This is a genomic window from Caulobacter sp. CCG-8, from assembly GCF_037402475.1.
In the GTDB taxonomy this organism is placed as follows: Bacteria; Pseudomonadota; Alphaproteobacteria; order Caulobacterales; family Caulobacteraceae; genus Caulobacter.
The window spans coordinates 1-53,289 of record NZ_JBBEUD010000026.1 but is presented as its reverse complement, the minus strand read 5'-3'; the positions used below and the strand labels follow the sequence as shown (position 1 = coordinate 53,289).

58 protein-coding genes and 1 pseudogene (1 of these 59 only partly in view) are annotated in these 53,289 nt (G+C 69.5%); 37 read left to right on the top strand and 22 right to left on the bottom strand.

The genetic code is table 11. The features are described 5' to 3' along the window. From WAE60_RS21300 to WAE60_RS21280, 5 genes are all read right to left on the bottom strand, one after another. On the bottom strand, positions 1 to 650 hold the 5' portion of the coding sequence (locus WAE60_RS21300; RefSeq protein WP_337688589.1) for an NAD(P)-dependent oxidoreductase. Its footprint begins 211 nt before the window's first position; 650 of the gene's 861 nt are visible here — the first part of the coding sequence; the start codon lies at positions 648 to 650; its stop codon lies beyond the left edge, outside the window. Next, complete coding sequence (locus tag WAE60_RS21295; RefSeq protein WP_337688587.1) at positions 647 to 1,165, bottom strand: hypothetical protein; 519 nt, start codon at positions 1,163 to 1,165, stop codon at positions 647 to 649. Before WAE60_RS21295 ends, WAE60_RS21300 begins: the two co-directional genes overlap by 4 nt. After that, positions 1,165 to 2,130: an SDR family NAD(P)-dependent oxidoreductase gene (locus tag WAE60_RS21290; protein ID WP_337688585.1), complete on the bottom strand. Its 966-nt coding sequence runs from the start codon at positions 2,128 to 2,130 to the stop codon at positions 1,165 to 1,167. The genes WAE60_RS21295 and WAE60_RS21290 overlap by 1 nt, the downstream gene beginning before the upstream one ends. A 162-nt stretch (positions 2,131 to 2,292) precedes the next feature. Beyond that, positions 2,293 to 3,063: an enoyl-CoA hydratase gene (locus tag WAE60_RS21285; RefSeq protein ID WP_337688582.1), complete on the bottom strand. Its 771-nt coding sequence runs from the start codon at positions 3,061 to 3,063 to the stop codon at positions 2,293 to 2,295. Then, positions 3,060 to 3,503, bottom strand: a complete 444-nt coding sequence (locus tag WAE60_RS21280) for a MarR family winged helix-turn-helix transcriptional regulator (RefSeq protein WP_029912111.1) — start codon at positions 3,501 to 3,503, stop codon at positions 3,060 to 3,062. The genes WAE60_RS21285 and WAE60_RS21280 overlap by 4 nt, the downstream gene beginning before the upstream one ends. A 112-nt stretch (positions 3,504 to 3,615) precedes the next feature. Between WAE60_RS21280 and WAE60_RS21275 the strand changes: the two genes are divergently transcribed. The 4 genes from WAE60_RS21275 (at position 3,616) to WAE60_RS21260 (ending at position 5,602) form a co-directional block, all read left to right on the top strand. After that, positions 3,616 to 3,996: a metalloregulator ArsR/SmtB family transcription factor gene (locus WAE60_RS21275; protein ID WP_337688580.1), complete on the top strand. Its 381-nt coding sequence runs from the start codon at positions 3,616 to 3,618 to the stop codon at positions 3,994 to 3,996. Then, positions 3,993 to 4,526 (top strand): SRPBCC family protein, encoded by a 534-nt coding sequence (locus WAE60_RS21270; protein WP_337688578.1) that lies wholly within the window; start codon positions 3,993 to 3,995, stop codon positions 4,524 to 4,526. The genes WAE60_RS21275 and WAE60_RS21270 overlap by 4 nt, the downstream gene beginning before the upstream one ends. A 75-nt stretch (positions 4,527 to 4,601) precedes the next feature. Further along, positions 4,602 to 5,369, top strand: coding sequence for a DUF899 domain-containing protein (locus tag WAE60_RS21265; RefSeq protein WP_337688576.1), 768 nt, complete (start codon positions 4,602 to 4,604; stop codon positions 5,367 to 5,369). A 2-nt stretch (positions 5,370 to 5,371) separates the two neighbouring features. Then, the gene (locus WAE60_RS21260) at positions 5,372 to 5,602 is read left to right on the top strand and encodes a hypothetical protein (protein ID WP_337688574.1); all 231 of its coding nucleotides are present in this window, start codon (positions 5,372 to 5,374) and stop codon (positions 5,600 to 5,602) included. On the opposite strand, the gene WAE60_RS21255 is transcribed toward WAE60_RS21260, so the two are convergent. Then, positions 5,599 to 6,678: an MBL fold metallo-hydrolase gene (locus tag WAE60_RS21255; protein WP_337688572.1), complete on the bottom strand. Its 1,080-nt coding sequence runs from the start codon at positions 6,676 to 6,678 to the stop codon at positions 5,599 to 5,601. The genes WAE60_RS21260 and WAE60_RS21255 overlap by 4 nt on opposite strands. A gap of 118 nt (positions 6,679 to 6,796) precedes the next feature. Between WAE60_RS21255 and WAE60_RS21250 the strand changes: the two genes are divergently transcribed. After that, on the top strand, positions 6,797 to 8,137 hold the full coding sequence (locus tag WAE60_RS21250; RefSeq protein WP_337688570.1) for a hypothetical protein: 1,341 nt from the start codon (positions 6,797 to 6,799) through the stop codon (positions 8,135 to 8,137). A 233-nt stretch (positions 8,138 to 8,370) separates the two neighbouring features. Here the strand turns inward: WAE60_RS21250 and WAE60_RS21245 are convergent, their stop codons facing one another. From WAE60_RS21245 to WAE60_RS21230, 4 genes are all read right to left on the bottom strand, one after another. Then, complete coding sequence (locus WAE60_RS21245; RefSeq protein WP_337688568.1) at positions 8,371 to 8,913, bottom strand: TetR family transcriptional regulator; 543 nt, start codon at positions 8,911 to 8,913, stop codon at positions 8,371 to 8,373. 62 nt (positions 8,914 to 8,975) lie between these two features. Then, the gene (gene proC, locus WAE60_RS21240) at positions 8,976 to 9,761 is read right to left on the bottom strand and encodes a pyrroline-5-carboxylate reductase (RefSeq protein WP_337688566.1); all 786 of its coding nucleotides are present in this window, start codon (positions 9,759 to 9,761) and stop codon (positions 8,976 to 8,978) included. Between the two features lie 139 nt (positions 9,762 to 9,900). Continuing rightward, entirely contained in the window at positions 9,901 to 10,407 is a 507-nt protein-coding gene (locus tag WAE60_RS21235; RefSeq protein ID WP_029912089.1) for a YbjN domain-containing protein, read from the bottom strand. 126 nt (positions 10,408 to 10,533) lie between these two features. Further along, positions 10,534 to 10,800 carry an accessory factor UbiK family protein gene (locus WAE60_RS21230; RefSeq protein WP_337688563.1) on the bottom strand — a complete coding sequence of 89 codons (267 nt, stop codon included), beginning with the start codon at positions 10,798 to 10,800 and terminating at the stop codon, positions 10,534 to 10,536. Positions 10,801 to 10,928: 128 nt separating this feature from the next. Here WAE60_RS21230 and lgt point away from each other — a divergent pair, with 128 nt between their 5' ends. The 8 genes from lgt to WAE60_RS21190 all read left to right on the top strand — a co-directional run bounded on the left by lgt (position 10,929) and on the right by WAE60_RS21190 (position 18,318). Continuing rightward, positions 10,929 to 11,837, top strand: a complete 909-nt coding sequence (gene lgt / locus WAE60_RS21225; RefSeq protein WP_029912084.1) for a prolipoprotein diacylglyceryl transferase — start codon at positions 10,929 to 10,931, stop codon at positions 11,835 to 11,837. Further along, on the top strand, positions 11,824 to 12,915 hold the full coding sequence (locus tag WAE60_RS21220; RefSeq protein WP_337688561.1) for a class I SAM-dependent methyltransferase: 1,092 nt from the start codon (positions 11,824 to 11,826) through the stop codon (positions 12,913 to 12,915). Before lgt ends, WAE60_RS21220 begins: the two co-directional genes overlap by 14 nt. Beyond that, positions 12,915 to 13,700, top strand: a complete 786-nt coding sequence (gene pgeF, locus WAE60_RS21215) for a peptidoglycan editing factor PgeF (protein ID WP_337688559.1) — start codon at positions 12,915 to 12,917, stop codon at positions 13,698 to 13,700. The genes WAE60_RS21220 and pgeF overlap by 1 nt, the downstream gene beginning before the upstream one ends. A gap of 101 nt (positions 13,701 to 13,801) precedes the next feature. Further along, positions 13,802 to 14,740: a ribose-phosphate pyrophosphokinase gene (locus WAE60_RS21210; protein ID WP_029912072.1), complete on the top strand. Its 939-nt coding sequence runs from the start codon at positions 13,802 to 13,804 to the stop codon at positions 14,738 to 14,740. Between the two features lie 171 nt (positions 14,741 to 14,911). Next, positions 14,912 to 16,015, top strand: coding sequence for a hypothetical protein (locus tag WAE60_RS21205; RefSeq protein ID WP_029912068.1), 1,104 nt, complete (start codon positions 14,912 to 14,914; stop codon positions 16,013 to 16,015). Between the two features lie 168 nt (positions 16,016 to 16,183). Then, complete coding sequence (locus tag WAE60_RS21200; protein WP_029912067.1) at positions 16,184 to 16,786, top strand: 50S ribosomal protein L25/general stress protein Ctc; 603 nt, start codon at positions 16,184 to 16,186, stop codon at positions 16,784 to 16,786. A gap of 96 nt (positions 16,787 to 16,882) precedes the next feature. Beyond that, entirely contained in the window at positions 16,883 to 17,503 is a 621-nt protein-coding gene (gene pth, locus WAE60_RS21195) for an aminoacyl-tRNA hydrolase (RefSeq protein ID WP_029912065.1), read from the top strand. Positions 17,504 to 17,580: 77 nt separating this feature from the next. Next, positions 17,581 to 18,318, top strand: a complete 738-nt coding sequence (locus WAE60_RS21190) for a hypothetical protein (protein ID WP_337688555.1) — start codon at positions 17,581 to 17,583, stop codon at positions 18,316 to 18,318. Here WAE60_RS21190 and WAE60_RS21185 read toward each other — a convergent pair whose 3' ends face one another. Continuing rightward, positions 18,319 to 18,678 (bottom strand): phage holin family protein, encoded by a 360-nt coding sequence (locus WAE60_RS21185; RefSeq protein WP_029912061.1) that lies wholly within the window; start codon positions 18,676 to 18,678, stop codon positions 18,319 to 18,321. Between the two features lie 157 nt (positions 18,679 to 18,835). Between WAE60_RS21185 and WAE60_RS21180 the strand changes: the two genes are divergently transcribed. The 4 genes from WAE60_RS21180 to WAE60_RS21165 all read left to right on the top strand — a co-directional run bounded on the left by WAE60_RS21180 (position 18,836) and on the right by WAE60_RS21165 (position 23,404). Further along, complete coding sequence (locus WAE60_RS21180) at positions 18,836 to 19,384, top strand: biliverdin-producing heme oxygenase (RefSeq protein ID WP_051695570.1); 549 nt, start codon at positions 18,836 to 18,838, stop codon at positions 19,382 to 19,384. Further along, entirely contained in the window at positions 19,381 to 21,504 is a 2,124-nt protein-coding gene (locus tag WAE60_RS21175) for a GAF domain-containing protein (RefSeq protein WP_337688551.1), read from the top strand. The genes WAE60_RS21180 and WAE60_RS21175 overlap by 4 nt, the downstream gene beginning before the upstream one ends. A gap of 238 nt (positions 21,505 to 21,742) precedes the next feature. Continuing rightward, positions 21,743 to 22,630, top strand: a complete 888-nt coding sequence (gene rpoH, locus WAE60_RS21170; RefSeq protein WP_029912055.1) for an RNA polymerase sigma factor RpoH — start codon at positions 21,743 to 21,745, stop codon at positions 22,628 to 22,630. 60 nt (positions 22,631 to 22,690) lie between these two features. Next, positions 22,691 to 23,404, top strand: coding sequence for an alpha/beta hydrolase (locus tag WAE60_RS21165; RefSeq protein WP_337688549.1), 714 nt, complete (start codon positions 22,691 to 22,693; stop codon positions 23,402 to 23,404). Here WAE60_RS21165 and WAE60_RS21160 read toward each other — a convergent pair. After that, positions 23,401 to 24,405: a phytase gene (locus WAE60_RS21160; RefSeq protein WP_337688547.1), complete on the bottom strand. Its 1,005-nt coding sequence runs from the start codon at positions 24,403 to 24,405 to the stop codon at positions 23,401 to 23,403. The two genes, WAE60_RS21165 and WAE60_RS21160, sit on opposite strands and share 4 nt — an antisense overlap. A gap of 208 nt (positions 24,406 to 24,613) precedes the next feature. Here WAE60_RS21160 and WAE60_RS21155 point away from each other — a divergent pair, with 208 nt between their 5' ends. Continuing rightward, a complete protein-coding gene (locus WAE60_RS21155; RefSeq protein WP_337688545.1) occupies positions 24,614 to 26,911 on the top strand; it encodes a TonB-dependent receptor in 2,298 nt (765 codons plus the stop codon). 83 nt (positions 26,912 to 26,994) lie between these two features. On the opposite strand, the gene WAE60_RS21150 is transcribed toward WAE60_RS21155, so the two are convergent. From WAE60_RS21150 to WAE60_RS21135, 4 genes are all read right to left on the bottom strand, one after another. Further along, complete coding sequence (locus WAE60_RS21150) at positions 26,995 to 27,792, bottom strand: response regulator (RefSeq protein ID WP_337688543.1); 798 nt, start codon at positions 27,790 to 27,792, stop codon at positions 26,995 to 26,997. 96 nt (positions 27,793 to 27,888) lie between these two features. Beyond that, positions 27,889 to 29,013 carry a hypothetical protein gene (locus WAE60_RS21145; RefSeq protein ID WP_337688541.1) on the bottom strand — a complete coding sequence of 375 codons (1,125 nt, stop codon included), beginning with the start codon at positions 29,011 to 29,013 and terminating at the stop codon, positions 27,889 to 27,891. Positions 29,014 to 29,228: 215 nt separating this feature from the next. Next, entirely contained in the window at positions 29,229 to 30,515 is a 1,287-nt protein-coding gene (locus WAE60_RS21140; RefSeq protein WP_337688540.1) for an adenylosuccinate synthase, read from the bottom strand. A gap of 121 nt (positions 30,516 to 30,636) precedes the next feature. Then, positions 30,637 to 31,245, bottom strand: coding sequence for an acyloxyacyl hydrolase (locus tag WAE60_RS21135; protein WP_337688538.1), 609 nt, complete (start codon positions 31,243 to 31,245; stop codon positions 30,637 to 30,639). A gap of 98 nt (positions 31,246 to 31,343) precedes the next feature. Here WAE60_RS21135 and WAE60_RS21130 point away from each other — a divergent pair, with 98 nt between their 5' ends. The 5 genes from WAE60_RS21130 (at position 31,344) to WAE60_RS21110 (ending at position 37,012) form a co-directional block, all read left to right on the top strand. Next, positions 31,344 to 32,321, top strand: a complete 978-nt coding sequence (locus WAE60_RS21130; protein WP_337688536.1) for a threonine/serine dehydratase — start codon at positions 31,344 to 31,346, stop codon at positions 32,319 to 32,321. A gap of 155 nt (positions 32,322 to 32,476) precedes the next feature. Beyond that, positions 32,477 to 34,132 carry a M28 family metallopeptidase gene (locus WAE60_RS21125; RefSeq protein ID WP_337688534.1) on the top strand — a complete coding sequence of 552 codons (1,656 nt, stop codon included), beginning with the start codon at positions 32,477 to 32,479 and terminating at the stop codon, positions 34,130 to 34,132. 181 nt (positions 34,133 to 34,313) lie between these two features. After that, a complete protein-coding gene (locus WAE60_RS21120; protein WP_337688531.1) occupies positions 34,314 to 35,702 on the top strand; it encodes an L-serine ammonia-lyase in 1,389 nt (462 codons plus the stop codon). A 181-nt stretch (positions 35,703 to 35,883) separates the two neighbouring features. Beyond that, positions 35,884 to 36,186, top strand: coding sequence for a hypothetical protein (locus tag WAE60_RS21115; protein ID WP_337688529.1), 303 nt, complete (start codon positions 35,884 to 35,886; stop codon positions 36,184 to 36,186). A gap of 76 nt (positions 36,187 to 36,262) precedes the next feature. Further along, positions 36,263 to 37,012: a DUF72 domain-containing protein gene (locus WAE60_RS21110; protein WP_337688527.1), complete on the top strand. Its 750-nt coding sequence runs from the start codon at positions 36,263 to 36,265 to the stop codon at positions 37,010 to 37,012. A gap of 90 nt (positions 37,013 to 37,102) precedes the next feature. On the opposite strand, the gene WAE60_RS21105 is transcribed toward WAE60_RS21110, so the two are convergent. Beyond that, the gene (locus tag WAE60_RS21105; protein ID WP_337688525.1) at positions 37,103 to 38,092 is read right to left on the bottom strand and encodes an NAD-dependent epimerase/dehydratase family protein; all 990 of its coding nucleotides are present in this window, start codon (positions 38,090 to 38,092) and stop codon (positions 37,103 to 37,105) included. Positions 38,093 to 38,181: 89 nt separating this feature from the next. Between WAE60_RS21105 and WAE60_RS21100 the strand changes: the two genes are divergently transcribed. The 12 genes from WAE60_RS21100 (at position 38,182) to yihA (ending at position 48,230) form a co-directional block, all read left to right on the top strand. Then, positions 38,182 to 39,075: a LysR family transcriptional regulator gene (locus WAE60_RS21100; RefSeq protein WP_337688523.1), complete on the top strand. Its 894-nt coding sequence runs from the start codon at positions 38,182 to 38,184 to the stop codon at positions 39,073 to 39,075. A gap of 73 nt (positions 39,076 to 39,148) precedes the next feature. After that, positions 39,149 to 39,676 carry a hypothetical protein gene (locus tag WAE60_RS21095; RefSeq protein ID WP_337688521.1) on the top strand — a complete coding sequence of 176 codons (528 nt, stop codon included), beginning with the start codon at positions 39,149 to 39,151 and terminating at the stop codon, positions 39,674 to 39,676. A 60-nt stretch (positions 39,677 to 39,736) separates the two neighbouring features. Continuing rightward, complete coding sequence (locus WAE60_RS21090) at positions 39,737 to 40,054, top strand: hypothetical protein (RefSeq protein ID WP_029912021.1); 318 nt, start codon at positions 39,737 to 39,739, stop codon at positions 40,052 to 40,054. A gap of 108 nt (positions 40,055 to 40,162) precedes the next feature. Further along, positions 40,163 to 41,560, top strand: a complete 1,398-nt coding sequence (locus WAE60_RS21085) for an NAD(P)-binding domain-containing protein (RefSeq protein ID WP_337688519.1) — start codon at positions 40,163 to 40,165, stop codon at positions 41,558 to 41,560. A 51-nt stretch (positions 41,561 to 41,611) separates the two neighbouring features. Further along, a complete protein-coding gene (locus WAE60_RS21080) occupies positions 41,612 to 42,253 on the top strand; it encodes a TetR/AcrR family transcriptional regulator (RefSeq protein WP_029912013.1) in 642 nt (213 codons plus the stop codon). A 60-nt stretch (positions 42,254 to 42,313) separates the two neighbouring features. Continuing rightward, complete coding sequence (locus WAE60_RS21075; protein ID WP_337688517.1) at positions 42,314 to 43,360, top strand: alpha/beta hydrolase; 1,047 nt, start codon at positions 42,314 to 42,316, stop codon at positions 43,358 to 43,360. A gap of 152 nt (positions 43,361 to 43,512) precedes the next feature. After that, entirely contained in the window at positions 43,513 to 44,496 is a 984-nt protein-coding gene (locus WAE60_RS21070; RefSeq protein ID WP_337688514.1) for an NADPH:quinone oxidoreductase family protein, read from the top strand. A 16-nt stretch (positions 44,497 to 44,512) separates the two neighbouring features. Beyond that, the gene (locus tag WAE60_RS21065) at positions 44,513 to 44,899 is read left to right on the top strand and encodes a hypothetical protein (RefSeq protein ID WP_337688512.1); all 387 of its coding nucleotides are present in this window, start codon (positions 44,513 to 44,515) and stop codon (positions 44,897 to 44,899) included. 120 nt (positions 44,900 to 45,019) lie between these two features. Beyond that, a complete protein-coding gene (gene rpmH / locus WAE60_RS21060; RefSeq protein ID WP_012284717.1) occupies positions 45,020 to 45,154 on the top strand; it encodes a 50S ribosomal protein L34 in 135 nt (44 codons plus the stop codon). A gap of 103 nt (positions 45,155 to 45,257) precedes the next feature. Continuing rightward, entirely contained in the window at positions 45,258 to 45,692 is a 435-nt protein-coding gene (gene rnpA, locus WAE60_RS21055; RefSeq protein ID WP_337688494.1) for a ribonuclease P protein component, read from the top strand. A gap of 10 nt (positions 45,693 to 45,702) precedes the next feature. Further along, positions 45,703 to 47,589 (top strand): membrane protein insertase YidC, encoded by a 1,887-nt coding sequence (gene yidC, locus WAE60_RS21050; protein WP_029911998.1) that lies wholly within the window; start codon positions 45,703 to 45,705, stop codon positions 47,587 to 47,589. Continuing rightward, complete coding sequence (gene yihA / locus WAE60_RS21045) at positions 47,589 to 48,230, top strand: ribosome biogenesis GTP-binding protein YihA/YsxC (RefSeq protein ID WP_029911996.1); 642 nt, start codon at positions 47,589 to 47,591, stop codon at positions 48,228 to 48,230. Before yidC ends, yihA begins: the two co-directional genes overlap by 1 nt. A 10-nt stretch (positions 48,231 to 48,240) precedes the next feature. Here yihA and WAE60_RS21040 read toward each other — a convergent pair whose 3' ends face one another. Further along, positions 48,241 to 48,693: a membrane protein gene (locus tag WAE60_RS21040; protein ID WP_029911993.1), complete on the bottom strand. Its 453-nt coding sequence runs from the start codon at positions 48,691 to 48,693 to the stop codon at positions 48,241 to 48,243. Positions 48,694 to 48,805: 112 nt separating this feature from the next. On the opposite strand from WAE60_RS21040, the gene WAE60_RS21035 reads away from it, so the two are divergent. Beyond that, positions 48,806 to 49,303, top strand: coding sequence for an ASCH/PUA domain-containing protein (locus tag WAE60_RS21035; protein WP_029911990.1), 498 nt, complete (start codon positions 48,806 to 48,808; stop codon positions 49,301 to 49,303). A gap of 73 nt (positions 49,304 to 49,376) precedes the next feature. Here the strand turns inward: WAE60_RS21035 and WAE60_RS21030 are convergent, their stop codons facing one another. The 4 genes from WAE60_RS21030 to WAE60_RS21015 all read right to left on the bottom strand — a co-directional run bounded on the left by WAE60_RS21030 (position 49,377) and on the right by WAE60_RS21015 (position 52,966). Next, positions 49,377 to 49,829 (bottom strand): chemotaxis protein CheW, encoded by a 453-nt coding sequence (locus WAE60_RS21030; protein ID WP_029911988.1) that lies wholly within the window; start codon positions 49,827 to 49,829, stop codon positions 49,377 to 49,379. 280 nt (positions 49,830 to 50,109) lie between these two features. After that, positions 50,110 to 50,229, bottom strand: coding sequence for a cytochrome bd-I oxidase subunit CydX (gene cydX, locus WAE60_RS21025; protein WP_029911985.1), 120 nt, complete (start codon positions 50,227 to 50,229; stop codon positions 50,110 to 50,112). A gap of 12 nt (positions 50,230 to 50,241) precedes the next feature. After that, on the bottom strand, positions 50,242 to 51,387 hold the full coding sequence (gene cydB / locus WAE60_RS21020; RefSeq protein WP_029911981.1) for a cytochrome d ubiquinol oxidase subunit II: 1,146 nt from the start codon (positions 51,385 to 51,387) through the stop codon (positions 50,242 to 50,244). Between the two features lie 13 nt (positions 51,388 to 51,400). Next, positions 51,401 to 52,966 carry a cytochrome ubiquinol oxidase subunit I gene (locus WAE60_RS21015; RefSeq protein WP_029911979.1) on the bottom strand — a complete coding sequence of 522 codons (1,566 nt, stop codon included), beginning with the start codon at positions 52,964 to 52,966 and terminating at the stop codon, positions 51,401 to 51,403. A 123-nt stretch (positions 52,967 to 53,089) separates the two neighbouring features. Here WAE60_RS21015 and WAE60_RS21010 point away from each other — a divergent pair. Next, positions 53,090 to 53,289 (top strand): annotated as a pseudogene (locus WAE60_RS21010) (thiol reductant ABC exporter subunit CydD); the annotation flags it as partial.

The following is a 53,289-nucleotide window of genomic DNA, read 5'->3' as shown; positions in this document are numbered from 1 at the left end:
CGGCAGTGCTTGAGCCCCTCCTCGCCGGTCAGGGCGAACTGGATGGCGGCGGTGGCGATGGCGGTGCGCGGCCACAGGGCGTTGCAGGCCACGCCGTCGGCGCGGAACTCCTCGGCCATGCCCAGCATGCACAGGCTCATGTTGTACTTGGCCATCGAATAGGCGACGTGCGGCGCGAACCAGCGGGGCTTGATGTCCAGCGGCGGCGACAATGCCAGGATGTGCGGGTTGGCCGCCTTGCGCAGATGCGGCAGGCAGATCTTCGAGGTCAGGAACGTGCCGCGCCCATTGATCTGGTGCATCAGGTCGTAGCGCTTCATGTCGGTGGCCAGCGTGCCGGTGAGCGAGATCGCCGAGGCGTTGTTCACGCAGATGTCGATGCCGCCGAACGTCTCGACCGCCTTGTCGACGGCGGCCTGGACGCTGGCCTCCTCGCGCACGTCGACCACCAGCGGCAGGGCCTTGCCGCCGGCCGCCTCGATGTCGGCGGCGGCGGTGTAGATCGTGCCCGGCAGCTTGGGATGCGCCTCGGCGGTCTTGGCGGCGATGACGATGTTGGCCCCGTCGCGGGCCGCGCGCAGGGCGATGGCCAGGCCGATGCCGCGCGAGGCGCCGGTGATGAAGAGGGTCTTTCCAGCCAGGCTGCTCATGCTTCTGCTCTCGATGCGGTTCTGGCCAGGATGACGCCGGCGGCGATGAAGCCCAGGGCGAAGCACCAGCCGGCCAGGCGGTGGGCCAGACCCTGATCCTTCAGGGCCAGCCCGGCAAGGCCGATGACGAAGGCGGCGATCCACAGGGCCGAGGCGGCGCGGAACGGCCCCTTGCGGGCCAGCAGGGTCGTCCCGACCACGACCATGCCGATCGACCAGACCGCCGAGGCCACGGTGTAGGACGCCGCACCCCAGATCCCGGCCGCGGAGGTGCGCACCAGCAGGACGCCGCCCACCGCGATCACGAACCCAACCAGGCCCGGCCAGCCCATCACCCGGCCCGCCACCGACTGCACGCCCAGCATGCCGAACAGCAGCAGGAGGTCGATCAGCACATAGGTCGACAGCCGGGCAGGATCGGTCAGGTGCGGATAGGCCAACGGCCCCAGCAGGTCGATCAGTCCCCCCAGGACGGCGGCCACGCCGGCCAGCCGCCAGATCGTCTGCCGCCGCATCAGGCCCCCGCGCCCGTGGTCTCCACCGACAGGGCCCAGAGGCGGTCCGCCGCCTCGGGGTCCAGGGCGTAGGGCATGACACCGCTCCACGGATGCTCCGGGCTCCAGGGAACGGCCTGGGCCAGGTCCTCCAGATAGAGACCGCCCGCGTCGTCCAGCTCGGCGCCGACGGCGGCCCAGACGCTGGTCGAGGCGCCCTGCTGGGGCGTCTTGAAGCCGTCGCGCACCTTGCCGTCGTCGTCGATCCAGCCCATCGCCTTCTGCTCCTCCAGCGGCAGGTGGCGCTGCAGCGGGGTCATGATGCCGCCCGGCATCACGGCGAAGGCGCGCACGCCCTGGTCCTTGAACCGCTTGTCGAAGCCCACGGCGAACAGGGCGTTGGCGGTCTTGGCCTGACCGTAGGCCTCCCACTTGTCGTAGGGACGATCGCGGAAGTTCGGGTCGTCGAAGTTCACCGGCGCGCGGCGGTGGCCGATCGACGACAGCGACACCAGCCGCGAGGTCCAGCCCGACTTGGCGCCCGCCACCAGGTTCGGGGCCAGCAGCACCGACAGCAGGAAGTGGCCGAAGTGGTTGGTGCCGATCTGCATCTCCAGCCCGTCCTCGGTATAGGCGAGCGGACAGGCCATGACGCCGGCGTTGTTGATCAGGAGGTTCAGCGGCCGATCGCCCCAGCGCTCGGCGAAGGCGCGGATCGACTTGAAGCTGGAGAGGTCCAGCATCGACCACGACACCTTGCCCTTCGCCGTCCTGGCGATGTCGGCGACGGCGGCTTCGGCCAGGTCGGGCTTGCGGACGGCGATCACCACCTCGGCCCCGGCCTCGGCCAGGGCGCGGGCGGTCTCGATCCCGATGCCGGTGGCCCCGCCGGTGACGATGGCGACCACGCCGGTCAGGTCCTGGCCGGCGACCACGTCGCGGGCGTCGGTATAGGCCCCGAAGGCGGATTTGATACGGTCGGCCAAGTTTCGCTCCCTGTGATCTTGTCGTTGAGGTGACGCTACAACTGCGGGATCAGAAGGCCCAAGGCGATCCCCGGCCGGGGACATGCCCTCGCGGCGTGTCCCCATCAGCTGGCGCCGAGCCACGGCTTGGGGACACGCCGCGTGGGCATGTCCCCGGTCGCGTCAGGACACCTTCGAGAAGTCGGGCGCCCGGCGCTCGGCGAAGGCCATGAAGGCTTCCCGCGCCTCGGCGGTCTGCAGGCGCTGGCCGAACAGCTCGCCTTCCCTGTCCATCAGGGCCGCGATGGTCTCGGCGTCGCGCATCAGGGTCTTGGTCGCGGTCAGGGCGCCCAGCGGACGCTTGGCCAGCTGGTCGGCGGCGGCGCGGGCCTTGGCGCGCAGATCGTCCAGCGGCACGCAGGCGTTGGCGATGCCCCAGGCGGCCGCCGTCTCGCCGCTGACCGCCTCGCCCAGGGCGAACATGGCGTAGGCGCGGGCGTGGCCGATGCGGGCCGGCAGCAGCAGGCTGGAAGCGGCCTCCGGCACCAGGGCCAGGTTGACGAACGGCACGGTCAGCTTGGCGTCCGGGCTGGTGAACACCAGGTCGCAGTGCAGCAGCATGGTCGTGCCCACGCCCACGGCCTGGCCCTGGACGGCGGCGACCAGCGGCCGCGTGGCCTTGGCCAGGTTCTTCAGGAACCGCATCACGTGGCGCTCGCCGGTGAAGGCGCCGGTGGCCTGGGCGGCGAAGTCCTGCAGGTCGTTGCCCGAACTGAAGCTGTCGCCGTCGGCCTGGAACACCACCACCCGCACGGCCGGATCGCTCTCGGCCCGCTCCAGGCTGTCGGCCAGCACGCCGTACATAGCGTTGCTGAGGGCGTTCTTCTTGTCCGGACGGGCCAGGGTGATGGTCATCACGCCGGCGTCGACGACGACCTGAACGTGGTCGGTCATGAGGGGTCTCCTTTGGGGAACTTCGTTTGCAGGCTGGTCAGCCAGCGCGACACCACGGCGATCTCGTCGTCCGTGAAGCCTTCGGTGAGATGGGCGTTCAGGCCTTCGACCCCGGCCTTGGCCTCCTCGCGGGCGGCCTCGCCGTGGGTAGTCAGGTGCAGGCGGAAAGCGCGGCCGTCCTTGGGGTCGGGCCGGCGCTCGACCAGCTCGGCGCGGACCATACGGTCGACCAGGCCGGTCATGGCCGAGGGCGCCAGGTCCAGCGCCTCGGCGGCCTCGCCGATCAGGGCGCCGTCCTTCTGGCCCAGCACGAACAGGGCCCCGGACTGGGCGGCGGTCAGCCCGCCCTTGGCGGCCATCTTGGCCTCGACATAGCGCTGCACCCGTCGGTGCGCGACATTGAGCAGGAAGACGAGGCGACGGTCGGGCGGCGTGGTCATGGCGCGAGATTATAGTTCGCGCACGAAATATCAAACGATTGTTTTGGCCGACGTGGAAAATCATTCAACCGATCGGTTGACTCTTTCCCGGCCACGCCACACATTCAACCACATGGTTGAATTAAATACCGCCCTTTCGGCCCCGCAACTGGACGCCGTCTTCCACGCCCTCGGCGACGCCACCCGTCGCCGGATGCTGCGCGAGCTGGCGGGCGGCGAGCGGACGGTGGGCCAGCTGGCCGAGCCGTTCTCGATCTCGCTGGCCGCCGCCTCCAAGCACATCAAGGCGCTGGAGAGCGCCGGCCTGATCCAGCGCGAGGTCCGCGGCCGCACCCACCTGTGCCGCCTGGAGCCCGGCCCGCTGGCCACGGCCCAAGAATGGCTGAGCTTCTACGAACACTTCTGGACCAGCCGTCTCGACGTGCTCGACCGGCTCCTCCGCGAGGAGGACGCCCGCAAGACCCCGCCCCCGAACAAAGGAGACGACCGATGAGCGAAGCCGCCACGCTGGACGCCTATGGCGAAGTGATCGAGCCCCTGACCCTGAAGATCCAGCGCCTGCTGCCGGGCCCGATCGACCGCGTCTGGGCCTATCTCACCGAGAGCGAGCTGCGCCGCCAGTGGCTGGCCTCGGGCGCGATGGAGATGAAGGCCGGCGCGCCGTTCACCTTCACCTGGCGCAACAACGAGCTGAGCGATCCGCCCGGCCAGCTTCCCGAGGGCTTCAGCGCCGAGCACAGCCTGGAAAGCCGCATCCTCGACTTCGTCCCGGGTCGCAAGCTGGCCATCGCCTGGAACCAGGGCGAGGTGTCGTTCGAGCTCGAGCCCGCCGGCGACAAGGTGCTGCTGACGATCGTCCACCGTCGCGCGCCGGACCGCACCACGCTGCTCAATGTCAGCGCCGGCTGGCACGCCCACCTCGACGTCCTGGCCACCCGGCTCAGCGGCAAGCCGCAGACGGCGTCGTTCTGGGACGGCTGGAAGCGGCTCAAGGCCGAATACGAAACCCGCCTGCCCGCCTGAGGCGCCCTCTACCACGCTCCGCCGGTCCGGCCGGCGGAGCCGCAGGCTTTCCCCCGAAATCCAGACAGGTTCCCCATGACCCATCCCGTCGTTTCGCGCGCCGAATGGCTGAAGGCCCGACTCGCCCTGCTCGCCGAGGAAAAGGCGCTGACCCGCCGCAGCGACGAACTAGCCCGGCAACGCCAGACCCTGCCCTGGGTGCGGGTCGACAAGCCCTACCGGTTCGAAACCGAGGACGGCCCCGCCTCGCTGGCGGACCTATTCGACGGCCGCTCGCAGCTGATGGTCTACCACTTCATGTTCGGCCCGGACTACGAGGCCGGATGCCCGTCCTGCTCGGCCATCGCCGACGGTTTCGACGCCTCGGTCGTGCACCTGGCCAATCACGACGTCACCCTGACGGCGGTGTCGCGCGCCCCGCTGGCCAAGCTGCACGCCTACCAGCGGCGGATGGGCTGGTCGTTCCCGTGGGCGTCGTCCCAGGGCAGCGACTTCAATTTCGACTTCAACGTCTCGTTCTCCGAGGCGCAGCAGCGCACCGGGACCGTGGACTACAACTACGAGATCGCCGGCCACGCCCTGGACATCAAGCCGGCCCCGGAGCCGGTCGTGCAGTTCGCGGCCATGTGCGGGACCAACGCCGCCACCTACGCGCTGGACCGGCCCGGCCTCAGCACCTTCGTGCTGGAGGACGGCGTCGTCTATCACGCCTACTCGACCTACACGCGGGGCGTGGACGGCCTGTGGGGCATGTACCAGTGGCTGGACCGCGCGCCCAAGGGCCGTAACGAACAGGACCTCTGGTTCCGCCGCCACGACGAGTATCCGAGGGCGGCCGAGTGACCGTGGATGCGCCTCCCTCGACGGCGCTGGCCGCGTCGGGCTGGCTGAGCCTGGCGGCCACGCCGACCTTCGCCGTCATGATGCTGGTGACCGGCCTGACGGGCGGATCGATGGGCGGGCTGTGCGCCGTCCGGCCGCCCTTCGACGGCATGGCGGCGATGTACGCCCTGATGGCCGTCTTCCACGCCGCGCCGTGGCTGCGCCTGGCGGCCCGGCGGCGCGCGACGGCTTAGGCGGCGCGGTACCAGTTCACCGCGTCGGCGTCCTTCTCGCGCGCGGCCAGGCCCCGCCCGATCAGGCAGTTGAGGTGGGCCAGGGCCTCGCCGGTGGCCATGCCCAGGATGTCGGGACCGATCGGCCGCGCGAACAGCGCCCCGAACACGTCGACCACCCGCTTGGGCTCGGACAGCTTGCCGGCCAGGCGCGTCAGGGCCCGTTCGTGCCCGGAGATCAGGCCGTCGATGCGGGCGTGCAGGCCCCGGAACGGATCGTTGTGGGCCGGCAGCACCAGCACCGAGTCGGGCACGGCCGCCTTTACCTTGGCCAGCGAGGTGATCCAGTCGGTCAGGGGATCGGCGTCCGGCTCGGTCGGATGCACCGAGACGTTGGACGAGATGCGCGGCAGCACCTGGTCGCCGGAAATCAGCACCTCCAGCTCAGGACACCACAGGCAGGCGTGGTCGGGCGAATGGCCCTGGCCGGTCACCACCCGCCAGTCGTGGTCGCCGATGCGGAAGGTCTCGCCGTCGGTCAGGCGGCGATAGCTGTCGGGCATCTGGTAGATCGCCTTGCCGAACCCGCCGAACCGCGCCTTGTAGTTGTCGATCGCCTCGTCGTCCCAGCCGGCGGCGTGGAAGAACCGCACCCCGTCCTCGGGCGCCTCGCGGCCGGTGTCGGCCACCAGCATCCGGCACTGGAAGTATTCCAGCCGGGTCATCCAGAGGCGGACGTCGAACTTGCGGGCGATCCAGCCGGCCAGGCCCACATGGTCGGGATGCAGGTGGGTGACGATCACCCGGGTGACGGGCAGGCCGCCCAGGGCGCCCGCGAAGGCCGCCCGCCAGGCCTGCGAGGTCTCCTTGGTCTGCAGGCCGGTGTCGATCACCGCCCAGCCCTCGCCGTCGCGGATGGCCCAGACATTGATGAAGCCCAGCGAGCCGCCCAGCGGCTGGCGCAGCCACAGCACCCCCGGCGCGACCTCCACCGCCTGGCCCGATCCCGTCTCCGGCGCCGCTTCGAACGGATAGACCAGCCGCGGCTTGCGCGGTTCGGGCGTTTCGGACGCGTCTTCCTCGATCCCGTCTCGCATCTGCGTCCTCCAGTCACAGCGATCGTCATGATTGCGCCCCCGTCGGACGACATCTTGACCCTTGATGCAAGCGGGCCTTAAGTCCGCCGCGAGGAATTTACCCCAGGAGACGTCCCCCATGAGGCCCATCGCGATCGGCTTGACGGCCGCCCTCGCGCTCGCCGCGCTTATCCCCGCCACCGTGATTTCGGCGGCCAAGGAAAAGGAAAAGCCGGCCGCCGTCGACGCCAAGGCCCGCGAGGCCGGCATGAAGGCCACGCCCGATCTGGTCAAGGCCGCCGGCGTGTCGTGCACCGTCACCGACGCCCGCCTGATCGGCAGCGACAAGAAGACGGCCACCGACTACTACGAAGTCGCCTGCCAGCAGGGCCTGGGCTTCGCGATCCTGGCCAAGAAGGACGCGGCGCCGCAGACCTACAGCTGCCTGGAAACCGCCGCGGCGGGCGCCGACGGCAAGCCCAGCGCCCTGGCCTGCCTGCTGCCCGGCAACGCCGACCCGAAGGCCGGCCTGGTTCCGTACCTGGCCAAGGCCGGCACCAGCTGCGACGTCCAGAACGCCCGCGCCATCGGCGCCGGCGCCAAGAACGCCTATTTCGAAGTCGCCTGTAAGGGCGGCGCCGGCTACATCGTCCAGACCGCCTCGCCGGTGAACGTCGACCAGGACGTCACGGTCAACAGCTGCCTGCTGTACGAGGAAGGCGGCAACGTCAGCTGCAAGCTGACCGACCGGGCCACCCAGCTGGCCGTCGTCGACACCCTGAACGGCTCGGCCGGCAAGAACTGCGCCATCAAGGACAAGCGCTACGTCCTCAGCACCAAGACCGACAACTACTTCGAAGTCGTCTGTCAGGACGGCAAGGGCTACGTCTACCAGCAGGCCGCCACCACCGGCGCCTTCGTCCGCGCCATCGACTGCGCCCAAGCCAGCTTCGTCGGCGGCGGCTGCACCCTGAGCGACGCCGTGGCCGCCCAGACCGAGCAGGCCGGCCTCTACACCAAGCTGGCCACCAAGGCCGGCTTCGACTGCAAGGTCGAGAAGTACGGCATGCTGCCCAGCCCCGATCCCCGCAAGGAGATCGTCGAACTGAAGTGCTCCAACCGTCCCGACGGCGGCATCGGCATCTTCACCGCCACCAGCAACACCGTCTACGACTGCATCACCTCGGAAATGAACGGCTACCGCTGCAGCTTCACCAAGCCGGACGAGGCGTTCCCGCGCCTGACGGCCGACCTGAAGGGCCTGGGCAAGGGCAGCTGCACCGTTTCGGGCGCCCGCGTCATCGGCCAGACCGCCACCGACGGCTACGTCGAAGTGGCCTGCTCGGACGGCCTGCCGGGCTGGGTGATGGCCTACCCGCTGAACACCACCGCCCCGCACGCCAAGGAAGTCCTGTCCTGCGTGCAGGCCAAGGGCGTCGGCGGCGGCTGCAAGCTGCCGACCAACAAGACCAAGAGCTGATCGGGCGCACAGCCTGAACGAAAGAAGCCCGCCGGGAGCGATCCCGGCGGGCTTTTTCTTTGATCAAGCCAAGGGCCAAAACCCGTTGTCATCCCGGAAGCCCCGCAGGGGCTGTCCAGGCCCCAGGGAACTGGGCTGATGCTTTGCGGTTCCCCTGGGTCCCGGACAAGCGCTACGCGCTTTCCGGGATGACAACCGTGAGGTGGCGCGGAGACGCCCGAACCGATTGTGGCTCAGATCCCCGCCCCGACCTTCTCCAGGCTCTGGGCCATCTGCTTCAGGCGCTTGTCGAGCTCGGCCATGGTGCGGTTCAGGGCGCCTTCGTCGTCGCGCCAGACCTGCAGGGTGCGGCCCCACACCGCCGACATCGCCGTCAGCCGGGCCGGGCCGGCGTCGACGCCGGCGGCTTCCAGGATCGCCCGGGCGGTCCGGGGGAAGCGCAGGGCCGAAACCACCACGCTTTCTGAGCGGCTGATGGCGATCAGGGCGGCCCGGTGCGGTTCCATGGCCTCGAGCCGGGCCATGGCGGCGTCGAACAGCCGGTCATGGGTCGAGGCGTCCTCGGCCGTGACCGTGGCCAGGGCGGCGCGGTCGAAGCGGGCGGCCAGGTGGCTCAGCACCGCGCCCTTGCCGTCGGCCCGGGCATAGAGCTCGGCGAACGGGACCTCGGCCTTCAGGGCGATGTCGCGCAGGCTGATCTGCGTCCACGGCCGGTCGGCGGCCAGGGACAGGGCCGCGGCGGCGGCGCGATCGAGGATGTCTTCGGCGGCGGTCATGGTTGCTGAAATGGCGGGTCGGCGGGCGCGAAGCAAGGACCCTCTCCCAGGGGGAGAGGGCTCTAGCCCCCCAGCTCCACCGACCGCTTCACCGCCGCGTCCAGCGCGCGGGGCAGCAGGTCGCCGAAACCGCCCTCGCCCATCAGCACGCCCAGCGCCGCGGCCGTGGTGCCGCCCGGCGAGGTGACCTGCCTGCGCAGTTCGGCCGGCTCCTCGCCGCCCTGGCCCAGCAGGGCCGCAGCGCCGACGATGGTGGCCCGCGCCAGCTGAGCCGAGGCGGCCGGGTCCAGGCCCTGGCCGACGCCCGCCGCCTCCAGCGCCTCGATGAAGGCGTAGAGATAGGCCGGGGCCGAGCCGGACACGGCGGTGGCGGCGTGCATCAGGGCTTCGTCGTCGAGATCGACCGTGGTGGCCACCGGGTCCAGCAGGGCGTGCGCGCGGGCGCGGGCCTCGGCGGCATCGGCATAGATGCTGGCCGTGCCCAGGCCGATGGCGACGGCGGTGGTCGGCATCACCCGGGCCACGGCGCGGCCACCGAACGCGGCGGAGATGTCGGCGGCGCGCACCCCGGCGGCGATGGAGACGATCACGGCGTCAGGGGCCAGGTGCGGGACCACCTCGGCCACGGCCTCGCGCCAGATCTGCGGCTTGACGGCCAGCAGGACCGTCTTGGCGGCGGAGAGGGCTTCCAGCGGAGGATTGACCAGGGCGCCCGGGAAGGCGGCGGCGTCGACGTTCGGGTCGCGGACGATCAGGTCGGCGGCGGCGAAGGCGCCCGCCTTGCTCCAGCCCTCGATCAGGGCCCCGCCCATGCGTCCGGCGCCGAGGAGGAGGATGGGGGTGGTCATGGGCGGCTCCGCTGAACTGGACGCCGCCTGCCTAGCAGGTCACGCGTCGGGGAGCGAGCCGGGGACATGCCCTCGGGCGTGTCCCCATTCCGGATCGGTGCGTCGGGTGGGAACACGCCGCAAGGGCATGTCCCCGGCTTCAGGCCTGGCCCACCGTTTCGAACATGCAGGCGGCCATGGCCTCGTCCGGGGTCTTGGCGCCGTGCAGCAGGAAGTCGAAGGCGGGGTAGAAGCGGTCGGCGGCTTCCACGGCGGCGTCGATCATCGAGGCGGCCTGGGCCATGGTCGGGCGTTCGCCGGCCGGCAGGGCCAGGGCGTGGCGGAAGACCACCTCGCCGTCGTCGGTCCAGACCTCGAAATGGCCCAGCCAGACGCGCTGGTTGATCATCGACAGCAATTCGTAGGCGGCGGGGCGCTTGGTCTTGGACGCACGCAGGTCCAGCGACAGGCACAACTGCAGGCAGTCGGCCTCGGGCCGCCAGGCGAACCACAGCTCGTAGTCCTTCCAGTCGCCGGTCAGGGCGAAGGCCAGGTCGCCGTCCTCGGTGCGGTCGAACGTCAGGTTCTCGGCCGCGAGCACGTGCTCGACGACCTCGAGGGGGTCCATCGCCAGCAGGACGTCGTCTTCTTCCGGTTGGGTGTCCATAAGAACCTTTGGCCCCCGGGGAGGGACAGGCCGTTGGGCCCGTCCAAATCACCCACTCGAGGGAGTCTAATCTGCTTCGCGGGCGGCGTCACAACCGCCTTCACGTCGAACGGGAACGAAACTCGCCTATTCGGCCGCGTTACCGGTCTTCTTGGCGGGGGCCTTGGTCGACGCCTTTGGGGCCTTGAGCTCGGCGATTTCGGCGCGCAGGGCGGCCACTTCCGCCTTCAAGGCCTCGAAATCGTCGCGCCGGATCAGGTCGAACTCGGCGGCCAGGCGGTCGGCCTGGGCCCGCATCGCGGTCTTGGCTTCCTCGCCGGCGGTCTGAGCGATGCCCATGGCGGCCTGGGTCAGCTTGGCGAATTCGTCGAGGAAGGGGTTTTGGCTGTGCATCTAGATTCCAGGGCCCGGCGCGGCTGCCCCCAAATCAGGGGCCAGCTCTTATATGGGAAACGAGGGATGAAAGCGAACCGGGAACAGGCTATGCCTGCGACCATCTGTCCGTCCGGAGCGCTCGCGGCGTGATCTTCCCCGACATCGACCCCATCGTCCACATCGGCCCCTGGGCCCTGCAATGGGGCCCGCTGGCCCTGCGCTGGTACGCCCTGGCCTATGTCGCCGGCATCCTGCTGGGCTGGCAGTACGCGATCCGGCTGGTCCGCGACGGCAATCTGTGGGGCGGCCAGAAGCCGACCGCCACCTCGGTGCAGATCGACGACCTGGTGCTGTGGATCACCCTGGGCATCATCCTGGGCGGCCGGATCGGCTACGTGCTCTTCTACATGATGCTGAACGATACCCAGCGCGGCGGCCTGGCCGAAAACCCGCTGACCGTGTTCAAGATCTGGGAGGGCGGCATGTCCTTCCACGGCGGCTTCCTGGGCGTCTGCGCCGCGATCGCCCTGTTCGCCCGCCAGCAGAAGATCGACATGCTGAAGCTGGGCGACCTGGTCGCGCCGGTCGTGCCGATCGGCCTGTTCTTCGGCCGCTGCGCCAACTTCATCAACGGCGAGCTGTGGGGCCGGGTCACCGACCACCCGTTCGGCATGATCTTCTGCAACGACACGATCCGCGCCGCCAACGACGGCCGCTGCCCCGCCGGTCCCGAGCCCCGCCACCCCAGCCAGCTGTACGAGGCGGCGCTGGAGGGCGTGGTGCTGTTCCTGATCCTCAACTTCGCCGCCTACCGGCTGAAGTGGCTGCAGCGCCGGGGCGCGCTCGTGGCCACCTTCCTGATCTGCTACGGCCTGTTCCGCGCCGCGCTCGAGAACGTGCGCAATCCCGATCACGGCATGCCCGCGTTCCCGTTCGGCCTGACCATGGGGATGATCCTGTCGATCCCGATGCTGCTGGTCGGCGTCTGGCTGCTGCTGCGCGCGCTGCGTGAACCTGTTCCCGCTCCCGTCGCCGAAACCCATGAGCCTGCTTGACCGCCTGCGGGCCCAGATCGCCCAGGACGGCCCGATCAGCGTCGCCGAGTACTTCACCCGCTGCCTGCACGACCCGCGCGACGGCTACTACGCCAACCGCCCGGCGCTGGGCGAGGGCGGCGACTTCCTGACCGCGCCGGGCGTCAGCCAGATGTTCGGTGAGCTGATCGGCCTGTGGCTGCTGGAGACCTGGACCCGCATGGGCCGGCCCTCGCCGGTGCGGCTGGTCGAGATGGGCCCGGGCGACGGGACCCTGATCTTGGACATCCTGCGCGCCGCCCGCCTGCTGCCCGACTTCCTGGCCGCCGCCGACCTGTGGCTGGTCGAGGTGTCGCCGCCCCTGCGCCAGGCCCAGGCCGACCGGCTAGCCGACGCGCCCCTGACGCCGCGCTGGGCCGACCGGCTGGACGCCGTGCCCGCCGGCGCCCCGCTGCTGCTGGTCGCCAACGAGGTGCTGGACTGCCTGCCCGCCCACCAGTTCGTGCGGACCGGGACCGGCTGGGCCGAACGGATGGTGGGCCTGGACGACAAGGGCGAGCTGGCGTTCGGCCTCCGCGCGCTCACCCCCTCCGCCGATCGTCGATCGGCGCCGCCTCCGCGCGGAGAGGATCTGCCTCCTGGAACGGTCGTCGAATCCTCGCCCGCCCAGGCCGCCCTGGGCTCGGAGATCGGCCATCGCGTCGCCCGCGACGGCGGGGCGGCCCTGCTGATCGACTACGGCCGCGACGCGCCGGGCGGGGGCGACACGCTGCAGGCTCTTAAAAGCCACGCGAAAGTCCCGCCCCTGGCCGAGCCGGGCCAGGCCGACCTGACCGTCTGGGCCGACTTCCCCGCCGTGCTGGCCGCCGCCCGCGAGGCCGGGGCCGGAACGGGACCCATCCTGACCCAGGGCGCGTTCCTGCAAGGCCTGGGGATCGAGGCCCGCGCCCAGGCCCTGGCCGCCGCGCGCCCCGACCAGGCCGAAAAGCTGGCCCGGCAACTTGATCGTCTGACCGGACCGGCGCAGATGGGCGAGCTGTTCAAGGTCGTCTGCCTGTCGGCGCCCGGCCTTTCTCCTCCGCTTTTCGAGGACGCGTGATGACCGCTGAAGACCTGCCCACCGTCCAGTCGCCGCTGCTGGCCGCCGTCGCCGGGGTCAGGCACGCCTTCTTCACCCGCCAGGGCGGGGTCTCGACCGGCCTCTATTCCAGCCTCAACGTCGGACGCGGCAGCAAGGACGACCCGGCCGACGTGGCCGAGAACCGCGCCCGGGCCGCCGCCTGGTTCGGGGCCGCGCCCGAAGACCTCAACACCTGCTTCCAGATCCACTCGACCATCGCCATCGTCGCCGACGGCTCGTGGGGCGACGCCCGGCCCGAGGGCGACGCGGTGGTGACCAAGACGCCGGGCGTGGTCTGCGGGGCCCTGCACGCCGACTGCGCGCCGGTGCTGATCGCCGACCCGGTCGCCCGCGTGGTCGCCTCCGCCCACGCCGGCTGGCGCGGAGCCCTGGACGGGGTGGTCCAGTCGGCCGTCGACCAGATGGTCGCCCTGGGCGCCCAGCCCGCGCGCATGGTCGCCGCCGTCGGCCCCTGCATCGGGCCCCAGTCCTACGAGGTGGGCCTGGAGTTCCTGCACCGCTTCGAGGCCGACAGCCCCGGCTCCGGCCGATTCTTCGCGCCCGGCCAGACCGACGACAAGCGCCTGTTCGACCTGCCGGCCTTCGTCCTGGATCGTCTGGACACGGCGGGCGTCGGCCGCAGCGAATGGGTCGGCCGCGACACCCGGACCGAGGCCGATCTGTTCTTTTCGAACCGCAGGGCCTTCCTGGCCGGGGAGTCCGACTACGGACGGCTTCTCTCGGCGATCGCGTTGGAAGCGTGAGTACGTCGAATAACGGCACTCAGTGGAAACACGGGGTTGTTCCCGCGCCCGAGGCTGCTAGAAGCCCCCGCAACGGCGACACCCCTTCCCGAGACAAAACCATGAAGCTGCTGTCCGGCAATTCGAACCGCACCCTGGCCCAGTCCATCGCGGAGTATCTCGACATGCCGCTGACCCGCGCCCAGGTGCGCCGGTTCGCCGATCTCGAGGTGTTCGTCACGATCGACGAGAACGTCCGCGGCGAGGACGTCTTCGTCATCCAGTCGACCAGCTATCCGGCCAACGACAACCTGATGGAGCTGCTGATCTGCATCGACGCGCTGAAGCGCGCGTCGGGCAAGCGGATCACGGCCGTGCTGCCCTACTTCGGCTACGCCCGCCAGGACCGCAAGACCGGCGGCCGCACCCCGATCTCGGCCAAGCTGGTGGCCAACCTGATCACCCGCTCGGGCGCCGACCGCGTCCTGACCATGGACCTGCACGCCGGCCAGATCCAAGGCTTCTTCGACATCCCGACCGACAACCTGCTGCCCTCGCGCCTGCTCGCGGACGACATCCACAAGCGCTACAAGATGGGTTCCGACCTGATGGTCGTCTCGCCCGACGTCGGCGGGGTGGTGCGGGCCCGCGCCCTGGCCAAGCGCCTGGACGACGCCGACCTGGCCATCGTCGACAAGCGCCGCTCGGCCCCGGGCGAGAGCGAGGTCATGAACATCATCGGCGACGTGAAGGACCGTCGCTGCATCCTGTTCGACGACATCGTCGATTCCGCCGGCACCCTGTGCAACGCCGCCGCGGCCCTGATGGCCCAGGGCGCCAAGTCGGTCTCGGCCTATGTCACCCACGGGGTGCTGTCGGGCGCGGCCGCCGAGCGCGTGGCCAATTCGGTGCTGACCGAGCTGGTGGTCACCGACTCGATCGAGGCCTCGGACACCGTCAAGGCCTGCAAGAAGATCCGCTACGTCTCGTGCGCCCCGCTGATCGGCGAGGCCATCCGCCGGATCGCCAACGAGGAATCGGTCTCCAAGCTGTTCGACTAGGGCGCCCCCGGAGACGTGTCCAAAAGACGCCTCATGCGGGAACCGTCACGGCTTCACACGCCTTTTCGACGGCGACGCTTGTCAACAGAGGGTTAACGGGCTGACTGTCACAATCTCGCCCGCGCGCCAGTGTTATGGCGGGCGCTCTATGTCATTGGGGATGTTCTCGGAATGCTTTCCACCACGCGTACGCGCGCCGCGCTGACGGCCATCGCCGTGGTCGCCGCCACCTTGCTGGCCAGCTGCGAGACGCCGCCGCCCCCACCGCCTCCGGTCGTCGCCGCCCCGCCCGCCCCGCCGCCGATCACCCTGTCCTCGAGCATCGTCGAGAAGGCCAGCGCCTTCCGCGGCTACATGCAGCGCGCCGGCGCGATCGGCGCCCACTTCGACAACGGCGACCAGATCCAGGCCTCGCTGAAGGTCGGCGTCGCCTACGAGCCCAAGCAGTTCCTGTCGGGCGCCACGGCCTACGCCGCCGTCCTGGCCCTGCAGGACCCGACCTTCGTGGCCTCGGTGCGCAGCTTCGCCGCCGACCCGACCCAGCGCCAGCAGGTCATCAACCAGATCATCGCCGACCCGGCTTACGCCGTCGGCTTCAAGGGCAGCGACACCGCCGCCGGCCGGATCATCGACACCCTGGGCGGCGACGGCCTGAGGCTCTACGCGGCCGGCAAGGCCGTGAAGCAGGCGGCCTACGACGTCCAGCGCTCGAAGTGGTCGACCCTGCCGGTCCTGGACCGCGACGGCCGCCTGGCCTACGCCAAGACCATGTCGGCGACGCCCGCCCTGGCCGACAGCGCCGACGTGGCCGCCCTGCGCGAAGCCTCGCTGAGCGGCCTGTCGTCGGCCTCCGCCCCGCCGGCCATCCCGGTGGTGGACGCGCCCGCCGCTCCGGCCGCCGCCGGTCCGCGCTCCGCCCCGCCGCCCTACAAGCCGCTGGTGATCCGCGGCCTGGCCGTGGCCGCCCTGGCCGCCCTCGGCGCGGCCGGCGACGACAAGCTGGCCCTGATCGACGCCGTCATGGCCGAGCCGGCCAGCGCCATGTGCCTGAACATGGGCAAGCTGAACCTCTACCAGTGCCTGGCCGTGGCCAAGCCGCACTACGAGGACGTCTTCTGCCTGGGTCAGCACGTCATGATCGACACCGGCGCCTGCGTGATCAAGGCGAGCGGCGCCGAGATGCCCTACGAGCCGCCGCCCCCGCCCAAGCCCGAGCCGGCGGTCAAGAAGAAGGTCCCGGCCAAGAAGGGCGCCGCGACCAAAAAGAAGAGCTAAGCGGCTCTACAGCCTGCTCTTTCGTCGCACTTCGAACGGCCGCCCGTTGCATCGGGCGGCCGTTCTGTGTATGGAGCGCGACCCAAAAACGCCGACCGGGCGAGACAATCCAGTCTTGTGCGGCGGTTTCGCATTTCGAGAGCACGGGGCTCTCCAGAGAGACAAGACATGGCCGAGATCATTCTCAACGTCGAACTTCGCGACCGCGCCGGCACCGGCGGTTCGCGCGAAACCCGCCGCCAGGGCAAGGTCCCCGGCGTGCTGTACGGCGGCAACAAGGCCCCGGTGAACATCGCCGTGAAGGGCAACGAATTCCGCAAGGCGCTCTACACCGGCAAGCTGCTGGGCCACCTGGTGACCCTGCAACACGGCGACGAGAAGCAATCGGTCATCGCCAAGGCCGTGCAGTTCCACCCCGTCACCGACGAGCCGATGCACTTCGACCTGTACCGCGTCGACGAGCACCAGCTGATCAAGATCGAAGTGCCGGTGCACTTCAAGAACCACGACATCTCGGTCGGCCTGAAGAAGGGCGGCACGCTGGAAGTCATCCGTCACACCGTCGAGCTGGCCTGCCCGGCCGACAAGATCCCCGAAGAGCTGGTCATCGACCTGGCCTCGCACGACATCGGCGACGTGATCCGCATCTCGGAAGTGAAGCTGCCGGAAGGCGTGCGCCCGGCCATGGACCGCGACTTCGTGATCGCCAACCTGAAGGCCTCGGCCGCTTCGCAATCGAGCGAAGGCGACACCACCACCGCCGAGGGCTAAGCCCTTCGATCGGGCTTTCCGATCCGGTATTCGAGACGGGCGGGCTTCACGGCCCGCCCGTTTTTCGTTCAGGCGTCCATCCTTGGGTCTTACGCGATGCTGATCCTCGCCGGCCTCGGCAATCCCGAGCCGAAATACGAGAAGAACCGCCACAACGTCGGCTTCATGGCGGTCGACGCCCTCGCCCGCAAATGGGGCACGGCGCCGTGGCGCGCGCGCTTCCAGGGGCTGGCCTGCGAGGGCCAGGTCGACACCCCGAACGGCCCGGTCAAGCTGCTGCTGCTCAAGCCCAAGACCTACTACAACGAAAGCGGCCGCGCCGTGGGCGAGGCCATGAAGTTCTTCAAGCTCAAGCCGGCCGACGTGATCGTCTTCCACGACGAGATCGACATGGCCCCCGGCCGCTTCCGGATGAAGGCCGGGGGCGGGGCGGCGGGCAATAACGGCATCCGCTCGACCACCAGCCAGATCGGCGACGGATTCCGTCGCGGCCGGATCGGCGTGGGCCATCCCGGCCACAAGGACGCGGTGATGCACTATGTCCTGGGCGACTTCCACAAGGTCGACCACCAGTGGCTGGACCCGATGCTGGACGCCCTGGCCGACGCCCTGCCCTTCGCGGCCGCCGGCGACGACGAGCGCTATCAGGCCGAGGTGCTGCGTCTGGCCCCCGCGCCCAAGGCCGATCCCAAAAAAGCCGCGCGCCAGGCCGACTAGAAGGGGCCGGCCAGGCCAAAGATTGACGTTCGCTCGCCCAGGGGACAAAGACCCAAGGCAGAGCTTGGAGCCGCAAGATGTTTCCCGCCATCGGCCTATCGCTGATCTTCTCGATCGCCCTGTGCGTCCACGTGGTGCGCACCCATCAGCAGATGTACTGGCTGTGGATCATCCTGGCGTTCCAGCCGCTGGGCGGGCTGGTCTATCTGCTGGCGATCATCGCGCCCGAGTTTTTGGGCGGGGCCAAGGCGCGCCGGGTCGGCCAGGCCGCGCGCGACATCCTCGATCCCCAGCGCGAATACCGGGCCGCCACCCAGGCCGTCGACGACGCCCCCACCGTGGCCAATCGCGCCCGCCTGGCCGCGGCCGCCTCGGGCCTGGGCAAGCACGCCGAGGCCGAGCGGATGTACGCCGAGGCGCTCCAGGGCATGTACGCCGACGACCCGCAGCTGCTGTTGGGTCGCGCCGTCGCCCTGATCGAACTGGACCGCGCGGCCGAGGCCCTGCCGCTGCTGGAGGGGTTGAGCGCCCAGTCGCCCGCCGCCCGCACGCCGAACGTCGCCCTGGCCATGGGCCGCGCCTACCACGCCCTGGGCCGCCAGACCGAGGCCGACACCGCCCTGCGCTGGGCGGCGGCCCACCTGCCGGGCTTCGAGGGCATGGCGCGCTACGCGGTGTTCCTGGCCCAGACCGGCCGCAAGGACGAGGCCCGTGAGGCCCTGGCCGAGATCGACAAGCGCCTGGCCAAGACCCACTCGCACTTCCGCAAGGAAGCCCGCGGCTGGCGCGACCTGGCGGCCAACGCGGTGGGGTGACTACTCGCGTGCGCGCCCGTCGCCGATCAGCATGTGACCCAGCCAGCTGACGACGCCGACCACCAGCGAGCCGAAGATCCCGGCCCACAGGCCGTCGACCACGAAGCCCTTCAGCATCCAGCCGACCAGGCCCAGCATCGCGGCGTTCACCACCAGCAGGAACAGGCCCAGCGTCACGACGGTGATCGGCAGGGTCAGCACGAAGACCACCGGCCGGACGATGGCGTTGACCACGCCCAACAGCACCGCGGCGACCGCCAGGCTGGTCCAGCCGCCCGGCACGGCGATGCCCGGCACGATCTCGGACGCCAGCCACAGGCCGAGGGCGGCGATCAGGGCACGGATGATGAAGCGCGTCACGGAAGCCTCCTTGGCGTCAAGCGCGACCATTAGATGGGCGCCGGCCCCATCCCGGCAAGTCCGCCGAATGGCTTGCGTCGACTATCCGACGATGCGCAGCCTGATTGATGACTAAGGTGCGGTCTTCGGCCTTGGCCACGGGAACGCTTTTCGCCTGATGACAACGCCGATCCTCGACCACCTGCGCGCCACGACCCGCGACCTGCACGACGGCCTGGAGGCCCGGCTGGACGTGTTCACCCGCGTCGCCGATCCCCTGCGTCGCCGCGACATGGTGGGCCGGTTCCTGGCCTTCTACCGCCCCGCCGAGGCCGCCCTGGCGCGGCTGCTGGGCGACGAGCCGGACCTGGAGTTCGACGCCCGCCGCAAGGTGCCTGCCCTGGAGCGCGACGCGGCGACCTTGCGGGCCGTCGCCTCGACCGACGCCCCGCTGGCCCTGCCGACCGACCGCGCCGAGGCCCTGGGCTTCCTCTACGTGCTGGAAGGCTCGACCCTGGGCGGGCGGGTCATCGACAAGCAGCTGCGCGTGCGGGGACTGTCGCCTGAGGGGCTGAGCTTCTTCCAGGGCTACGGCGAGGCGACCGGGGCGCGGTGGAAGGCGTTCTGCGCCGTGCTCGAGCGCGCCGGCGACAAGGCCGCGGCCGCCCGCGGCGCGCGCTCGGCCTTCGTCCAGATGGAAGCCTGGATGTGCGGAGTTCCGGCATGAGTGCTTCCGGCCCCACCCCCGAGCAGATCGCCTCCTGCGATCGCGAGCCGATCCACATCCCCGGCGCCGTCCAGCCGCACGGCGTCCTGCTGGTGCTGGACCGCGACAGCCTGGAGATCCGCCACGCGGCCGGCGACGTGGCCGGGCTGCTGGGGGCGGAGACCTGGATCGGCGTCGCCGCCGGCGCCGTGCTGGGCGACACCCTCGCTCAGCGCATCGCCGCCGTGACCGCCTCGGGAAGCGGCGGCTTCGTCGGCGCCCTGCGGGTCGCCGGGCGGGCCTTCGACGTCAGCGCCACTTTCCAGGCCGACAAGGTGCTGGTCGAGATCGAGCCGGGCCTGGACCAGGCCCTGACCGGCGCCCAGATCCTGGCCCAACTGGAGGCGGCGGCCGCCGCCTTCGAGCGCTGCCCCGGCCTGAAGACCCTGTACGACCGCGCCGCGACCGAGTTCCGGCGCCTGACCGGCTACGACCGGGTGATGATCTACCGCTTCGGCGAGGACGACGCCGGCGAGGTGGTGGCCGAAAGCCGCGCGGCCCACGTCCAGGCGTTCCTCAACCACCGCTTCCCGGCCAGCGACATCCCCAAGCAGGCGCGGGCCCTGTACGTGCGCAATCTGGTGCGGGCCATCCCCGACGCGACCTACGTTCCCGCGCCCCTGCTGCCGCCACTCCAGACCGATCTCGACATGAGCGACTGCGCCCTGCGCAGCGTCTCGCCGGTGCACCTGCAGTACCTGCGCAACATGGGCGTCACGGCTTCGGCCTCGGTGTCGATCGTCAAGGACGGGCGGCTGTGGGGGCTGGTGGCCTGCCACCACGAGACGCCGCGCCTGCTGCCCTACGACATCCGCGCCGCCTGCCGCGCCCTGGCCGGCGGCCTGGCCCGCCAGATCAAGGCCAAGGAGGAGGCCGAGACCTATCGCGAGCGCCTGCGGCTGCGGTCGCTGGGCGACGACGTGATCCACGCCCTGGCGCGAGCCGACAACGGCGACTTGGCGCTGGAGGAGCATCTGCGCGACCTGCAGCGCCTGGCCGACGCCGACGGCGTGGCGGTGTTCCGCGAAGACCGCATCGAGGTGGCGGGCAAGGCGCCGCCGCACCTGGCCCTGGCGATGCTGCGCGACTGGCTGCTGGAGACGGCGGGCGACGGGGCCGCCGCCACCGACCAGGCGTCGACCGACATCCCCGACGCGGTCGCGTTCCGCGCCCTGGCCTCGGGCCTGATGGGCGTGGTGGTCGAGCGCTCGCCGCTGCTGGCGATCCTGTGGACCCGGGCCGAACACGTCGAGACCGTGCGCTGGGCGGGCGAGCCGGTGAAGGCGACGACGCCGGACGGGGTCCTGACCCCGCGCGCCTCGTTCGACGCCTGGACCCAGACCGTGCGCGGCCGCTCGCGTCCGTGGACCGCCGGCCAGACCGGCGCGGCCCTGCGCCTGCGCGACGACCTGATCGACCTGCGCCGCGCCCGTCGCACCGCCGAGCTGAACGCCCACCTGCGCGCCACGCTGCAGGACAAGGACGAGCTGCTGCGCCAGAAGGACTTCCTGCTGCGCGAGGTGAACCACCGGGTGCAGAACAGCCTGGCCCTGGCCGCCAGCTTCCTGACCATCCAGATGAAGAGCATCGACGATCCGGTGGCGCGCGGCCCGCTGGAGGAGGCCAGCCGCCGCCTGACCGCCGTGGGCCTGGTCCACCGGCGGCTCTATCGCGGCGACCAGCTGGAGACCGTGGCCCTGGACCGCTACCTGACCGAACTGGCCGAGGAGATGGTCGGCACGCTGGACGAGGCCTGGTCCCGCCAGCTGCGTGTCGACGCCGCGCCGGTGACCGTGCCCACCGACAAGGCGGTGATCATCGGCCTGGTGGTCACCGAGCTGTTCATCAACGCGGTGAAGTACGCCTATCGCGGCCAGCCCGGCCGGATGGACATCGGCCTGGTCGAGGACGGCGACCGTCTGCTGCTGACCGTCGCCGACCAGGGCGGCGGCAAGCAGGGCCCGCGCGTGGGCTTCGGCAGCAAGATGATGGACGCCCTGGTGCGCCAGATGGGCGGGGTGCTGACCTACCACGACAACGCCCCGGGCGTGCGGGCCGAGCTGTCAGTGGGTCGTTTTTGAGGACTTTCTCCGCGGGCTTTTAGGGTGACGTCGCGTCGCGCGGCATTTTGCGCTTGTAAAAGTGAGAATGAACGTTCATTCTCACTTCCGTAGCGCCAATACCCGAGTCCGGGTGTCGGACATTACAAATCTGTTACCGCCCTTAACTTCGCCGCAACGCCTCCCTATCTGACCCATTCTGGTGGGGGTGATGGCGCGCGAAACGACGGGCGGATCCGCACCAAGGGGATAGTTTTCCATGGCCGTGAATTCTCTATCGGTGATGTCGCCGGACGGCGGCCTGTCGCGTTACCTCACCGAAATCCGCAAGTTCCCGATGCTGGCCAAGGACGAGGAGTTCATGCTCGCCCAACGCTGGAAAGAGCATCAGGACAGCGAAGCCGCCCACAAGATGGTCACCAGCCACCTGCGTCTCGTCGCCAAGATCGCCATGGGCTATCGCGGCTACGGCCTGCCGATCGGCGAGGTGATCTCCGAGGGCAACGTAGGCCTGATGCAGGCCGTCAAGAAGTTCGAGCCCGACAAGGGCTTCCGCCTGGCCACCTACGCCATGTGGTGGATCCGGGCCTCGATCCAGGAGTATATCCTGCGCTCGTGGTCGCTGGTGAAGATGGGCACGACCGCCGCGCAGAAGAAGCTGTTCTTCAACCTGCGCAAGGCCAAGAGCCAGATCAGCGCCTTCGAGGACGGCGATCTGCGCCCCGAGCAGGTCAGCGCCATCGCCACCAAGCTGGGCGTGCTGGACAGCGAGGTCATCTCGATGAACCGCCGCCTGTCGGGCCCCGACGCCTCGCTGAACGCGCCGCTGCGCGCCGACGGCGAAAGCGAGTGGCAGGACTGGCTGGCCGACGACGACCAGGTGTCGCAAGAGACCGTCGTCGCCGAGAACGAGGAGAAGTCGCTGCGGATGTCCCTTCTGGAAGAGGCGATGGTCGAGCTGACCGACCGCGAGCGGCACATCCTCACCGAGCGCCGCCTGAAGGACGACCCGACCACCCTGGAAGACCTGGCCTCGCAATACGGCGTCAGCCGCGAACGGGTCCGCCAGATCGAGGTCCGCGCGTTCGAGAAGCTGCAGAAGTCGATGCGCGAAGCCGCCATCGCCAAGAACATGGTCGAGGCCTAAAAGCCTTAGACCTTTCCAAGACTGGAGCGCCCCGGATCGAAAGGTCCGGGGCGTTTTTCAATGACGGATACCGCCGCCTTGGCCCTTCCCCAGCTGATCCTGCTGCCCGGCCTGTTGAACGACGCCGAGCTGTGGCGCGACCAGATCTCCGGCCTGGCCGACGTCGCCCGCTGCCGGGTCGCCGACCTGACGCGGGGCGAGAGCCTGCGCGAGCTGGCCGAGCAGGTGCTGGTGATCGCCGAACCGACCTTCGCCCTGGCCGGCTTCTCGATGGGCGGCTACGTGGCCCAGGAGATCGCCCGGATCGCGCCCGAGCGCATCGAGCGCCTGGCCCTGATCGACACCGCAATCCGCGTCGACACGCCCGAGCGGGCCGCCCAGCGCCAGGCGACCAACGCCGCAGCCCGCCGTCCCGGCGCCTTCCTGGGCATCGCCGACCGGTTGATGGCGGCCTATGTCGATCCCTCGCGCCTTTCGGACAAGGACCTGACCGGCCGGATCCAGGCCATGACCCAGCGGCTGGGCCGCGACGTCTTCCTGCGCCAGAACGCCCTGCCCCGCGAGGACGGCGAAGCGGCGCTGCGGGCCCTGCGCTGCCCGGTCGTCATCATCTGCGGCGAACACGACGCGATCACCCCGCTGGCCGGCCAGCACGAGATGGCCCACGCCATCGGCTGCACGCACATGGTGATCATCCCCAACGCCGGACACATGACGCCGATGGAGGCCCCGGAGGCCGTCAACGCCGCCCTGCGTCGCTGGCTGGCGCGCTAGAAGCGTTCCAGCTTCAGCGCCGCCTTCACCGCCCGCCAGTCCACCAGCTTGAAGTTCTGCCGCTCGCGGTCGGTCGACGGCGTTTCGCCCTCGACGTCGACATCGTCCTGCATGACCACCAGGCCTTCGGGATAGGCGCCGACCACGCCGCCCATCGCCGCCACGCCGTCCGTGCCGGTCACCCCGTCGACGCCCTTGGCGGCCACCACCGAGAAGCGGCCGGCATAGATCGGCTGCGCGCCGTCCACGCGCCACACGCCGAAGGCGCTGTCGCCCTGGCTGGAGGCGATCAGCCAGGTCTTGGCGCCCTCGCGCAGCAGGGTCAGGCCCTCGACGTCCGGCTTGAGCATGTCGGACGGCGCCGCGGCCACCAGGGTGCGGCCGGCGTGCTTGGCGGGGTCCAGGTCGTAGCGCCAGATCCCCTTGGCCTCCTCGCCGATATAGAGCACGCCCTTGGCGTCATCGACGACGCAGCCCTCGGTCTGGCTGCCGACCGCGAAGCGCTGCTCCTCGGTGGCCGCCGGCTTGCCGTCGGGACCCACGGCGACGCGGAGCTGCCGCACCTGGCCGTCCGTGCCGTCGACGATGACGATGAAGCTGTCGCCCCGTCGGCCCATGCACAGGCCGTACGGCTCGGCCAGGTCGAGCGGCGCCAGGCCCCAGGGCTCGACCTTCAGGGTGGCGGGATCCATCAGGTAGAGCGCCGCGCCGATTCGTCCGCGGTCGCTGGCCGCGATCAGCACGCGCTCGCCCTTCGCCGTGGCCAATCCGCCACGCAGGTCGACATTGTTGAGCTTGCCGTCGGGGATGAAGCCGGTGACCGCGCCGGTCAGGTCGTACGTGTACAGACCAGCCTGCTTGTCGGTGCCGAAGATGACGCCCCGCGAGGGATCGCGCGGATCGACCCAGATCTCCGGATCGTCGGCCGCGTCGGCGCGCTGGGTGGCCACGGATTGGGTCTCGCCGGCCGCCGGAACGGGCGTTCCCACCCCCACCAGCATCTTGCCGGAGTCCGACTTCGCCTCCGGGTCGACGGGCTTGCAACCCGCCAGAAGGAGAGAAATTCCCAGCGCTGTCGCAAAATTGAAACAAAACTGTCGACTAAACATCACTGCCCCCAAGATGATGGCGAATTTATGCCCCGCCGCGTGAAATCACGTGCGACCGGCTCCGTCAACAGGAGCTCGCCGACGATGGGGGAAATCACGTATGAAGACCAAGCTGTTCGCCCTGGCCGCGCTCGCGCCGCTGGTCCTGGCCGCCGCGCCGATCGCCGCCTGGGCCGCTGAGGCCGACGCCGACGCGCCGGTCGCCACCGCCGCCGATGCCCCGGCCACCGCCTCGGAACTGGTCGTGCAGGCCCAGATCGCCTACCGCAACCGCACCGACCAGGCCGCTCCGGTCCTCGACTACGGCCTGGACTACTTCCAGCGCTTCGAGCCCCTGACCGCCGGCGACGCGCTGAAGCGCGTGCCCAGCGTCGCCTTCCTGTCGGACGTCCTGGAGTCGGACGGCGTGCGCCTGCGCGGCCTCGACCCGGCCTACACCCAGATCCTGATCAACGGGGAGAAGGTGCCCGGCGCCGGCTCCGGTTCGGGCGCGTTCGGCTCGGGCGCAGACTCGGCCTTCTTCGTCGACCGCATCCCGGCCGAGCTGATCGAGCGGATCGAGATCGTCCGCAGCGCCTCGGCCAACCGCAGCGGCGACGCCGTGGCCGGCGCGCTGAACATCGTGCTGCGCGACGCCTACGCCCTGGACGGCGGCTTCGTGCGCGCCGGCGCCCTGATGTTCGATGACGGCCGCATCCGCGAGACCCTCGGCGGCGTTTGGGGCGGTCAAGTCGGCCCCGGCCGCCTGCTGATCGGCGCCAACATGCAGGGCCGCCGCAACCCGAAGAACAAGCTCAGCCTGCGCTACGACGAGCCGGGCGCGGCGATCAACAACAGCGAAGTCCAGACGGACGTGCGCAACGGCACGGACTACTCGTTCAACGCCAGCTACCAGACCCCCCTGGCCGGCGGCGACTTCGACCTGAGCGGCTTCTTCGTCCACACCGACCGGTACCAGAACGAAGACTCGATCGAGTACAACAAGGACATCCGCAACAACGCCAACCTCTCGACCCTGAACGACAACGACGTCGACATCGAGCAGGACAGCTACGCGATCAACGGCAAGTACAGCCACGAGATGGCCGGCGGCACGACCAGCCTGAAGCTGGGCTACGCCTCGTTCAAGGACAAGGAAGCCGAGTTCGAGGACGAGACCGAGTACCTGCGCGACGCCACCCCCTATCCGGACGGCGACCGCATCACCCGCGACAAGTCCAAGACCGACCTGGAGGACACCGAGTTCTCCGCCAAGCTCGAGCACAAGCGCGACCTCTCCGAGGGCGTGACCCTGCAGTTCGGCGTCCAGTACGAGAAGAAGCAGCGCGACCTGCTGGTCACCGAGGTCCCGCGCAACCGCTACAACCTGCCGACCAACAATCCGCCGGCCTTCGGCCCTTATGCGGTGATCGACGGCGGCGACGCCTCGTTCGAGCAGACCCGGATCGACCCCTACGTGATGCTGGACGGCAAATCGGGCGCCCTGAAGTGGGAAGCGGGCCTGCGCTACGAGACCACCGACGTCACCCTGCAGGACCGCACGATCCCGTCCACCACGGACGTCGACTACAAGTTCCTGCTGCCGTCCGCCTCGGTCCGCTACAACGTGACCGCCGACGACCAGATCTACGTGTCGGGCGCCCGCACCATCCGCCGCCCCAGCTTCGACTACCTGTCGCCGGCCCTGCTGACCGCCGAGCTGGGCGACAACGACTTCATCGGCAATCCGGAACTGAAGCCGGAAAGCGCCTGGGGCCTGGACGCCGGCTACGAGCGCCGGATGGGCAAGCAGGGCGTGGTCGGGGTCAATGTCTTCTACCGCAAGGTCAAGGACCTGATCGAGCTCACCAACACCGGCGCGGAAGGCGACGAGGGTCCCGGCACCTTCGTCTACTCGGCCCGCAACACCGGCGACGGCAAGGTCTGGGGCGTGGAGTTCGACCTGTCGACGCCGCTGACGGCGATCGGCCTGAAGAACACCGGCGTCTTCCTGAACTACTCCTGGCTGGACAGCGACGTGAACGACGAGTTCGGCTCGCGCAAGTTCAACAGCCAGTCGGACTACGTGTTCAACATCGGCTTCATCCAGGACCTGCCGACCTGGGGCGCGGCGTTCGGGGCCACCTACCGCAAGCAGGGCGAGGCCTACAGCCGCGTCGTGGGCGAGGAAGTGACCACCACCTATGACGGCGACCTGGAGATCTTCCTCGAAAAGCGCATCGGCAAGGACCTGACGATCCGCCTGACCGCCTCCAACCTGCTGGACGGCGAGAAGAAGGAGACCTTCAACAAGTTCACCACCATCGAGGACCAGAAGGACCGGAATTTCGACGAGTACGAGATCGAGCGCGAGAACGCCGGTCCGGTGTTCCAGCTGATCGCCCGCCTGGCCTTCTAGGCGGCGGCCTGGTTCGGAACGACGAAGGGCGGCGTCCTCGGACGCCGCCCTTTTTCGTGTCGATTCCGGCTTCGTCTAAGACGTCAGGCCGCGCCGCGGCCGCCCTTGTCGTCCTCGACCAGGAAGCCCATCAGGCCGTCGATGCGCTTGAGCAGCTCGGCCCGGCCCATGCCGCCCGCCGTGACGGTCTCCAGGGCGGCGGCGGCCTGGACGAGGCGGTCGTCCCTGACCGCTTCCCCGACCTTCTTCAGCTCGACCGCCTGGGCGGCCAGGGCGCGGCGGGCCTGGGCCGGATCGGTGTCCAGGGCCGAGGCGGCCGACTTGACGATGCGCAGGGCCTGGGACAGGCGCGCCGCGGGCGTGCCGCTGGCGTCGGCCTTGCGCTTGCGCGGCCCGGTATATTCGGCCGAGTTGAAGCGGCGGCGGTCGGGTCCGACGTACTGCACGGCCTCGACCCAGTCGCGGGGCTTCAGCGCCACCGCCTCGAGCCGGCGCTCCAGGTCCTTGATCGTGAAGGGCTTGCGCATGAACTCGTGGATGCCCGCGTCGCGGGCCCCGAAGATCGCCTCGGCCGTCGCCTCGGCGGTGCACATGATGATCGGGTTCTCGCGGCAGGCCAGGTCGCTGCGGCGGATCTTCTTGGCCAGGGCCAGGCCGTCGCAGCCGCTGGAGGCGTGCTCGACGAAGATCAGCATGGGGTCGACGGTGCGGGCCATGCCCCAACCGGCCTCGATGCTGGCGGCGTGGAAGATCTGGATATGGCCGACGTGGCGCAGCTGGTCGGCGAGCAGGCGCACGGCGGCGGTGTTCGGGTCGACGATCAGCACGCGCTGCATCTTCGCCGCGATACGCTGCAAGGTGCGGATGTTGCCGTCGAACACGAGTCCCGGAAGCTCCAAAGGTATTTCGACCGCACACTAGGCGGTCGATGGTAAAAATCCGCTTGATAGCCGCCTATTGCGACAGAACGTCCCCGGCTAGGCCGCCAGGCTGACGCTGAGACTGGCGTCGAAATCTTGCAGCAAATCGATCGCGTCGTCGATGTCGGCAACCAGGGGCATGCCGGCCGGGAAGCGATATCGCCAGAAGCTGGCGATGTGGGCGATCGCCCCGACCTTCTCGCCCAGCGACAGGAACATGTCCGGCGCGCGCAGCAGGAATTCGCGGAACGCGTTGGGCTTGCCGTTGTCGATCAGGTCGTCGAAGGCCCGGTCGTAGACGTCCAGCGCCCGCATGATCGCCTTGCGCTCGGCCAGTATGCCCTGGCGCAGACGCTTGCGGACGTCGTCGAGGAAACGCTGGGTCTCGGCGTCGCGGTTGCCGGTGATGGTCAGGCGGGCGATCTCCCCGCTCACCGTCTCCAGCTCGGTCCACAGCCGGGTCAGCATCCACTTGTAGTAGAGGAAGCCCTTCCAGCTGAAGACGCCTTCCTTGAAGCTCTCGCCGTCCATGACCAGGGTTTCGCGCAGCGGCTCCAGCCGCTCATCGACATGGGTCGACAGCAGGGCCTCGACCAGGCGGGCGGCGTGGGCGCCCGGCGTGACCCGGCCGGTGTCGCGGTAGGCCAGGTTGATCAGGTGCGAGATCTGCACCGACACGAAGCTGTGCATCTGCTCCATGTCGGCGCTGGAGAGCGAGAAATAGGCCGACGACACCGACAGGCCGTGGCGGCGCAGGTGCTCGCGCAGCAGGAACGGGTCCAGCGAGGGGAGCTTGTCGATCAGGCGCAGGGTCGCGACGTCGCGCGCCATGTCGGTGTGCTCGTTGCAGGCCTCGCGCAGCAGGTCCACCCAGCCGCGCTGGCCCACGAAGAACGACTGGCCGCCCAGGCCCAGGTCGCTGCGCTCGAACGGGATGATGATCTTGGTGGCGTTCGGCCGGACTTCGTCGAACAGGAAGATGTCGTCGGTCCGCAGGCGGTGCTTGACCACCAGGGCGGTGTTGAGGATGCGGTTGCGGAACAGCGGCGCTTCGGCGTGCTCCGGCCGGTGGCCGCTGCGGCTCTCGATGGCCAGCAGGTTCAGGACGCGGCTGGTCGACGCCTCGCGGTCAAGCGCCCGCAGGCTGCGCGTCAGCCGATCCGCCTTGTTGGCGGACTTCATTAAACGACGCGCGACGGCCAATGACGGCGAACCTCCTTAGAGCCTTTAGCCTCACATGGATAATGTGAGGCGTCTAAAGGCTCTAAATCAAAAGTGCAGCGCGTGGCCGGCGCCGAAACCGCTCACACTTTCGGCTGCCACGCGCTGTGGAAGCCGCCGTCATAAGGCCTGGCCTGCTAAGCAATCGTAACTGGACCGTCGAAAAGGTTGGGCGATCAGCCCTGGAACGGATCGCGCATCAGGATGGTGTCGTCCCGCTCGGGGCTGGTCGACAGCAGGGCCACCGGGGCGCCGATCAGTTCCTCGACGCGGCGCACGTACTTGATGGCGTTGGCGTTGAGGTCCTTGAACGAGCGGGCGCCGGCGGTGCTTTCGCTCCAGCCTTCCATCTCCTCGTAGATCGGCACGGCCGCGGCCTGGTCGCGCATGCCGGCCGGCAGGTAGTCGACGACCTTGTCGCCGATCTTGTAGCCGACGCAGATCTTCAGGGTCTTCAGGCCGTCCAGCACGTCCAGCTTGGTCAGGGCGATGCCGTCGATGCCGTTGATGGCGACAGATTGGCGCACCAGCACCGCGTCGAACCAGCCGCAGCGACGCGGACGGCCGGTGTTGACGCCGACCTCGCGGCCCACGGTCGACAGGTGCTTTCCGACCTCGTCGTCCAGCTCGCAGGCGAACGGACCTTCGCCCACCCGCGTGGTGTAGGCCTTGACGATGCCCAGCACATAGCCCGGCCCCTTGGGGCCCATGCCCGAACCGGCGGCGGCCTGGCCGGCGACAGTGTTGGACGAGGTGACGAACGGATAGGTGCCGTGGTCGACGTCCAGCAGGGCGCCTTGCGCGCCCTCGAACAGGATGCGCTTGCCGGCCTTGTGGGCCTGGTCCAGCAGGCGCCAGGCCGGCTGGGCGTAGCCGAGGATCTTCGGCGCGATCTCCATCAGCTGGTCGAACAGCGCCTGGCCGTCGGCCTCGGGCAGGCCCAGGCCCCGGCGCAGGGCGCCGTGGTGGCTGAGCAGGCGCTCGATCTTCGGCTTCAGCGCTTCCGGGTCGGCCAGGTCGGCGACGCGGATGGCGCGGCGGCCGACCTTGTCCTCGTAGGCCGGACCGATGCCGCGGCCGGTGGTGCCGATCTTCTGGGTCGAGGCGGCCTCGCGCGCCTGGTCCAGGTCGCGGTGCAGCGGCAGGATCAGGCAGGCGTTGTCGGCCAGGACCAGCAGGTCGGGCGTGATGTCCACGCCCTGGTCGACGATCTTGCCGATCTCGGTCAGCAGGTGCCAGGGATCGACCACCACGCCGTTGCCGATGACCGAGGTCTTGCCTTGCACCACGCCCGACGGCAGCAGCGCCAGCTTGTAGACCTTGCCGTCGACCACCAGGGTGTGGCCGGCGTTGTGGCCGCCCTGGAAGCGGACGACGACGTCCGCCCGGTTCGACAGCCAGTCGACGATCTTGCCCTTGCCCTCGTCGCCCCACTGGGCGCCGACAACGGTCACGTTGGCCATGTTCAGATATGCCTTATCACCTGCCGAAAGGCGCCCGCGGCCCTTCGACAGGACTCGGCGGCGGACGTTTCATCTCTTGTGATCGGCGTGACGGCCCTGCTGAAAAAGCGGGCCGCCCGGTTCAGAACTTGTAGACCAGCCGGACCCCGGCGTCGTCAAGCCCCTGGTTCTTGCCCTGGTGGAAGATCTGGCCGTTCGACAGGTGGACGTAGCTGAGCTCGCCCGACCAGCGGTCGTTGAACTGATAGCCCAGGGCCAGTTCCGGCTCGAACAGCACCTTCGACCCGAAGTCGATGCGGGTGTTGTAGAGCTTCAGGCGGCGGTCGATCTCGGCCTGGGTCAGGCCGGGCTCGTTGACGGGCGGCAGGCCGGTCTCGCCGTCGGTATAGGCCAGGCCCATGCCCGGACGCAGGTAGAAGCCGCCCGGCTTGCCCAGCTCGATATGCCAGTCGAAGCCGGCGGCCACGAAGTTGGAGGTGTTCTCGCTGTTGATCGAGATCATCGCGTGGACCTGCGGCTTGCCCAGGAAGCGCAGGCTCTCGATCTTGTCGGTGCGGTAGCCCAGGTGGATGTCGACGCCGTCCTCGCGGCCCGCGGCGCCCAGGCCGACGGCGTTCCCCACGAAGGTGACGTCGTGCTTGTAGGCGCCGACGAAAACTTCCCCGGCGAAGGCGGGCGCGGCGACGGCCACGGCGGCGCAGGCCGCGGCGGCGAACAAGGCTTTCTTCACGGAAGGCTCCCCAGCGATTTCGAGTGTCCTCTTACCTCCTGAACGGCGCCGCTCGCAAAGGGTTTCGGCGGCGCTTGGGGAGCGATAGAGGTTCCTGCATGAGCATCGCCCTGCCCGACATCCAAGCCGCCGCCGCCCGCCTCGAAGGCCAGGCCGTCCGCACGCCCCTGATCGAGAGCCCGGCGCTGAACGAACGCCTGGGCGGGCGGGTGCTGATCAAGCCCGAGACCCTGCAGCGGGCCGGGGCCTTCAAGTTCCGCGGCGCCTACAACCGGCTGTCCCAGCTGACCGACGCGGAACGCAGGCGCGGGGTGGTCGCCTTCTCGTCGGGCAACCACGCCCAGGGCGTGGCCCTGGCGGCCCAGCTGCTGGGCTGTCCGGCCCTGATCGTCATGCCGTCCGACTCGCCGGCCGTGAAGGTCGAGGGCACGCGCGGCTTCGGGGCCGAGATCCGCTTCTACGACCGCTTCACCGAGGATCGCGTCGCCATCGCCGACCAGATCGCCGCCGAGCGCGGCTGCGTGGTGGTGCCGTCCTACGATGACCCGCACATCATCGCCGGCCAGGGCACGGTGGGGCTGGAGATCGTCGAGCAGGCCCGGGCCCTGGGCCTGACGCTGGACAAGGTGCTCAGCCCCGTCGGCGGCGGCGGCCTGATCGGCGGCGTCTCCACGGCCGTGAAGGCCCTGTCGCCCTCCACCCAGGTCTGGGGCGCCGAGCCCGCCGGCTTCGACGAGACCCGCCGCTCGCTGGAAAGCGGCGAGCGCGAGACCATCGACCCCGACGCCCGCTCCTTCTGCGACGCCCTGCTGACCCCGATCCCGGGCGAGCTGACCTGGGCGATCAACAGCAGGACCCTCAGCGGGATCGTGGCGGTCACCGACGCCGAGGTCGCCGAGGCGATGCGCTACGCCTTCTCGGTGCTGAAGCTGGTGGTCGAGCCCGGCGGCTGCGTGGCCCTGACCGCGGCCCTGACCGGCAAGATCGACCTGAAGGGCCAGACGGCGGCCATCGTCTGCTCTGGCGGCAACGTCGATCCGGCGCTGTATGCGCGGGTGCTGAACGGGGAGATCTAGGGCCGGGGACATGCGCTCGCCGCGTGTCCCCAACAGATGCGGCGCGAGACCTGGGGCCACGCACAAGTGCATGTCCCCGTCGGAGCTTCCCGTTCGCCGCAGCTAAGGCTAGGGTCCGCGCCAACGACCAAGATCTGCTCCAAAAGAGAGACCCGATGAAACGCCTGCTGCTCGCGACCGCCCTGATCGCCGTTCCCATGCTCGCGCACGCGGCGGATGCGCCGAAGATCGACCCCGCCAAGCTGTCGGCCCACATCAAGGTGCTGTCGTCCGACGAATTCGAGGGCCGCGGCCCGGCCACGGCGGGCGAGACCAAGTCGGTCGACTACATCGTGGGCCAGATGAAGGCCATCGGCCTGGAGCCGGCCGGCGACGTCGGCAAGGACGGCGCCCGCGCCTGGACCCAGGACGTGCCCCTGGCCAAGTTCGACATCAAGGGTCCGGTCAGCGCCCAGTTCACCGTCGGCGGCAAGGCCGTCCCCCTGGCCCAGGGCGAGCAGATCGCCATCCGCGCGGCCATGACCAATGTCGACAGCGTCGCCCTCAAGGACGCCCCGATCGTCTTCGTCGGCTACGGGGTCAGGGCGCCCGAGCGCAACTGGGACGACTTCAAGGGCCTGGACCTGAAGGGCAAGGTCCTGGTGGTGCTGATCAACGATCCCGACTTCGAAACGGGTTCCGGCGACTTCGGCGGCAAGGCCATGACCTATTACGGCCGCTGGACCTACAAGTTCGAGGAGGCCGCCCGCCAGGGCGCGGCCGGCGTGCTGATCGTCCACGAAAGCGCCCCCGCCTCGTACGGCTGGGCCACGGTCAAGAACTCCAACACCAACACGATGTTCGACATCGTCCGCAAGGACCCGACCAAGAGCCACCCGCCGCTCGAGTCCTGGATCCAGCGCGACGTGGCCGTCGACCTGTTCAAGGCCGCGGGCCTCGACTTCGACGCCCTGAAGAAGCAGGCCCAGGGCCGCGACTTCAAGCCGGTGGAGCTGAAGGGCGCGACCTTCTCGGCCAGCTACGCGGTCGACCACGCGGTGATCACGTCCAAGAACGTCGCCGGCCGGATCAAGGGCTCGGCCCGTCCCGACGAGACGATCATCTACAGCGCCCACTGGGACCACCTGGGCGTCGGCCAGCCGGACGCCAAGGGCGACAAGATCTACAACGGCGCGATCGACAACGCCGACGGGATCGCCGCCATCCTGGAGCTGGCCCGCGCCTTCAAGAGCCAGCCGGCCCCGCAGCGCTCGATCCTGTTCCTGGCCGTCACCGCCGAGGAGCGCGGCCTGCTGGGCTCGGAGTACTACGCGGCCAATCCGCTGTACCCGCTGTCCAAGACCGTGGCCGACCTGAACATCGACGCCCTGTCGGCGGCCGGTCCGGCCAAGGACATCACCACCTCGGGCGACGGCAAGGTCGACCTGCAGGACCTGCTGGTGGCCAAGGCCAAGGCCCGCGGCCGCTACTTCACGCCCGACCCGTCGCCCCAGGCCGGCCACTTCTACCGCTCGGACCACTTCCCGTTCGCCAAGCGCGGCGTGCCGGCCATCTCGGTCGGCTCGGGCGAGGACCTGGTCCAGGGCGGCAAGGAAGCCGGCCAGAAGGCGGAAGAGGACTACACCGCCAACCGCTACCACCAGCCGGCCGACGAATGGTCGGCGGACTGGGACCTCAGCGGCCAGGCCCAGGACATCGGCCTGTTCTACGAGGTCGGCGCGGACCTGGCCAATTCCAAGACCTGGCCGGAATGGCAGGCGGGGTCCGAGTTCAAGGCGCTGCGCGACACGACCAAGGCCGACCGGAAGTAACCATCCTACCGTTGTCATCCCGGAAAGGGCGGAGCGCTTGTCCGGGACCCAGGGGCGGCCGCACCGCATTCGCCCAGTCCCCTGGGTCCCGGACAGCCCCCCGCGGGGCTTCCGGGATGACAACCGTTTTCGAGCGTATCCAAGAGCGCCCGCCGCCCTCCGTGACGGGCGAGGTATCCAAATGACAGCCTCCGTCTTCGACCTGTTCAAGCTGGGCGTCGGCCCGTCGAGCAGCCACACCATGGGGCCGATGACGGCCGCCGGCCTGTTCGTCGGGCGGCTGCGCGACGCCGGCACGCTGGCGTCCGTCGCCCGGGTCGAGACGCGGCTCTACGCCTCCCTGGCCCTGACCGGGCGGGGCCACGCCACCGATCGGGCGGTGATCCTGGGCCTGATGGGCTTCGTGCCGGCCGAGCTCGATCCCGACGCGGGCGAGGCCGCGCTTCTGGAGGCCAGGGCCAGCCAGTCCCTGAACCTGGGCGGCGACCATCCGATCGTCTTCGACGAGGCGCGCGACATCGTCTGGGCGGGCCACGAGCGCCTGCCCCAGCATCCGAACGGGCTTGCCTTTACGGCTTTCGACGCCGCTGGCGTCGTGCTGGCCGAGCGCACCTATTTCTCGATCGGCGGCGGCTTCGTGCGCGACGAGAGCGAGATGGGCCGCAACACCCCGCCCGAGCCGGGTCCCGAAATCCCGCACCCGTTCGAGAGCGGCGCCGACCTGCTGCAGCGGGCCGCCGACGCGGGCCTGTCGATCGCCGGGGTCATGGGCGCCAACGAATTGGCGCGGATGGACCAGGACCAGCTGGACGCGGGCCTGGACCGCATCTTCCAGGCCATGGAGGCCTGCATCGAGCGCGGCATGCGCGAGACCGGGACCCTGCCGGGCGGCCTGACGGTCAAGCGCCGGGCCCGCCAGATCCACCAGACGATCCAGGGCCGCCTGGAGCGCCAGATCAGCGACCCGCTGGCGGCCATGGACTTCGTCAACCTGTGGGCCATGGCCGTCAACGAGGAGAACGCGGCCGGCGGCCGGGTGGTCACCGCCCCGACCAACGGCGCGGCCGGCCTGATCCCGGCGGTGCTGCGCTTCTACCACCGCTTCCACAACGGCACGCCGCAGGGGGTGCGGGTGTTCCTGCTGACGGCGGCGGCGATCGGCGCGCTCTACAAGCGCAACGCCTCGATCAGCGGGGCCGAGGTGGGCTGCCAAGGCGAGGTGGGCGTGGCCTGCTCCATGGCGGCGGCCGGGCTCTGCGCCGCCCTGGGCGGGACCAACGACCAGATCGAGAACGCCGCCGAGATCGGCATGGAGCACAACCTCGGCCTGACCTGCGACCCGATCGGCGGCCTGGTCCAGATCCCCTGCATCGAGCGCAACGCCATGGGCGCCATCAAGGCCATCGACGCGGCGAGGCTGGCGCTGCTGGGCGACGGCCAGCACTCGGTGTCGCTCGACAAGGTGATCGCCACGATGAAGCGCACCGGCGAGGACATGAACGAGATCTACAAGGAGACCTCGCTGGGCGGGCTGGCGGTGGGGCTGTCGGTCAACCGGGTGGAGTGTTGACCACTTGCCCCCTACGGATCGCTTCGCGATCGTCTTCCCCCAGAGGGGGAAGAGCCTAAGCGAGAAGGCTCCGCCCCCAATGGGGGCGGACAGGCGGCGAAGCCGCCAGGTGGGGGCAAGTCGGCAACCGCACGTCACATCCGACCGTTAAGCCTCACCATTCCCACCGTCGGAGCTCCTCATGCGCCTCGCCCTGACCACCGCCGCCCTGATCACCCTCGCCGCCTCCGCCGCCCAGGCCTCGACGCCCGGCTCGTGGAACGACCTGCGCGTCCGCTCCGACAAGGCCTGCATCGCCGCCGCCCAGGAGCTGCGCAACGTCCGCGTCACCGCCTATGGCGACACCTTCCAGTCGGTGACCGTCTCCAGCCTCGAAGGCGTCTACAGGCCCAAGCACATGAAGGGCGCGCGCGGCAAAGCCACCTGCGTGTTCGACAAGCGCAGCGGCCGCGCCGAGGTGCAGGAACTGCAGGTCCGCCGCTAGCGACCCGCGTTTTCCCGCTTGCCTGTTCTCGCCCGCCTCGCCTAGGGTGCGCCGCGAGAACAGGAAGGGAACACTCATGTCCGGCATCATTCGCACCGGCATCGGCGGCTGGACGTTCGAGCCCTGGCGGGGGACCTTCTATCCCGACGATCTCAAGCAGAAGGACGAGCTGAAATACGCCTCGTCCAAGCTGACCAGCATCGAGATCAACGGCACCTACTATTCCACCTTCAAGCCCAACAGCTGGCAGAAGTGGCGCGACGAGACGCCGGACGATTTCGTGTTCTCGGTCAAGGCCAGCCGGTTCTGCACCAACCGCCGGGTGCTGTCCGAGAACAACGACTCCATGACGAAGTTCCTGTCCCAGGGGCTGGAGGAGTTGGGCCCCAAGCTCGGCCCCATCAACTGGCAGTTCATGGCCACCAAGAAGTTCGATCCGGTCGACTTCGAGGGCTTCCTGAAGCTGCTGCCCAAGGAGATCGGCGGCCGGCCGGCGCGCCACGCCCTGGAGGTCCGCAGCCCGACCTTCGCCTGCCAGGAATTCTACGACCTGGCCGCCAAGTACGGCGCGGCCATCGTCTACGCCGTCGACGACGAGGAGCCGACCTGGCCCTGCATCGACGAGCCGACCGCCGACTTCACCTACGCCCGCCTGATGTCCAGCAAGGCCGACGAGCCGACGGGCATGAGCTCGGACGAGCTGGACGCCATCGCCCAGCAGACCCAGGGCTGGGCCCAGCGCGGCGACGTCTTCGCCTACTTCATCGCCGGGGCGAAGGTGCGCAACCCGCACGCGGCCATGGCGCTGATCGAGAAGCTGAAATAGGCCGAGCCCGGAACGGGGGACACACACTCACCCAACGGCCTCGGCCAACCTGGCAAGGCTTCACCGTGAGTGTGTGTCCCCACCTTCGCGCTACGCTCTCACCGGCTCGCCCACGATCTCCGCTGGACCTTCCAGGCAACCCAGCGCCCGCAGGCTGGCCCCGACCGCCGCGTCCAGCGGCGTGTGCGGGACCTCGCCCAGGAACGCGCGGAGCTTGCGGTCGTCCAGCACCAGCGGCTCGCGCCACAGGTAGCGCATCTCGGCCATCTCGCGGAACAGCGGCACGACCGGCGACAGGGCCGTAACCAGCCACCACGGGAAGCCCATCACCGGCAGCTTCGGCCGGCCGGTCGCCCGCCGCACCGACGCCGCCATCTCGCCCCAGCCCAGCAGGTGGCCGCCGAAGTGGAACACCTCGAACGCCCCCAGGCGTTCGGAGCGGTCCAGGATGCGGACCATGGTCTCGGCCAGGTCGGGCAGATAGGCCCAGGCGTGGGCGACACCCCGGGTCGCCGGCTCGGTCACCGACGTCACCGGCCGGCCCGGCTTGATCACCATCTGCCCGAACCAGTTGTTGCCGGCGTGGGGTCCGAAGAAGTCGCCGGCCCGGACGATCAGCACCGGCGTCCCGTCGGCCGACGCCGCCTTCAGCCGCCGCTCCATCTCGACCCGGATCCTGCCCTTGCGGGTGGTCGGGGCCTGCGGGGCGGTCTCGTCGACCAGGGGGAAGGTCTCCAGGCCGAAATTGTAGACCGTGCCCGGCAGCAGGATACGCGCCCCCTCGGCCTTGGCCGCGGCGATCGTGTTGTCCAGCATCGGCAGCACCAGCTTGCCCCAGTTGCGATAGCCGGGCGGGTTGGCGGCGTGGACGATCAGGCGTGCGCCTTGGGCAGCGCGGGCCACGTCGGCGGCGACCATGGCGTCGCCGGCTGCCCACTCCAGCCCCGGTCGGGCGGGCATGGGACGGCGGGTCAGACCGCGCACGGTCCAGCCGCGACGGGCCAGGGCGGCGGCGACCTCGCCCCCGATGCCGCCGGCCGCGCCGACCACCAGGGCGATGCAGTGCTTGTTGGAATTCATGTCCGTCTCCCGTTCTGGCAGCCGGAAGATCGCTCGCGGCGATCCAAACGAGAATTGACGAACACTCTTGATCTGCCATGCATAAATGCATGAGCGATCCCGATTGGAGCCTGTACCGCGCCTTCCTGGCGGTGATGACCGAGGGCAGCCTGTCGGCCGCCGCCCGGGCCCTGGGCCTGACCCAGCCGACCCTGGGCCGCCAGGTCGCCGAGCTGGAGCGCGGCCTGGGCGTGGCCCTGTTCACCCGCTCGCCCCAGGGCCTGAAGCCCACCGACGCGGCGCTGGACCTCCAGTCCCACGCCCAGGCCATGGCCACGGCGGCCGGCGCCCTGGTGCGCGCGGCGTCGGGGGCCGGCGACACGGGGCGCGGCGTGGTCCGCGTCACCGCCAGCGAGATCATCGGCGCCGAGGCCCTGCCGCCGATCCTGGCCGACTTTCGGCCCAGGCATCCGGGCGTCGCCGTCGAGCTGTCGCTGGACAACCAGCAGCAGGATCTGCTGCGCGGCGCGGCCGACATCGCCGTGCGCATGGTCCGCCCCACCCAGGACGCCCTGGTCGCCCGCCGCCTGGCCGACACCCATCTGGGCCTCTACGCCCACCGTCGCTATCTCGAGGCCGAGGGCGTCCCCGCCACCGTCCACGACCTGAAGGGCCACGCCCTGGTCGGCTTCGACCGCGAAACGCCGTTCCTGCGCGGCCTGATGCAGCGCCTGCCCATCAGCCGCGACGACTTCACCCTGCGGGCCGACAACGACCTGGCCCAGCTGGCCGCCATCCGCGCCGGCTGCGGGGTGGGTTTCATCCAGCACGGCATCGCCCGCCGCGATCCGGCCCTGGTCCCCGTGTGCCCCGGCCAGATCGGCTTCCGCCTGGAGGTCTGGCTGGTCATGCACGAGGACCTGCGCGCCACCCCACGCATGCGCGCCCTGTTCGACCACCTGGCCGAGGGCCTGGCCGCCTTCCTGGCGACGTCGCAGCCGTGAGCGTGGATCACGGACTGGAAGCCGACCGCCGAGTCGGGCCACTAAGCCGGAGCTTCGACGTCGGGGGATGAGGATGAGGATTGCGAGCGCTCTGGCCGTATCGGCCGTCTTGGCGGCCGGAACGGCCGCGGCCCAGGACGCGCCGTCGGCGCCCCTGCCCGCCCAGGTCAAGGCGCTGGAGGGCTGCTGGCGCGGAACGGGCGAGGTGATGGGCAAGCCGGTGACGCTGGAGCTGTCGGCCAGGCCGGCCGCCCTGGGCGCGCTGTTCGTGATCGAGACCCGCAGCCAGGCGAAGGCCGATCCCGCCGACCGCTACGCCGCCCACCTGGTGATCGGCGCCAAGGCGCCCAAGGGCGCGTTCCCCGCGACCCTGACCGGCTACTGGGCCGACAGCTTCGGCGGCGACTACACGGCCACCGGCGCCGGCGCGGTCCGCGAGGACGGATTCGAGCTCTCCTACAGCTATCCGCCCTCCAGCTTCCTGAACCGCTGGACCCTGACGGGCGACAAGCTGGCATGGACGATCACCGCCCGCGAGGGCGACAAGATCCAGGCCTTCGCCGGCTACCAGGCGACGCGCGCGGCGTGCCCGGTCCCCTAAGGACGTCGATGGAAAACATGGTTAACCGAACCTCAACACCGGCGCGCTAGAACCCGCGGCATGCGCCGCGTCCTCGCCCTCCTGCTGATCGCCGCCGCCCTGACCGGGTCGGCCACGGCCCAGACCGCCAGGCCGACGCGCGTGGTCGCCCAGACCTCGGAGGCCGCTCCGGCCCAGGGCGACAGCCCGGCCCTGCCGCCGCCGCTGATCCCGCTGACCGGCGCGTCCCAGGGCCGCGATCCGGATCAGTGCCGGTCGGCCTGTAGCCGCACCTACTTCTTCTGCCGCGCCAATAGCGACGACGACGGCTGTCCCACCCAGTGGATGCAGTGCAAGTCGCGCTGCACGGCCACCTACTCGCCGCGCGCCGCCAACTAGCGTCTTGGGGCGGCTGAGCCAAACCCGCTCGCTGACCTAGAGGCAGTTTGACGCCTCGCATAACGCTGATACGCTCACCTGAACAACGATAAGTCAGGGAGGCCCGCCATGGGCGGCCAAAGAGCGACCCCGGGGCGGCTTCCGAAGGTCTGCATCATCGGCGCGGGCTGCAGCGGCTTCACCACCGCCAAGCGGCTGAAGGACGCCGGCGTCCCCTACGACTGCTTCGAGGCCTCCGACGACATCGGCGGCAACTGGTACTACAAGAACCCCAACGGTCTGTCGGCCTGCTACGAGAGCCTGCACATCGACACCAGCAAATGGCGGCTGGCCTTCGAGGACTTCCCGGTCCCGGCCGACTGGCCCGACTTCCCCCACCACAGCCAGGTCTTCCAGTACTTCAAGGACTACGTGGCCCATTTCGGCCTGCGCGAGACGATCACCTTCAACACCAAGGTGCTGCGCGCCGAACGCACCCAGGCCGGCCTGTGGTCGGTGGCCCTGTCGACCGGCGAGACCCGCCTCTACGACGTGCTGATCGTCGCCAACGGCCACCACTGGGACCCGCGCGTCCCGGAGTATCCGGGCAGCTTCGACGGCCCCGCCTTCCACGCCCACGCCTACAGCGACCCGTTCGACCCGGTCGACATGCGCGGCAAGACCGTCGTGGTGGTGGGCATGGGCAATTCGGCCATGGATATCGCCAGCGAGCTGGCCCAGCGCCCGATCGCCGGCAAGCTGATCGTCTCGGCCCGGCGCGGGGTGTGGGTGTTCCCGAAATACCTGAACGGCAAGCCGTCCGATAAATCGGCCATGCCGCCGTGGATGCCGCGCAAGCTGGGCCTGAAGATCGTCCGCTCGCTGATCCGCAAGCACGTGGGCCGGATGGAGGACTACGGCCTGCCCAAGCCCGACCACGAGCCGCTGGAGGCCCACCCCTCGGTCAGCGGCGAGTTCCTGACCCGGGCCGGCTGCGGCGACATCACCTTCAAGCCGGCGATCAAGGCGCTGGAGGGCCGCAACGTGCGGTTCGCCGACGACAGCGTCGAGCCCGTGGACGTCATCCTGTTCGCCACCGGCTACAAGATCAGCTTCCCGTTCCTGGCCGATCCGGCCCTGGTCCCCGACGCGGATCACAAGCTGCCGCTGTTCAAGCGGATGATGAAGCCGGGCGTGCCCGACCTCTTCTACATGGGCCTGGCCCAGGCCCTGCCGACCCTGGTCAATTTCGCCGAGCAGCAGTCCAAGCTGGTGGCCGAGTACCTGACCGGCCGCTACGCCCCGCCGCCGAAGGCCGAGATGGAGCGCATCACAGCCAAGGACGAGGAGCGCCACACCGGCCAGTACTACGCCTCGGCCCGCCACACGATCCAGGTCGACTTCGGGGTCTACTGCGCCGACCTCAAGAAGGAGATCGCGGCCGGCGAGAAACGGGCCCGGTCGGCCGGCGGCGTCCTGCCGGTCCCGGCGCGCGCGTCGGAATCCTTGCCACTGGCGGCGGAATGAGGCTGAGATCATGACGGGGCGTCATCTGGGCCTCGCCACGAGTCGCGTCCGATGTCGAACATCGCCTACTTCCCCGCCCGTCCGCCCGCCGAGGACAACCGCCCCGGCAAGCGCGAACGCACCAAGGTCGCCAACCGCCAGTCGATCCTCGACGCGGCGCGGGCGGTGTTCGGTGAGCTGGGCTACGAGGCCGCCACGGTGCGCGACATCATCCGCCGCACGGGCTTGGCCTCGGGCACCTTCTACAACTACTACAAGTCCAAGGAAGAAGTGTTCGACGCCCTGGCCGACGACGGCGCGCGGCGCTTCCGGCCGATCCTGCGGGCCGAGTCCGACAAGGCGGCCGACTTCGAAAGTTTCCTGCGCGGCGCGATCCGGGCCTATTTCGACTTCCTGGAAGGCGAGCACGAGAGCTGGCGGGTCAACCGGCCGGCCGGCGAGATCTTCCCCCACGCCCGCGCCACGCCCGAGGTCCAGGCGGTGTTCGACGAGGTCCACGTGGCCCTGGCCAAGGTGCTGGAGCATGACCACGCCCCCGCCGTCGACCTGGACTACTTCGCCGCCGCCTGCATCGCCATCGCCCGCGAGGTCGGCGACAAGATGCTGGAGCGCCGGCCCATCGACGTCGACGGGGCCACCGACTTCGCCGTCCGGATGATCCTGGGCGGCCTGCCCGCCCTGCCTCGACCCTAGAGGCCCCGCCCCTCGAAACACCCGCCCAAACATAAGAACAAGACATAAGAAAGAGCCCGAATGGCCGACCCCGCCGTCCAGAAGTTCATCCTGAAAGCGATGATGTCGCTGCCCAGCCCGATCCTGCGGGCGATGTCGGGCGGCGGAACGGTCTACCGCGGCGGACGCACGCTGGACCCGCGCTTCCAGTTCCTGGCCGCGGCCGCCGCCAAGCTTCCCTCCATGACGACGCTGTCGCCGGACGAGGCCCGCGCCGCCAGCGCCCGGGGCCTGGCCGCCATGAGCGGTCCGCCCGAGCCGGGCGTGCGCAACGAGAGCCTGTCCATCGACGGGCCGAACGGACCCGTCAGACTGCGCGCCTATCGTCCGGCCGACCAGGACAGCAGCGCCCCGCTGATCGTCTTCGCCCACTTCGGCGGCGGGGTGATCGGGGATCTCGAGACCTGCCATGCCTTCTGCGGGATTCTGGCGCGGGTGGCGCGCACGGCGGTGCTGTCGGTCGACTACCGCCTGGCGCCGGACCACCGCTTCCCCACCGGACTGGACGACGTGCTGGCCGCCTTTCGCTGGGGTCGCGACAACGCGGCGCGGTTCGGGGCCCTGCCGGGCGCGGCGGCGATCGGCGGCGACTCGATGGGCGGCAACTTCTCGGCCATCGTCGCCCAGGAGATGAAGCGCCTGGGCGAGGCCCAGCCTGCCCTACAGCTGCTGATCTACCCCGCCGTCGACGTGGCCAGCGAGACGCCGTCCATGACCACCTATGGCGACGCCTATCCGCTGAGCCGGCCGATCATGGACTGGTTCATGGGCCACTATATGGGCCCCGACGCCGACCCGGCCGATCCGCGCCTGTCGCCGGACAAGACCGCCGACCTGTCCGGCCTGGCCCCGGCCGTGGTGATCACCGCCGGCTTCGATCCCCTGGTCGACCAGGGCGAGGCCTACGCCAAGCGCCTGGTCGCGGCCGGCGTGCCGGTCACCTACCGCTGCTACGACAGCCTGGCCCACGGCTTCACCGCGTTCACGGGTGCGGTCCCGGCGGCCGACGCGGCGTGCCGGGAGATCGCGCGGCTGGTGCGGGCGGCGTTCGACGCGGCCAAGGCCTGATTCCCCACACTCCGCTCATCCCGACAAAAGCCGGGACCCAAGCTGAATTGGCGGGAAGGCGCATGGCGGCTCGATCGATCACGGCCCATCCTGAAGCTCGGCTTGGGTCCCGGCTTTCGCCGGGATGAGCGGAGATTTTGGAGCTCAAGACGATGCGCGCCCTTGTCGTTGAAAACCTGAGCGAAAACTTCGCCGGCTGCGCGGTCCGAGAGGTCACCACGCCGACGCCTGGTCCGGGCGAGGTGCTGGTCCGCGTGCGCGCCGCCAGCGTCAACTTCCCCGACCTGCTGATGACCCGGGGCGAATACCAGTTCAAACCGCCCCTGCCCTTCACTCCCGGCCTGGACCTGGCCGGCGAGGTCGCGGCGCTTGGAGAAGGCGTCACCGACTGGAAGATCGGCGACGCCGTGGTCGGCGGGGCGCGGCTGGGCGGGTTCGCGGAATACGCCGTGCTGTCGGCGAGCGCGCTGAAGTCCAAGCCGGCCCGCCTGTCGTTCGCCGAGGCCGCCGCCTACGGCGCGGCCTATCTGACCGCCTATGTCGCCCTGGTCCGCCGGGCACGGCTGGAGCCGGGCGAATGGGTGCTGGTGCACGGCGCGGCCGGCGGGGTGGGCCTGGCGGCGGTGGACCTGGCCAAGGCCCTGGGCGCGCGGGTGATCGCCGCCTCGGCCTCGGACGACAAGCTGGCGCAGGTCCAGCGCCTCTACGCCCCCGACGCCGTGGTCAACGTGACCGGCGGCTTCAAGGACAAGGTGAAGGCGATCACCGGCGGCCAGGGCGCCGACGTGATCTACGATCCGGTGGGCGGCGACGTCTTCGACGAAAGCGTCCGCTGCATCGCCTTCGACGGCCGGCTGCTGGTGATCGGCTTCACCTCGGGCCGCATCCCGACGGTCTCGGTCAACATGCCGCTGATCAAGGGCTTCTCGGTGATGGGCGTGCGGGCCGGCGAGTACGGCCGCCAGTTTCCCGAGAAGGGCCGTGAGAACGCGCGGGCGGTGTGGCGGATGGCTGACGAGGGCGTAATTCGGCCCCATGTGCATGCCGAGCTTGGCCTTGATCACTGGCGCGAAGCCTTCAACCTGCTGGCGAACCGGCAGGTCGTCGGCAAGGCGGTGATCCTCCCCGAAGCTTAGAGCCCTGACCAATCTTGTGATCCAGCATCTTGCCAGAACGAGTCTGATCGGCGCCTTGGCCGCGATCTCGATCGCCGCGCCCGCCCGGGCGGACGGGCCGCCCACGACCTTGCGGGATGTTCTCATCACATCAGTGGACGATACAAAGACGGGGTCAGGCTATCTGGTCTTTTGGGACAAGGTGACGGTCGAAACCCGAAGCGGACTATCGAAGGAATTGTTCTCGGTCAGCTTCGGCGCTGATCGCCTGCCAAGCCCGGGCGAGCGCTGCGACATTCGCTATCATCTCGGGCGCGGGGGCCTACTCTCCCGCCCGCAAGAGACCACGGACCCCGACTGGCTTGCGATGGACAGCTTCACCTGCGCCACGGCGCCCGGCGATCCCGCCCCGCCAAGCCCCTGATCCGACTCGTCTTCGTGTCGGACTCATGTTGACAGCGCCCGTCCGTTCCCTTATCCACCGCCCCTCACTCGCGGCGGCCTCGCGGCTATCGCGTCCCACTATTGTATTCGGAGCCACCTCGTGAAGCGGACATTCCAGCCGTCGAAGCTCGTGCGAGCCCGCCGTCACGGCTACCGCGCGCGTATGGCCACCAAGAACGGCCAGAAGATCGTCGCGCGTCGCCGCGCCAAGGGCCGTAAGCGCCTGACGGCCTAACAGCCTTCTCCCGTCTCTCTTCGGCGGGAAACTAGACCATGATGGAAGCCGCCCTTTCCTCGAACCAGGCTCTGCGCCTGCGCCGGAAAGGGCGGCTTTTTTCATGACCGAAGCCCAGCTTCCGCGGTCTCCGAAGATCGAGCGCCTGAAGAAGCGCCCGGACTTCCTGAAGGCCGCCAAGGCCCCCAACCTGGCGCGCGGCGCGGTGTTCCTGCAGATGCGTCCTCGCCACGACGACGACCCGCTGATCCGGGTCGGCTTCACCGCCACCAAGAAGATCGGCGGCTCGGTCGAACGGAATCGCGCAAAAAGACGCCTCCGAGAGGCCGCCCGACTGCTTCTCCCCCTTCATGGCCGCCCGTCTTGCGACTATGTGTTCATCGCCCGCGGCGGAACCGGCCAGCGGCCATGGGGGCGTTTGCTTGACGACGTTAAAACCGCGCTGATAAGCCTCGCCGCCGACCTCGATCGCGCGGGCCCGGGCCAGCCGCCCGCTCCGCACGCCCCCGCCGCGTCCGATTCCTCCGTTTCTGGTTAAGTCCCAACCCATGCAGAACGACACCAACAACAAGAACACGCTGCTGTTTCTCGTCTGCGCGTTCGCGATCCTGATCGGCTACCAGTTCTTCATCCTGGGCCCGCAGCAGAAGAAGCAGGAAGCCGAGCTCCGCGCCAAGAAGGCCGCCGAGGCCCAGGCCGCCCTGCAGCCCGGCATGACCCTGGGCGCCGACGGCCTGCCGCAGCCGCTGAAGCTGTCGCGCGACGCCGCCAAGGCCCAGAGCCCGCGCATCAATGTCGACACCCCGGCCCTCTCGGGCTCGATCGCCCTGAAGGGCGCCCGCATCGACGACCTCTGGCTCAAGCGCTACACCCAGACGTCGGACAAGAATTCGCCGCCGGTCGAGCTGTTCCGCCCCGAGGGCGCCGAGCACGCCTGGTTCGCCGACTTCGGCTGGGCCGGCATGGCCGGCATGACCGGCCTGCCCACGCCCAGCACGGTTTGGACCGCCGCGCCCGGCCAGGTGCTGCGCCCCGACACCCCGGTCGTCCTGACCTACGACAACGGCCAGGGCCTGGTGTTCACCCGCACCATCTCGGTCGACGCCGACGCCATGTTCACCGTGGCCGACAGCGTCCGCAACCAGGGCGGCGCGGCCGTGGCCCTGGCCCCCTACGCCTCGGTCCAGCGCCAGGGCATCCCGACCGAGGGCCCGCACGGCCTGGGCAAGACCCAGATCGTCTACGAGGGCGGCATCGGCGTCCTGGGCGGCATCGACGGCGTCAAGGACGGCAAGTACCTGCTGCAGGACCAGGCCAAATACCCGAAGTGGAAGAAGGACAAGCCGGTCCAGGACAACCTGGAATCCAAGGGCGGCTGGATCGGCATGACCGACAAGTACTGGTTGGCCGCCCTGGTCCCCGAGCAGTCCGAGACCATCAAGGGCCGCTTCATCGTCAAGCCGGTCGGCGGCGTGGACATCTATGAGTCGGCCTTCACCGGCGCGCCCCAGTCGCTGGCGGCCGGCGCGACCCTGACCAACACCACCCGCCTGTTCGCCGGCGCCAAGACCGTGCCGTTGCTGACCCGCTACGAATACGGCGGCAAGCCGGTGGTCTGGTGGCAGTTCTGGAACCGTCCGGCCAGCGTCATCCCCAGCTTCGACAAGGCCGTGGACTGGGGGATGTTCTCGGTCATCACCCGGCCGATCTTCAACATCCTGGAGATCTTCTACAAGCTGGTGGGCAACTTCGGCGTGGCCATCATGCTGCTGACCGTGACCCTGAAGCTGATCCTCTTCCCGCTGGCCGACAAGAGCTACGAGTCGATGGCGAAGATGAAGAAGATCGCCCCCGAGGTCGAGAAGCTGAAGGCCAAGCACAAGGACGATCCGGCGAAACAGCAGCAGGAGATGATGCAGCTGTACGCCAAGGAGAAGATCAACCCGATGATGGGCTGCATCCCCATGCTGGTCCAGATCCCGATCTTCTACTCGCTGTACAAGGTGCTGACGGTGACCATCGAGATGCGGCACGCGCCGTTCTTCGGCTGGATCGTCGACCTGTCGGCGCCGGAACCGACCACCCTGTTCAACCTGTTCGGGGCGATCCACTGGGATCCGGCCACCCTGCCGCTGCTGGGCGCCTCGATCGCCCACCTGGGCGTCTGGCCGCTGCTGTACGGCTTCACCATGTGGCTGACCACCGCGATGAACCCGCCGGCCGGCGACCCGATCCAGCAGAAGATCTTCCAGTTCTTCCCGATCATCTTCACCTTCACCCTGTCGGGCTTCGCCGTGGGCCTGGTGATCTACTGGTGCTGGAGCAACGTGCTGACGATCATCCAGCAGTACATCATCATGCACCGCTACAAGGTCGAGAACCCGATCGACAAGTTCATCGCCAGGCTGCGCGGCAAGACCGTCGAGGCCACCTGATGGACGAACTGGCCTATACCGACGAGGAGATCGAGGCCGCCCGCGTGCTGTTCGCCCAACCGGCGACCTTCATGATGGGCGCGGTCAAGATGGACGGCATGCCGGCTCCCAGCCTGCCGGAAGTGGCCTTCGCGGGCCGCTCCAACGTCGGCAAGTCCAGCCTGATCAACGGGCTGGTCGGGCAGAACCACCTGGCGCGCGCCTCGAACTCGCCGGGGCGCACGCGGGAGGTCAACTTCTTCGTGCTGGCCGAGAAGCTGCGCCTGGTCGACCTGCCGGGCTACGGCTTCGCGCGGGTGTCCAAGAGCATCGCCGACAAGTTCCAGGACCTGGGCCGCGCCTATCTGCGCGGCCGGGTGAACCTCAAGCGCGTCTACCTGTTGATCGACGCCCGCCATGGGCTGAAGGCGGTGGACGCCGAGGCGCTGGACGCGCTCGACATCGCGGCGGTCTCCTACCAGATCGTCCTGACCAAGGCCGACAAGATCAAGCAGGCCGAGCTGGACGCGACGGTCGAGAAGACCCTGAAGGCCATCGCCAAGCGTCCGGCGGCCTTCCCCAAGGTCATGGCCACCTCGTCGGAGAAGGGCTACGGCCTGCCCGAGCTGCGCGCCGAGATCGCCCGCACCTGCCTGAGCTGACCCGGGCGGGCTAGCGGCGAGCCGAAGCCACCACCCAGCGCGCGGCGCCCACCGTGATCGCGTCCTCGACGAGGCCGGTTGGCGTCTGGCCGAACCGGCGCATGGCCCGCATCCGCAGATCGAAGGTGACGAAGGCGGCCACGACGGCCGCCGTCGCGCCCAGGGCCGCGCCCGCCAGGGCCTGTTTGCGCGGCGCCAGCGCCGCGCCGGCCAGGCCGGCGGTGACTAGGCGCGCCAGGAGGCCCGCCGGCACGATACGGTCCGGCGCCGAGGCCAGCTTGTCGCCCCAGAGCTCGCCGCCCGCCAGGAGCTTGGAGCCGGCCGCGACGAGTGGGTCGCCCAGCCAGGACGGCGCGCCGTTGTCGCGCGGCAGCTCGCCACGATGGGCCGCGTCGCTGACCGCGGCGAAGGGCGTGATGGATCGCGCGCCGGCGACCAGTCCGATAAGGAACGAGTGGATCATGTCTCCTCAACCCCTCCGCCGCCGGTTCGATCCCGCTGCGCGCGCCGTCGCCGATTGCTATAGAGTCCGACGCAGGCTAAGAGCCCCGCCCTTTCCCCCCGAAGAACCGCTCATGACCCGTCACGAACTGAAGACCTGGCCCCAGTATTTCGCCGCCGTGCGCTCGGGCAAGAAGCGCTTCGAGATCCGCCGCAACGACCGGGAGTTCGCCGTGGGCGACGTGCTGGTGCTGCGCGAGTTCGATCCGGAGCAGGACGTCTATACCGGCCAGGTCGAGGAGCGGCAGATCACCTTCCTGCTGTCGGAAGAGGACTACGGCGTGATCCACGGCTTCGTGGCCATCGGCTTCGGCGAGGTGGTCCATCACGGCGACCTGCCCACGGACGGCGCCCTGACCGCCGGCCAGCTGGCCCACTGGCACGAGACGGCCTCGAACAACGCCGCCCTGCGCGCCCAGGACGCCCGCCGGGTGGCCCAGAGCTACGCCGCCCCCAACACCGGCCGCGCGGCCATGCCGGTCGCCGCCGACCGCCACAACGCCGTGGCCGAGGCCGCCGAGACCGAAGCCGCCTTCCATGCGGCGGCCGCGAAGATCGTGCGGGGGAAGTAGGGGTCACACGGGACCGGAATCAAAAAGGGCGGACCAGCCGGTCCGCCCTTTTTGATTCGCTCCGAGGCGTGGCTTAGGCCGCCTGGCTGACCTGGGCCGGGAAGACGTCGTCCATGCGCAGATAGGTGATCAGGCGGCTGTCCAGCGAGATGATCGCCTGGATGAAGCGCAGTTCGTCGGTCCCGAGGTCCGGAGTCGGCTGCAGGTGGTCGCGCGACACGGTGAAGGTCTCGCTGACCGCGTCGACCAGGATGCCGGCCAGGCGGTCCTGGCACTCGACCACGACGATGACGTGGCGGGTCTCCGGGACGGTGACGCCCAGGCCCAGCCGGTTGCGCAGGTCGATGACCGGCATGATCGCGCCACGCAGGTTGATCACGCCCTTCAGGAAGGCCGGGGCGTGCGGGATCGGGGTGGCCGGGGTCCAGCCGCGGATCTCGCGGACCGTCTTCACGTCGATGCAGAACTCCTGCTCGCCGATGCAGAACGAGATCAGCTCCAGGGCGGGTTCGGCGTGGTCGGTCATGGTCGGATCCCGAGGCTCGAAAGGTCTTGCGGCGAAGGCCGAAAGCCGGTTTCGCGTCGTCTGCCACAAGAGCCCGACCGCCGTTTAATAACGGTTAATGCAAAGCTTACCGGGCGGCGTCGAATTGTCGCGCCAAGTCATAAATCCGCTCATCCCGGCGAATGCCGGGACCCAGATGGAATGGTGCGAAAGCCGACGCCAAGAGCGCGGCGCCGCTCCAGTCAGCCACTCAGATTCAGGATCTGGGTCCCGGCATTCGCCGGGATGAGCGGAACACGGATTACGGCTCCGAGGCCCCGATGTCGCCCTCATCGGTCAGGTTGAACTCGTACCAGACGCCGTTCAGCACCCCGAAGGCCAGCGCCAGGCCCAGGCCGAGGATCCAGGTGAAATACCACATCGTCAGGTCTCCTCAGTACAGGGCCGGATCGGTCTTCAGGGCCGCCGTGCTGGTCCGGCCCCACAGCACCTTGAACACCCAGGCGGTGTAGAGCAGCACGACCGGCAGCAGCACGATCACCACCAGCAGCATGATGAACAGGGTCGAGGGGCTGGACGAGGCGTTCCACACCGTCAGGCTGGAATGGGCGTCGATCGTGCTGGGCAGGATGAACGGGAACATCGACAGGCCGACCGTGGCCACGATCCCCGCCGCCGAGGCCGACGAGCCGCCGAACGCCAGGGCCGCGGACCGCCGCCACAGGCCCAGCAGCGCCAGCAGCGCGCCGCCGAAGCCCAGCACCGGCGCGACCAGCATCCAGGGATGGCGGCCGAAATTGTCGAACCAGGCGCCCGGCGCCGCCACCGTGGTCGTGCGCAGCGGATTGGACGGTCCGGCGGGGTCGAACGCCCCCTCGATCCGGAAGCCCAGCCGCATGGCCAGGAGGCCTCCGACCAGGAACAGCAGCAGGGAGGCGATCCCCGCCCCGGTCCCGAACCGGCGGGCGCGGTCCTGCACCACGCTGCCGTCCTCGGCCTTCACCCCCAGCCAGGCCGCGCCGTGCAGCACCAGCATGGCCACCGACAGCAGGCCGCAGACCAGGGTGAAGGGCGTGAACAGGCCGAAGAAGGCGCCGTGGTAGGAAGCGCGCAGGTCGCCGTCCAGCTTGAACGGCGCGCCCTGCAGCACGTTGCCGACGGCCACGCCGAACACCAGAACCGGCACGAAGCTGCCGGTGAACAGCGCCCAGTCCCAGGCCGAGCGCCAGCGCGGCTCCGGCCGCTTGGACCGGTACTTGAAGCCGACCGGCCGCAGGATCATCGCCACCAGCACCAGGAAGATGGCCAGGTAGAAGCCCGAGAAGCTGACGCCGTAGACCAGCGGCCAGGCCGCGAAGATCGAGGCCCCGCCGGTGATGAACCACACCTGGTTGCCCTCCCAGGTGGCGCCGACGGTGTTGATCACCATGCGGCGTTCCTCGTCGGTCCGGGCGACGAACGGCAGCAGCGCGCCCACGCCCATGTCGAAGCCGTCGGTCAAGGCGAAGGCGATCAGCAGCACGCCCAGCAGGCCCCACCAGATCATTCGCAGGGTCGGATAGTCGATCGGGAGTTCCATGATCCGGTGTCTCCTAAGCCACGGCTTCGCCGGCGGGGGCGGCCGAGCCCGACGGGAAGGCCTCCTGCTCGGCGAAGGGGCCCTTCTTGATGGTCTTCAGGATCAGCCCGACCTCGACCACCGCCAGGGCGCCGTACAGCAGGGTGAAGACCACGATGCTGGTCAGCAGTTGGGGCACGGTCAGGGTGGACGGGGCCAGGAAGGTGGGCAGCACGCCCTCTACCGCCCAGGGCTGACGCCCCACCTCGGCCAGCACCCAGCCCAACTCGGTCGAGATCCACGGCAGCGGGATGGCCGCCACCGCGATCATCAGGAACCAGCGGGTGTTCTGCCGGCGCAAGGACACCAGGACGAAGGCCGTGGCGAACAGGGCGATCATCAGGAAGCCGATGCCGGCCATGATCCGGAACGACCAGAACATCACCGGCACGTTGGGCACGGTCTCCCAGGCGGTCTTCTGGATCAGCGCCTTGTCGGCGGTCCGCGGGTCGGCCACGTGGCGCTTGAGCAGCAGGGCGTAGCCCAGGTCGCGGCGATGGGTTTCGAAGACGCCGCGCGCCGTCAGGTCGGTGGGGTTCGCCTTCAGGGTCTCCAGGGCGTCGTAGGCGACCAGCCCGCTCTCGATCCGCGTCTCGGCCTGGGCCACCAGCTCGAAGATGCCGGCCACCGGCCGGTCCAGGCTGCGGGTCGAGATCAGGCCCAGCACATAGGGGATCTTGATCTCGGCGTGGGTCTTTCGCTCCTTCAGGTCGGGGATGCCGAAGGCGGTCAGGCCGGCCGGGGCGGGCTCGGTCTCCCACATGGCCTCCAGGGCGGCCAGCTTCATTTTCTGGTTGTCGGTCAGGGCGTAGCCGCTCTCGTCGCCCAGCACGACCACCGACAGCGACGAGGCCAGGCCGAAGGCGGCGGCCACGGTCAGCGACCGCTTGGCGACGCTGACGAACCGGCCCTTCAGCAGGTAGTAGGCGCTGATCCCCAGCACGAAGACCGCGGCGATGGTGTAGCCGGCGCTGACCGTGTGCACGAACTTGGCCTGGGCCACCGGGTTGAAGACCACCGCCCGGAAGTCGACCACCTCCATCCGCATCGTGTCGGGATTGAAGGCCGCGCCGACCGGGTTCTGCATCCAGCCGTTGGCGATCAGGATCCACAGGGCCGACAGGTTGGTGCCCAGGGCCACCAGGAAGGTGACCAGCAGGTGCTGCACGGGCTTGAGCTTGTCCCAGCCGAAGAACATCAGCCCCACGAACGTGGCCTCCAGGAAGAAGGCCATCAGCCCCTCGATCGCCAGCGGGGCGCCGAAGATGTCGCCGACATAGTGCGAGTAGTAGGACCAGTTCATGCCGAACTGGAATTCCATGGTCAGGCCGGTGGCGACGCCGAGCACGAAATTGATGCCGAACAGCGTGCCCCAGAACCGCGTCGTGGTGCGCCAGATCGGCCGCTTGGTCATCACATAGACGCTCTCCATGATCACCAGCATGAAGGAGAGGCCCAGGGTCAGGGGCACGAACAGGAAGTGGTAGAGCGCCGTCAGGGCGAACTGCAGACGGGAAAGGTCGACGACGGCGGGATCCATGCAGCGCTCCGGTTGTCGTGGGCGATCGGTCGCGCCACGACTTTCCACCCCTAGACGCGTTCTGGCTAGAACGCTTTGATCAGGATCAAGGACGTTCCCGTTCCCTGCTCCTAACAACGGCCCATGCCCGTCAGTTTCACCGCCGACCTCGACGCCGTCGCGCGGCCCTGGCTGAAGACCCTGAGCAAGTCGGGAGGCGGACGCGCGGCCCGCACCGCGCCGCTGTGGCTGCTGGCCGACGTCCCTACCGCCATCGCCTTCGCCGCCGGACTGGCCCTGGGCGTCGACGCCCTGCCGCGCGGCCTCCCCGCCGCCGCGCCTTG

What these genes read in the sequence shown, in the direction of transcription:
- WAE60_RS21200 (WP_029912067.1), top strand. Translation starts at nt 16,184, where the DNA reads ATGGCCGAGATCATTCTCAACGTCGAACTTCGCGACCGCGCCGGCACC.
- WAE60_RS21125 (WP_337688534.1), top strand. Translation starts at nt 32,477, where the DNA reads ATGAAACGCCTGCTGCTCGCGACCGCCCTGATCGCCGTTCCCATGCTC.
- WAE60_RS21175 (WP_337688551.1), top strand. Translation starts at nt 19,381, where the DNA reads ATGAGTGCTTCCGGCCCCACCCCCGAGCAGATCGCCTCCTGCGATCGC.
- rpoH (WP_029912055.1), top strand. Translation starts at nt 21,743, where the DNA reads ATGGCCGTGAATTCTCTATCGGTGATGTCGCCGGACGGCGGCCTGTCG.
- WAE60_RS21110 (WP_337688527.1), top strand. Translation starts at nt 36,263, where the DNA reads ATGTCCGGCATCATTCGCACCGGCATCGGCGGCTGGACGTTCGAGCCC.
- WAE60_RS21210 (WP_029912072.1), top strand. Translation starts at nt 13,802, where the DNA reads ATGAAGCTGCTGTCCGGCAATTCGAACCGCACCCTGGCCCAGTCCATC.
- cydX (WP_029911985.1), bottom strand. Translation starts at nt 50,229, where the DNA reads ATGTGGTATTTCACCTGGATCCTCGGCCTGGGCCTGGCGCTGGCCTTC.
- yidC (WP_029911998.1), top strand. Translation starts at nt 45,703, where the DNA reads ATGCAGAACGACACCAACAACAAGAACACGCTGCTGTTTCTCGTCTGC.
- WAE60_RS21040 (WP_029911993.1), bottom strand. Translation starts at nt 48,693, where the DNA reads ATGATCCACTCGTTCCTTATCGGACTGGTCGCCGGCGCGCGATCCATC.
- WAE60_RS21155 (WP_337688545.1), top strand. Translation starts at nt 24,614, where the DNA reads ATGAAGACCAAGCTGTTCGCCCTGGCCGCGCTCGCGCCGCTGGTCCTG.
- WAE60_RS21085 (WP_337688519.1), top strand. Translation starts at nt 40,163, where the DNA reads ATGGGCGGCCAAAGAGCGACCCCGGGGCGGCTTCCGAAGGTCTGCATC.
- WAE60_RS21035 (WP_029911990.1), top strand. Translation starts at nt 48,806, where the DNA reads ATGACCCGTCACGAACTGAAGACCTGGCCCCAGTATTTCGCCGCCGTG.
- WAE60_RS21245 (WP_337688568.1), bottom strand. Translation starts at nt 8,913, where the DNA reads ATGACCGCCGCCGAAGACATCCTCGATCGCGCCGCCGCCGCGGCCCTG.
- WAE60_RS21230 (WP_337688563.1), bottom strand. Translation starts at nt 10,800, where the DNA reads ATGCACAGCCAAAACCCCTTCCTCGACGAATTCGCCAAGCTGACCCAG.
- WAE60_RS21115 (WP_337688529.1), top strand. Translation starts at nt 35,884, where the DNA reads ATGCGCCTCGCCCTGACCACCGCCGCCCTGATCACCCTCGCCGCCTCC.
- WAE60_RS21270 (WP_337688578.1), top strand. Translation starts at nt 3,993, where the DNA reads ATGAGCGAAGCCGCCACGCTGGACGCCTATGGCGAAGTGATCGAGCCC.
- WAE60_RS21275 (WP_337688580.1), top strand. Translation starts at nt 3,616, where the DNA reads ATGGTTGAATTAAATACCGCCCTTTCGGCCCCGCAACTGGACGCCGTC.
- pgeF (WP_337688559.1), top strand. Translation starts at nt 12,915, where the DNA reads ATGACCGCTGAAGACCTGCCCACCGTCCAGTCGCCGCTGCTGGCCGCC.
- WAE60_RS21250 (WP_337688570.1), top strand. Translation starts at nt 6,797, where the DNA reads ATGAGGCCCATCGCGATCGGCTTGACGGCCGCCCTCGCGCTCGCCGCG.
- WAE60_RS21165 (WP_337688549.1), top strand. Translation starts at nt 22,691, where the DNA reads ATGACGGATACCGCCGCCTTGGCCCTTCCCCAGCTGATCCTGCTGCCC.
- WAE60_RS21235 (WP_029912089.1), bottom strand. Translation starts at nt 10,407, where the DNA reads ATGGACACCCAACCGGAAGAAGACGACGTCCTGCTGGCGATGGACCCC.
- WAE60_RS21015 (WP_029911979.1), bottom strand. Translation starts at nt 52,966, where the DNA reads ATGGATCCCGCCGTCGTCGACCTTTCCCGTCTGCAGTTCGCCCTGACG.
- WAE60_RS21100 (WP_337688523.1), top strand. Translation starts at nt 38,182, where the DNA reads ATGAGCGATCCCGATTGGAGCCTGTACCGCGCCTTCCTGGCGGTGATG.
- WAE60_RS21105 (WP_337688525.1), bottom strand. Translation starts at nt 38,092, where the DNA reads ATGAATTCCAACAAGCACTGCATCGCCCTGGTGGTCGGCGCGGCCGGC.
- WAE60_RS21145 (WP_337688541.1), bottom strand. Translation starts at nt 29,013, where the DNA reads ATGAAGTCCGCCAACAAGGCGGATCGGCTGACGCGCAGCCTGCGGGCG.
- yihA (WP_029911996.1), top strand. Translation starts at nt 47,589, where the DNA reads ATGGACGAACTGGCCTATACCGACGAGGAGATCGAGGCCGCCCGCGTG.
- WAE60_RS21190 (WP_337688555.1), top strand. Translation starts at nt 17,581, where the DNA reads ATGTTTCCCGCCATCGGCCTATCGCTGATCTTCTCGATCGCCCTGTGC.
- WAE60_RS21095 (WP_337688521.1), top strand. Translation starts at nt 39,149, where the DNA reads ATGAGGATTGCGAGCGCTCTGGCCGTATCGGCCGTCTTGGCGGCCGGA.
- WAE60_RS21285 (WP_337688582.1), bottom strand. Translation starts at nt 3,063, where the DNA reads ATGACCGACCACGTTCAGGTCGTCGTCGACGCCGGCGTGATGACCATC.
- cydB (WP_029911981.1), bottom strand. Translation starts at nt 51,387, where the DNA reads ATGGAACTCCCGATCGACTATCCGACCCTGCGAATGATCTGGTGGGGC.
- WAE60_RS21180 (WP_051695570.1), top strand. Translation starts at nt 18,836, where the DNA reads ATGACAACGCCGATCCTCGACCACCTGCGCGCCACGACCCGCGACCTG.
- WAE60_RS21070 (WP_337688514.1), top strand. Translation starts at nt 43,513, where the DNA reads ATGCGCGCCCTTGTCGTTGAAAACCTGAGCGAAAACTTCGCCGGCTGC.
- WAE60_RS21090 (WP_029912021.1), top strand. Translation starts at nt 39,737, where the DNA reads ATGCGCCGCGTCCTCGCCCTCCTGCTGATCGCCGCCGCCCTGACCGGG.
- WAE60_RS21255 (WP_337688572.1), bottom strand. Translation starts at nt 6,678, where the DNA reads ATGCGAGACGGGATCGAGGAAGACGCGTCCGAAACGCCCGAACCGCGC.
- proC (WP_337688566.1), bottom strand. Translation starts at nt 9,761, where the DNA reads ATGACCACCCCCATCCTCCTCCTCGGCGCCGGACGCATGGGCGGGGCC.
- WAE60_RS21140 (WP_337688540.1), bottom strand. Translation starts at nt 30,515, where the DNA reads ATGGCCAACGTGACCGTTGTCGGCGCCCAGTGGGGCGACGAGGGCAAG.
- WAE60_RS21075 (WP_337688517.1), top strand. Translation starts at nt 42,314, where the DNA reads ATGGCCGACCCCGCCGTCCAGAAGTTCATCCTGAAAGCGATGATGTCG.
- rnpA (WP_337688494.1), top strand. Translation starts at nt 45,258, where the DNA reads ATGACCGAAGCCCAGCTTCCGCGGTCTCCGAAGATCGAGCGCCTGAAG.
- WAE60_RS21120 (WP_337688531.1), top strand. Translation starts at nt 34,314, where the DNA reads ATGACAGCCTCCGTCTTCGACCTGTTCAAGCTGGGCGTCGGCCCGTCG.
- WAE60_RS21220 (WP_337688561.1), top strand. Translation starts at nt 11,824, where the DNA reads ATGAGCCTGCTTGACCGCCTGCGGGCCCAGATCGCCCAGGACGGCCCG.
- WAE60_RS21265 (WP_337688576.1), top strand. Translation starts at nt 4,602, where the DNA reads ATGACCCATCCCGTCGTTTCGCGCGCCGAATGGCTGAAGGCCCGACTC.
- WAE60_RS21280 (WP_029912111.1), bottom strand. Translation starts at nt 3,503, where the DNA reads ATGACCACGCCGCCCGACCGTCGCCTCGTCTTCCTGCTCAATGTCGCG.
- WAE60_RS21295 (WP_337688587.1), bottom strand. Translation starts at nt 1,165, where the DNA reads ATGCGGCGGCAGACGATCTGGCGGCTGGCCGGCGTGGCCGCCGTCCTG.
- WAE60_RS21030 (WP_029911988.1), bottom strand. Translation starts at nt 49,829, where the DNA reads ATGACCGACCACGCCGAACCCGCCCTGGAGCTGATCTCGTTCTGCATC.
- pth (WP_029912065.1), top strand. Translation starts at nt 16,883, where the DNA reads ATGCTGATCCTCGCCGGCCTCGGCAATCCCGAGCCGAAATACGAGAAG.
- WAE60_RS21160 (WP_337688547.1), bottom strand. Translation starts at nt 24,405, where the DNA reads ATGCTGGTGGGGGTGGGAACGCCCGTTCCGGCGGCCGGCGAGACCCAA.
- WAE60_RS21130 (WP_337688536.1), top strand. Translation starts at nt 31,344, where the DNA reads ATGAGCATCGCCCTGCCCGACATCCAAGCCGCCGCCGCCCGCCTCGAA.
- WAE60_RS21205 (WP_029912068.1), top strand. Translation starts at nt 14,912, where the DNA reads ATGCTTTCCACCACGCGTACGCGCGCCGCGCTGACGGCCATCGCCGTG.
- WAE60_RS21080 (WP_029912013.1), top strand. Translation starts at nt 41,612, where the DNA reads ATGTCGAACATCGCCTACTTCCCCGCCCGTCCGCCCGCCGAGGACAAC.